This is a genomic window from Nonomuraea sp. B208 (assembly GCF_057536035.1).
This window is the reverse complement of record NZ_BAAJOU010000028.1, coordinates 112282-168397: the sequence shown is the minus strand read 5'-3', so window position 1 is coordinate 168397 and position 56116 is coordinate 112282. Positions and strand designations below refer to the sequence as shown.

At 71.8% G+C, this 56116-nt stretch carries 51 protein-coding genes and 1 other RNA gene (2 of these 52 running past the window's edge); 23 read left to right on the top strand and 29 right to left on the bottom strand.

All coding sequences use genetic code 11. The features are described 5' to 3' along the window. The 4 genes in view from AC27IY_RS37065 to AC27IY_RS37050 are tightly spaced (at most 39 nt apart) and all read right to left on the bottom strand, a layout consistent with a single transcriptional unit that may run on beyond the window. Window positions 1-95, bottom strand: the 5' portion of a protein-coding gene (locus AC27IY_RS37065; protein ID WP_344212375.1) for a DUF3710 domain-containing protein. It extends 547 nt beyond the left edge of the window; 95 of the gene's 642 nt are visible here — the first part of the coding sequence; it begins with the start codon at window positions 93-95; its stop codon lies off the left edge, out of view. Window positions 96-134: 39 nt separating this feature from the next. Then, entirely contained in the window at window positions 135-575 is a 441-nt protein-coding gene (dut, locus tag AC27IY_RS37060; RefSeq protein ID WP_344212377.1) for a dUTP diphosphatase, read from the bottom strand. Further along, window positions 572-1126 (bottom strand): PaaI family thioesterase, encoded by a 555-nt coding sequence (locus AC27IY_RS37055; protein WP_364444240.1) that lies wholly within the window; start codon window positions 1124-1126, stop codon window positions 572-574. The genes dut and AC27IY_RS37055 overlap by 4 nt, the downstream gene beginning before the upstream one ends. Window positions 1127-1137: 11 nt before the next feature. Beyond that, a complete protein-coding gene (locus tag AC27IY_RS37050; RefSeq protein WP_423450848.1) occupies window positions 1138-2301 on the bottom strand; it encodes an AI-2E family transporter in 1164 nt (387 codons plus the stop codon). A gap of 123 nt (window positions 2302-2424) precedes the next feature. On the opposite strand from AC27IY_RS37050, the gene AC27IY_RS37045 reads away from it, so the two are divergent. Then, window positions 2425-2553 carry a hypothetical protein gene (locus AC27IY_RS37045; RefSeq protein WP_487180888.1) on the top strand — a complete coding sequence of 43 codons (129 nt, stop codon included), beginning with the start codon at window positions 2425-2427 and terminating at the stop codon, window positions 2551-2553. A gap of 116 nt (window positions 2554-2669) precedes the next feature. Beyond that, a complete protein-coding gene (locus tag AC27IY_RS37040; protein ID WP_487180886.1) occupies window positions 2670-3983 on the top strand; it encodes an RNA-guided endonuclease InsQ/TnpB family protein in 1314 nt (437 codons plus the stop codon). A 227-nt stretch (window positions 3984-4210) separates the two neighbouring features. Here AC27IY_RS37040 and valS read toward each other — a convergent pair whose 3' ends face one another. Next, window positions 4211-6736, bottom strand: a complete 2526-nt coding sequence (gene valS / locus AC27IY_RS37035) for a valine--tRNA ligase (RefSeq protein WP_487180884.1) — start codon at window positions 6734-6736, stop codon at window positions 4211-4213. 78 nt (window positions 6737-6814) lie between these two features. Between valS and AC27IY_RS37030 the strand changes: the two genes are divergently transcribed. Next, on the top strand, window positions 6815-7099 hold the full coding sequence (locus AC27IY_RS37030; RefSeq protein WP_344212386.1) for a DUF4235 domain-containing protein: 285 nt from the start codon (window positions 6815-6817) through the stop codon (window positions 7097-7099). Here the strand turns inward: AC27IY_RS37030 and AC27IY_RS37025 are convergent. Genes AC27IY_RS37025 through paaN form a run of 3 tightly spaced genes read right to left on the bottom strand, consistent with a single transcriptional unit; the run spans window position 7032 to window position 11698 of the window. After that, window positions 7032-8465, bottom strand: a complete 1434-nt coding sequence (locus AC27IY_RS37025) for an alpha,alpha-trehalose-phosphate synthase (UDP-forming) (RefSeq protein WP_344212388.1) — start codon at window positions 8463-8465, stop codon at window positions 7032-7034. The two genes, AC27IY_RS37030 and AC27IY_RS37025, sit on opposite strands and share 68 nt — an antisense overlap. A 21-nt stretch (window positions 8466-8486) precedes the next feature. After that, window positions 8487-10025 carry an FAD-dependent monooxygenase gene (locus AC27IY_RS37020; RefSeq protein ID WP_487180883.1) on the bottom strand — a complete coding sequence of 513 codons (1539 nt, stop codon included), beginning with the start codon at window positions 10023-10025 and terminating at the stop codon, window positions 8487-8489. Between the two features lie 14 nt (window positions 10026-10039). Continuing rightward, complete coding sequence (gene paaN, locus AC27IY_RS37015; protein ID WP_487180881.1) at window positions 10040-11698, bottom strand: phenylacetic acid degradation protein PaaN; 1659 nt, start codon at window positions 11696-11698, stop codon at window positions 10040-10042. Window positions 11699-11782: 84 nt separating this feature from the next. Between paaN and AC27IY_RS37010 the strand changes: the two genes are divergently transcribed. After that, window positions 11783-12400 carry a TetR/AcrR family transcriptional regulator gene (locus AC27IY_RS37010; protein WP_487180880.1) on the top strand — a complete coding sequence of 206 codons (618 nt, stop codon included), beginning with the start codon at window positions 11783-11785 and terminating at the stop codon, window positions 12398-12400. An 18-nt stretch (window positions 12401-12418) separates the two neighbouring features. Here the strand turns inward: AC27IY_RS37010 and AC27IY_RS37005 are convergent, their stop codons facing one another. The 4 genes from AC27IY_RS37005 to AC27IY_RS36990 all read right to left on the bottom strand — a co-directional run bounded on the left by AC27IY_RS37005 (window position 12419) and on the right by AC27IY_RS36990 (window position 15850). Further along, window positions 12419-13216 carry a hypothetical protein gene (locus AC27IY_RS37005; RefSeq protein ID WP_364444214.1) on the bottom strand — a complete coding sequence of 266 codons (798 nt, stop codon included), beginning with the start codon at window positions 13214-13216 and terminating at the stop codon, window positions 12419-12421. A gap of 80 nt (window positions 13217-13296) precedes the next feature. Continuing rightward, window positions 13297-13596 (bottom strand): DUF4193 domain-containing protein, encoded by a 300-nt coding sequence (locus AC27IY_RS37000; RefSeq protein ID WP_020542847.1) that lies wholly within the window; start codon window positions 13594-13596, stop codon window positions 13297-13299. A gap of 308 nt (window positions 13597-13904) precedes the next feature. Then, entirely contained in the window at window positions 13905-15158 is a 1254-nt protein-coding gene (locus tag AC27IY_RS36995; protein WP_423451004.1) for a sensor histidine kinase, read from the bottom strand. 38 nt (window positions 15159-15196) lie between these two features. Beyond that, complete coding sequence (locus tag AC27IY_RS36990) at window positions 15197-15850, bottom strand: response regulator transcription factor (RefSeq protein ID WP_344212400.1); 654 nt, start codon at window positions 15848-15850, stop codon at window positions 15197-15199. A 232-nt stretch (window positions 15851-16082) separates the two neighbouring features. Here AC27IY_RS36990 and AC27IY_RS36985 point away from each other — a divergent pair, with 232 nt between their 5' ends. Beyond that, a complete protein-coding gene (locus AC27IY_RS36985; RefSeq protein WP_329573795.1) occupies window positions 16083-16247 on the top strand; it encodes a hypothetical protein in 165 nt (54 codons plus the stop codon). Window positions 16248-16312: 65 nt separating this feature from the next. Here the strand turns inward: AC27IY_RS36985 and AC27IY_RS36980 are convergent, their stop codons facing one another. Beyond that, the gene (locus AC27IY_RS36980; protein ID WP_344212402.1) at window positions 16313-17101 is read right to left on the bottom strand and encodes an inositol monophosphatase family protein; all 789 of its coding nucleotides are present in this window, start codon (window positions 17099-17101) and stop codon (window positions 16313-16315) included. After that, window positions 17101-19083 (bottom strand): S9 family peptidase, encoded by a 1983-nt coding sequence (locus AC27IY_RS36975; protein WP_487180878.1) that lies wholly within the window; start codon window positions 19081-19083, stop codon window positions 17101-17103. Before AC27IY_RS36975 ends, AC27IY_RS36980 begins: the two co-directional genes overlap by 1 nt. A 56-nt stretch (window positions 19084-19139) precedes the next feature. Here AC27IY_RS36975 and AC27IY_RS36970 point away from each other — a divergent pair, with 56 nt between their 5' ends. Further along, entirely contained in the window at window positions 19140-20087 is a 948-nt protein-coding gene (locus tag AC27IY_RS36970) for a ferrochelatase (protein ID WP_423476728.1), read from the top strand. On the opposite strand, the gene AC27IY_RS36965 is transcribed toward AC27IY_RS36970, so the two are convergent. Then, entirely contained in the window at window positions 20084-21286 is a 1203-nt protein-coding gene (locus AC27IY_RS36965) for a lytic transglycosylase domain-containing protein (protein ID WP_423476729.1), read from the bottom strand. The two genes, AC27IY_RS36970 and AC27IY_RS36965, sit on opposite strands and share 4 nt — an antisense overlap. Before the next feature lie 93 nt (window positions 21287-21379). Here AC27IY_RS36965 and AC27IY_RS36960 point away from each other — a divergent pair, with 93 nt between their 5' ends. The 3 genes from AC27IY_RS36960 (at window position 21380) to AC27IY_RS36950 (ending at window position 24710) form a co-directional block, all read left to right on the top strand. Next, on the top strand, window positions 21380-22582 hold the full coding sequence (locus AC27IY_RS36960) for an MFS transporter (protein WP_423476730.1): 1203 nt from the start codon (window positions 21380-21382) through the stop codon (window positions 22580-22582). Between the two features lie 55 nt (window positions 22583-22637). Next, window positions 22638-23369, top strand: a complete 732-nt coding sequence (locus AC27IY_RS36955; protein ID WP_423476731.1) for a polysaccharide deacetylase family protein — start codon at window positions 22638-22640, stop codon at window positions 23367-23369. A gap of 63 nt (window positions 23370-23432) precedes the next feature. Continuing rightward, a complete protein-coding gene (locus AC27IY_RS36950) occupies window positions 23433-24710 on the top strand; it encodes a D-arabinono-1,4-lactone oxidase (RefSeq protein ID WP_344212414.1) in 1278 nt (425 codons plus the stop codon). On the opposite strand, the gene AC27IY_RS36945 is transcribed toward AC27IY_RS36950, so the two are convergent. After that, a complete protein-coding gene (locus AC27IY_RS36945) occupies window positions 24686-25438 on the bottom strand; it encodes a hypothetical protein (protein ID WP_487180877.1) in 753 nt (250 codons plus the stop codon). The two genes, AC27IY_RS36950 and AC27IY_RS36945, sit on opposite strands and share 25 nt — an antisense overlap. A 113-nt stretch (window positions 25439-25551) precedes the next feature. Here AC27IY_RS36945 and AC27IY_RS36940 point away from each other — a divergent pair, with 113 nt between their 5' ends. Both AC27IY_RS36940 and sepH read left to right on the top strand, forming a co-directional pair. Next, window positions 25552-26499 carry a S8 family serine peptidase gene (locus AC27IY_RS36940; protein ID WP_364444190.1) on the top strand — a complete coding sequence of 316 codons (948 nt, stop codon included), beginning with the start codon at window positions 25552-25554 and terminating at the stop codon, window positions 26497-26499. Between the two features lie 160 nt (window positions 26500-26659). Next, the gene (gene sepH / locus AC27IY_RS36935; protein ID WP_487180876.1) at window positions 26660-29479 is read left to right on the top strand and encodes a septation protein SepH; all 2820 of its coding nucleotides are present in this window, start codon (window positions 26660-26662) and stop codon (window positions 29477-29479) included. Between the two features lie 76 nt (window positions 29480-29555). Here sepH and AC27IY_RS36930 read toward each other — a convergent pair whose 3' ends face one another. Together AC27IY_RS36930 and AC27IY_RS36925 are read right to left on the bottom strand one after the other, a co-directional pair. Then, window positions 29556-31046 (bottom strand): PH domain-containing protein, encoded by a 1491-nt coding sequence (locus tag AC27IY_RS36930; protein ID WP_487180875.1) that lies wholly within the window; start codon window positions 31044-31046, stop codon window positions 29556-29558. Between the two features lie 113 nt (window positions 31047-31159). Continuing rightward, window positions 31160-31675 (bottom strand): PH domain-containing protein, encoded by a 516-nt coding sequence (locus AC27IY_RS36925; RefSeq protein ID WP_329573770.1) that lies wholly within the window; start codon window positions 31673-31675, stop codon window positions 31160-31162. Between the two features lie 504 nt (window positions 31676-32179). Here AC27IY_RS36925 and AC27IY_RS36920 point away from each other — a divergent pair. The 5 genes from AC27IY_RS36920 (at window position 32180) to AC27IY_RS36900 (ending at window position 38779) form a co-directional block, all read left to right on the top strand. Next, window positions 32180-32701: a YbhB/YbcL family Raf kinase inhibitor-like protein gene (locus AC27IY_RS36920; RefSeq protein WP_344212425.1), complete on the top strand. Its 522-nt coding sequence runs from the start codon at window positions 32180-32182 to the stop codon at window positions 32699-32701. 198 nt (window positions 32702-32899) lie between these two features. Next, window positions 32900-34552, top strand: a complete 1653-nt coding sequence (locus AC27IY_RS36915; RefSeq protein WP_487180874.1) for a DNA polymerase III subunit gamma/tau domain-containing protein — start codon at window positions 32900-32902, stop codon at window positions 34550-34552. Between the two features lie 151 nt (window positions 34553-34703). Beyond that, entirely contained in the window at window positions 34704-36959 is a 2256-nt protein-coding gene (locus tag AC27IY_RS36910) for a SulP family inorganic anion transporter (RefSeq protein WP_423476738.1), read from the top strand. Further along, complete coding sequence (locus AC27IY_RS36905; RefSeq protein WP_344212431.1) at window positions 36956-37972, top strand: NAD-dependent epimerase/dehydratase family protein; 1017 nt, start codon at window positions 36956-36958, stop codon at window positions 37970-37972. Before AC27IY_RS36910 ends, AC27IY_RS36905 begins: the two co-directional genes overlap by 4 nt. A 201-nt stretch (window positions 37973-38173) precedes the next feature. Further along, window positions 38174-38779 (top strand): dihydrofolate reductase family protein, encoded by a 606-nt coding sequence (locus AC27IY_RS36900; protein WP_487180873.1) that lies wholly within the window; start codon window positions 38174-38176, stop codon window positions 38777-38779. 69 nt (window positions 38780-38848) lie between these two features. Here the strand turns inward: AC27IY_RS36900 and AC27IY_RS36895 are convergent, their stop codons facing one another. From AC27IY_RS36895 to AC27IY_RS36885, 3 genes are all read right to left on the bottom strand, one after another. Then, on the bottom strand, window positions 38849-39457 hold the full coding sequence (locus tag AC27IY_RS36895; protein WP_487180872.1) for an NUDIX domain-containing protein: 609 nt from the start codon (window positions 39455-39457) through the stop codon (window positions 38849-38851). Continuing rightward, window positions 39454-40041 carry an NUDIX domain-containing protein gene (locus tag AC27IY_RS36890; protein ID WP_487180871.1) on the bottom strand — a complete coding sequence of 196 codons (588 nt, stop codon included), beginning with the start codon at window positions 40039-40041 and terminating at the stop codon, window positions 39454-39456. The genes AC27IY_RS36895 and AC27IY_RS36890 overlap by 4 nt, the downstream gene beginning before the upstream one ends. A gap of 142 nt (window positions 40042-40183) precedes the next feature. Next, window positions 40184-40948 carry a dienelactone hydrolase family protein gene (locus AC27IY_RS36885; protein ID WP_487180870.1) on the bottom strand — a complete coding sequence of 255 codons (765 nt, stop codon included), beginning with the start codon at window positions 40946-40948 and terminating at the stop codon, window positions 40184-40186. A gap of 148 nt (window positions 40949-41096) precedes the next feature. On the opposite strand from AC27IY_RS36885, the gene AC27IY_RS36880 reads away from it, so the two are divergent. Both AC27IY_RS36880 and AC27IY_RS36875 read left to right on the top strand, forming a co-directional pair. Next, the gene (locus AC27IY_RS36880; RefSeq protein ID WP_487180868.1) at window positions 41097-42272 is read left to right on the top strand and encodes a helix-turn-helix domain-containing protein; all 1176 of its coding nucleotides are present in this window, start codon (window positions 41097-41099) and stop codon (window positions 42270-42272) included. Window positions 42273-42347: 75 nt separating this feature from the next. Next, on the top strand, window positions 42348-42764 hold the full coding sequence (locus AC27IY_RS36875; RefSeq protein ID WP_423476745.1) for a hypothetical protein: 417 nt from the start codon (window positions 42348-42350) through the stop codon (window positions 42762-42764). Between the two features lie 674 nt (window positions 42765-43438). Here AC27IY_RS36875 and AC27IY_RS36870 read toward each other — a convergent pair. The 6 genes from AC27IY_RS36870 to AC27IY_RS36845 all read right to left on the bottom strand — a co-directional run bounded on the left by AC27IY_RS36870 (window position 43439) and on the right by AC27IY_RS36845 (window position 48036). Next, a complete protein-coding gene (locus tag AC27IY_RS36870; protein ID WP_487181219.1) occupies window positions 43439-43936 on the bottom strand; it encodes a P-loop NTPase family protein in 498 nt (165 codons plus the stop codon). Window positions 43937-44017: 81 nt separating this feature from the next. After that, entirely contained in the window at window positions 44018-44590 is a 573-nt protein-coding gene (locus AC27IY_RS36865; protein WP_487180867.1) for a YwqG family protein, read from the bottom strand. Between the two features lie 62 nt (window positions 44591-44652). Beyond that, an RNA gene (rnpB, locus tag AC27IY_RS36860) (RNase P RNA component class A) lies at window positions 44653-45043 on the bottom strand. A 190-nt stretch (window positions 45044-45233) separates the two neighbouring features. Next, on the bottom strand, window positions 45234-46496 hold the full coding sequence (locus tag AC27IY_RS36855; protein WP_487180866.1) for a bifunctional RNase H/acid phosphatase: 1263 nt from the start codon (window positions 46494-46496) through the stop codon (window positions 45234-45236). Further along, on the bottom strand, window positions 46493-47233 hold the full coding sequence (locus tag AC27IY_RS36850) for a zinc ribbon domain-containing protein (protein WP_487180865.1): 741 nt from the start codon (window positions 47231-47233) through the stop codon (window positions 46493-46495). Before AC27IY_RS36850 ends, AC27IY_RS36855 begins: the two co-directional genes overlap by 4 nt. 2 nt (window positions 47234-47235) lie before the next feature. Beyond that, window positions 47236-48036 carry a Nif3-like dinuclear metal center hexameric protein gene (locus tag AC27IY_RS36845; RefSeq protein WP_364444143.1) on the bottom strand — a complete coding sequence of 267 codons (801 nt, stop codon included), beginning with the start codon at window positions 48034-48036 and terminating at the stop codon, window positions 47236-47238. A 94-nt stretch (window positions 48037-48130) separates the two neighbouring features. Between AC27IY_RS36845 and AC27IY_RS36840 the strand changes: the two genes are divergently transcribed. The 5 genes from AC27IY_RS36840 to AC27IY_RS36820 all read left to right on the top strand — a co-directional run bounded on the left by AC27IY_RS36840 (window position 48131) and on the right by AC27IY_RS36820 (window position 53955). Continuing rightward, the gene (locus tag AC27IY_RS36840) at window positions 48131-49585 is read left to right on the top strand and encodes a flavin-containing monooxygenase (protein WP_487180864.1); all 1455 of its coding nucleotides are present in this window, start codon (window positions 48131-48133) and stop codon (window positions 49583-49585) included. 9 nt (window positions 49586-49594) lie between these two features. Continuing rightward, complete coding sequence (locus tag AC27IY_RS36835) at window positions 49595-50626, top strand: dipeptidase (protein ID WP_487180863.1); 1032 nt, start codon at window positions 49595-49597, stop codon at window positions 50624-50626. Window positions 50627-50630: 4 nt separating this feature from the next. Then, entirely contained in the window at window positions 50631-51419 is a 789-nt protein-coding gene (locus tag AC27IY_RS36830; RefSeq protein ID WP_487180862.1) for a GNAT family N-acetyltransferase, read from the top strand. 66 nt (window positions 51420-51485) lie between these two features. Then, window positions 51486-52913, top strand: a complete 1428-nt coding sequence (locus AC27IY_RS36825) for an Nramp family divalent metal transporter (RefSeq protein ID WP_487180861.1) — start codon at window positions 51486-51488, stop codon at window positions 52911-52913. 43 nt (window positions 52914-52956) lie between these two features. Further along, on the top strand, window positions 52957-53955 hold the full coding sequence (locus AC27IY_RS36820) for a helix-turn-helix transcriptional regulator (RefSeq protein ID WP_487180860.1): 999 nt from the start codon (window positions 52957-52959) through the stop codon (window positions 53953-53955). Between the two features lie 3 nt (window positions 53956-53958). Here AC27IY_RS36820 and AC27IY_RS36815 read toward each other — a convergent pair whose 3' ends face one another. Together AC27IY_RS36815 and AC27IY_RS36810 are read right to left on the bottom strand one after the other, a co-directional pair. Continuing rightward, on the bottom strand, window positions 53959-55449 hold the full coding sequence (locus AC27IY_RS36815; protein ID WP_487180859.1) for an AMP-binding protein: 1491 nt from the start codon (window positions 55447-55449) through the stop codon (window positions 53959-53961). Next, window positions 55449-56116, bottom strand: partial view of an acyl-CoA dehydrogenase family protein gene (locus AC27IY_RS36810; protein WP_487180858.1) — the 3' portion only. The gene runs 367 nt beyond the window's last position; only the last 668 of its 1035 coding nucleotides appear in the window; its start codon lies beyond the right edge, outside the window — the gene reads right to left on this strand; it ends in the stop codon at window positions 55449-55451. The genes AC27IY_RS36815 and AC27IY_RS36810 overlap by 1 nt, the downstream gene beginning before the upstream one ends.

Sequence of the window (56116 nt, the reverse complement as noted above, 5' to 3'; positions counted from 1 at the left end):
TCGTCGGCGTCCCACGGACCGGACTCGCGCGTGGGGGCGGCCTGCTCCTGCTCGGCCACCGCATCCGGCTGCTCACGACGACGACGTCGGAACACGTTCCTCACTCTCCCTGATAGTGCTGCTGAAAGGGGCCGTCAGCGCCCCGTCGAACCGAATCCGTTGGCGCCGCGCACCGAGCCGGGCAACCGCTCGACCTCGTAGAAGGCGGCGCGCTCGACCCGCTGGATCACCAGCTGGGCCACCCGGTCGCCGCGCCGGAGCCGGAACGGCTCCTTGGCGTCGGTGTTGATCAGCGTGACCCTGATCTCGCCGCGGTAGCCGGCGTCGACCGTGCCGGGCGCGTTGACCAGGGTGACGCCGTGCCGGGCCGCGAGGCCGGAGCGCGGGTGCACGAAGGCCGCGTAGCCGTCGGGCAGGGCGATCGCCACCCCCGTGCCGACCACGGCCCGCTCGCCCGGCGCCAGCTCGACGTCCTCGGCCGCGTAGAGGTCGGCCCCCGCGTCGCCCGGATGGGCGTAGGAGGGCGGCGGCAGCTCGGCGTCGAGCCGCTGGATCAGAACCTCCACCTTGCTCACGGATTCACCTCGAAGTCCTGGTGTTCGGCGGCGATGGCGGCCAGATCGCCGTGCGCGGCGAAGTGCTCCATGCTCACCTCGATGAACAGCGCCGCCGCCCGGACGGCGACCGGCCCGTCTGGGGCGCCGATGCGCCCCTCAGCCTCAAGGTACGCCTTCCGCCCCGCGATGCCGTTGCACCAGGCACGCAGGTGGAGTGTCGTGCCCACGGGAACGGGCTGAAGGTAGTCGGTCTCCAGCCGTCCCGTGACATACGGCTTGTGGAACAGGTAGACCGACATTCCGATGACCTCGTCCATGGCGGCGGCCAGCACGCCGCCGTGCGCCAGCCCGGGCGCGCCCTGGTGCGCCTCGCCCACCGTGAACTCGGCCTCGACGGTGGCGCCGTCGGGGGTCCTGGCCTTGAGGTGCAGGCCGGTGGGGTGCTCGGTGCCGCAGCCGAAGCAGCGGCCGTAGTGGGAGCCGAGGGCGGCGCCGGGCCGCGGGGCTCCAGGCGGCGCCGCGGGCGCCACGGCGCCGGGCGGCGGGGTGGTCAGGGAGGAACGGGTCACGGGTGACGAGGTTACTCGGTGTCGGCGCTCCGCTCGTCCGCCTCGGGAGCGGCGGCCCGGCCGGGGTCCGACTTGCCGTCCGGTTCGCCCTGTTCGTGCGCTGATGGGGGTGGCGGCAGGGCCGGCTGCTGGTGCCGCAGCTCGGGCAGCGCCCGGTAGATGACGGCCGCGACCGGCACCGCCACCGCGGCCCCCGCGATGCCCGCCAGGATGCCGCCGATGGCCAGCACCAGGATGATCGCCAGCGGGTGGAAGTTGAGCGCCCGGCCGACGATCAGCGGCTGCAGGACGTGGTTCTCCAGTTGCTGCTCGACGATGAGGATGCCGAGGAAGACCAGCGCGAGCACGAGGCCCTTGGCGCCGAGCGTGACCAGCGTGGCCACGGTGCCGGCGAAGAAGATGCCGACGATCGGGATGAAGCTGGCGAAGAAGATCAGCACCGCGAGCGGCGCCCAGAGCGGCACGCCCATGCCGGCCAGCACGATGCCCATGATCACGCCGTGCACAGCGGCCACGGCGACCGTGCCCTGCACGTAGTGGGAGAGCGTGGTCCACGCGGCCCGCCCGGCCCGGTCGACCCGGGGCGCGACGCCGCCGAAGCCCTTGAGCACCCACGACCAGATGCGGTCGCCGTCCTTCAGCAGGAAGAACGTCACGAACAGCAGCAGCACGATGGACGCCAGCACCTCGAAGGCCACCGCCCCCGCGCTCAGGACGGTCGTCGTGATCGCCTGCCGCTGGGTGTTGACCATGGTGGCGACCTCGTCGACGTAGGCGGTGATCTGCGCCTGCTGCAGATGCAGCGGGCCGGTGATCAGCCACTCCTGGACGTCTCTCGCGGTCGCCTGGACCTGCTGGACCAGGTTGGGGAACTCCTCGCTGGCCCGCGCGCCGACCAGCCAGCCGGTGCCGGCCAGCACGGCCAGCGCGACCAGCATGGTGACCCACGTGGCGTAGATCGGCCGCATGCCGGCCTGGCGCAGGCTGTTGGTGAGCGGATAGAGCAGCGCGGTCAGCAGCAGCGCGACGGCCACCGGCAGGGCCACGAACGTGAGCCTGGCGATGATCAACGCGAAGAAGTAGACGACCACGCCGACGAGGATCAGGCACACGCACCAGGCGGCCATCTTGGCCAGCGTGGGCGGCACGAGCTTGGTGGGGCGGTCGGGAAGCACGTGTTCAAGACTGTCACGTCCGGGCGGCGAGTGCGCGCCCCCTTCGCCTCCGGATCGGCTTCAGGGATCGGTCGCGGAGATCGGGCCTGGGCAACCGCCGGGGCGCGTGTCACCGTCATGGGCATGAAGGCCGTGGCGTGCTTCGCGCCGGTCGTGACGGACCGGCTCTACCGCTCGACGGACGGCACGTACAAGCCGATGCCCGCGGAGCGACCTGCCGACCTGGCGACGACCACCCTGCTGGCGCGGTGAACACGTCCCGCCGGTATCTGGTCACGAACACTAGGTGGACACCGAGCTCGTGAACGCAGTGCCTTCCCTGCGTATATCAGGGGTTTGGCCACGACACAAACGTTACGATCGCCGGTGTGGAGGGGGAGAAGCGGGTTCGGGCGCATGTTGCGCGGCTGGACCTGGACCGGGCGCAGAGCGCCGCCCTGGACCGTCAGGCGCACTGCGCGCGTGCCCTGTGGAACCTGCTGCATGAGTACACGACGTTCCGGCAGGGCCGCCTGGCGTCGCTGAAGGACTGCGACGAGGCGATCCGTACGGCACGCCGGGAGATCGCCTGGCTGAACGACCTGCCCGCTCAGGCCGCGCAGGCGGTGCTGAAGACCTACCGGCGGGCGTGGGCGAACTTCTTCAACCCCGGGCATCCTGCCAGGCGGCCCACGTTCAAGGGCCGCGTGCGGTCGCGGATGGCCGTCGATGTCCCCCAGGCCCGCGACCTGCGCATCACCCGGATCAACCGCAGGCAGGGCGCGGTGAACCTGCCCAAGATCGGCCGGGTCCGGTTCCGGTGGACCAAAGACCTGCCCGGCGTCACCAAGGGCTCACCCGCAGGGCGGATCACCGGGGCGCGGCTGGTCAAGGACGCCCTCGGCTGGCACATCGTCTTCCGCACCGAACTGCATGTCCCGGTCCCGGCCCCGCACCCAGGACCGCAGGTGGGAATGGACCGGGGCATCGCCGTCCCCCTCGCCCTGTCCACGGGGGAGCACCTTACGCACGGGCCATGGCTCACCGACGCAGAGCAGGCCCGGCTGCTGCGTCTGGAACGCGCGAGCGCCCGCCGGCGCGCCCACCGTACGAAGGGCGCCCCGGCCTCGAACCGGGAGCAGCGCACCTACGACCAGATCGCCAAGCTCCGCGCGAAAGCCAAGCGCCGGGCCCTCGACTGGCAGCACAAGACCACCACGACGCTGGCCGAGCGGTTCAACGTGATCGTGGTGGAAGACCTCCGTATCGTGAACATGATGGCCTCGGCGGCGGGGACCGTGGAGGAACCCGGCCGGGGCGTCGCCCGCAAGCGGGGCCTGAACCGGGCCATCGCCGGGGAGGCGTGGGGCCGCACGGTGGATCTGCTGACCTACAAGACCGCCGATCGGGGCGGCCTGGTGGCCAAGGTCCCGCCGCACGGCACCAGCCGCCAGTGCCACCGCTGCCACACCACCGTGCCGGGCTCGCGCGAGAGCCAGGCCCGGTTCGTGTGCAAGAACCCGGCGTGCGGATGGATCGGCAACGCCGACACCAACGCCGCCGCAAACCAGCTCCACCGGTACACCACTGCCGCCGGACGGGCGGTCACAGGGCGTGGAGACTCCGAGGTGTCGGGGTCGGTGAAGCGCCAAGCATCCTGTCCCACAGTCTCGCCCGCTCCCGCGCCGCGAGCTGCTGCGTAAGCAGCACAGGAATCCTCCACACTCGTGTGGAGGAGCACGTCAAAAGTGCCGTCTGCAGCCGGTCGCCGGTCGGTCGCCGGTCGGCCGGGCGATCGCCCGCGGGGTGTACGGCTCGTGGCGGCCCACGCCGCAGGAGCGGGCGCGGCTGGAGCAGATCTTCCCCACGGGGGTGTGCGACTACTGACCGGTCGTGGCAGGAGGCGGAAGCCTCCTGCCACGAGCGAAAGTCAGCCCAGGTGGACCTCGACGGCGAGCTCCTCACCGGAGCCGAGCACGAACTCCTCGACGTTGCCTGCTGCGCACAGGTCGTCCTGCGCCTGCCGCACCAGCTCCGCCTCGGGCCCGGTCACGGTGAGCCGCGCCACCTCGGCCCGCATCGACAGCTTGGCCTCGGACTTGGCCTTGCGCACCCGCCCGAGCACCTCGGAGGCCACGGCCAGCACCGCCGGGTTGCCGTCGCCCGGCTCAGGGACGGGCCACGGCGCGCGGTGCACCGAGCCCTCCCGCCACCACGACCAGACCTCCTCGGTCACGAACGGCAGGAACGGCGCGAACAGCCGCAGCAGCACGTCGAGCGCCTGCCGCAGCGCCGCGTGCGCCGAGGCCGCGCCCGGCCCGCCCTCCTCGTACGCGCGGGCCTTGACCAGCTCCAGGTAGTCGTCGCAGAACGCCCAGAAGAAGCGCTCCACGGTTTCCAGCGCCCGGCTGTGCTCGTAGGCGTCGAACGCCTCGGTGGCCTCGCGCACCACGCCCGCCAGCGCCGCCAGCATGGACCGGTCGAGCGGCTCGCTCACCTCGCCGCCGCCGTCACCATCACCGTCGCCGGCCAGGCCGAGCACGAACCGGGAGGCGTTGAGGATCTTGATGGCGAGCCGCCGGCCGATCTTGAGCTGCCCCGGCTCGAAGGCGAAGTCGACGCCGTAGCGCCCGCCGGCCGCCCAGTAGCGCACCGCGTCGGAGCCGTGCTGCTCCAGCAGGTCGAGCGGGGTGACCACGTTGCCCTTGGACTTCGACATCTTCTTGCGGTCGGGGTCGAGGATCCACCCCGAGATCGCGACGTCGCTCCACGGCAGCCGGTCGGACTCCAGGTGGGAGCGGGCCACCGTCGAGAACAGCCAGGTGCGGATGATCTCGTGCGACTGGGGCCGCAGGTCGGCCGGGTAGACCCGCCGGAACAGGTCGTCGTCGCGCTCCCAGCGCCCGGCGATCTGCGGCGTCAGCGACGAGGTCGCCCAGGTGTCCATGACGTCGGGGTCGGCCATGAACCCGCCGGGCACGCCGCGCTGCTCCTCCGTGTAGCCGGGCGGCACGTCGCTGGACGGATCGACCGGCAGGGTGTCCTCGGCGGGCAGGATGGGCGCGTCGTGGACCGGCTGCCCGGCCTCGTCGAGTGCGTACCAGACCGGGAAGGGCACGCCGAAGAAGCGCTGGCGGGAGATCAGCCAGTCGCCGGTGAGCCCTTCGACCCAGTTGTCGTAGCGCACCTTCATGTGCGGCGGGTGCCAGCGCAGCTCGCCGCCGCGCCGCAGCAGCCGCTCGCGCAGCTCCTCGTCGCGGCCGCCGTTGCGGATGTACCACTGGCGGGTGGTGACGATCTCCAGCGGCTTGTCGCCGCGCTCGTAGAACTTCACCGTGCGGCTGACCGGCCGTGGCTCGCCGTCGAGGTCGCCGGAGGCGCGCAGCAGCTCCACGATGCGCTCGCGGGCGCTGTGCACGGTCTTGCCGGCCAGCTCTTTGTACGGCTCCGCGTCCACGCCCTCGGGCGGCTCGGGCAGCAGCCGCCCGTCCCAGCCGATGATCGGCCGGGTGGGCAGGCGCAGCTCCCGCCACCAGGTGACGTCGGTGATGTCGCCGAAGGTGCAGATCATCGCGATGCCCGAGCCCTTGTCCGGCTCGGCCAGGTGGTGCGCGAGCACCGGCACCTCGACCCCGAACAGCGGCGTCAGCACGGTGGTGCCGACCAGCGCGCGGTAACGCTCGTCGTCGGGGTGCGCGACCAGCGCCACGCACGCCGGGATCAGCTCCGGCCTGGTCGTCTCGATCCAGACCGGCCCCTGCTCGCCGTAGAAGGAGACGCGGTGGAACGCGCCGGGGTGCTCGCGGTCCTCCAGCTCGGCCTGGGCCACGGCGGTGCGGAAGGTGACGTCCCAGAGCGTCGGCGCCTCGGCGAGGTAGGCCTCACCGCGCCGCAGGTTGCGCAGGAACGCCCGCTGCGAGACCGCCCGCGCCTCGTCGCTGATCGTCGTGTAGAGCAGCGACCAGTCGACCGACAGGCCGACCCGCCGCCACACCTCCTCGAACGCCCGCTCGTCGACGGCGGTCAGCTCGTGGCACAGCTCCACGAAGTTGCGCCGGGAGATCGGGATCTCACGTTTGCCCGGCTTCTCCGGTGGAACGAACTCCGGGTCGTAGGGCAGCGAAGGGTCGCAGCGCACGCCGTAGACGTGCTGCACCCGCCGCTCCGTGGGCAGGCCGTTGTCGTCCCAGCCGATCGGGTAGAAGACCTCTTTGCCGGTCATCCGCTGGTAGCGGGCCATGATGTCGGTGTGGGTGAAGGAGAAGACGTGACCGACGTGCAGGGAGCCGGACACGGTCGGCGGCGGCGTGTCGATGGAGTAGACCTGCTCGCGCGGCTTGGACCGGTCGAAGCGGTAGGTGCCGTCGGCCTCCCAGCGGGCTACCCATACCTGCTCCAGGCCGTCGAGAGAGGGTTTCTCGGGCATGGAGGCATGGCGTAGCCGCTGTTCAGTCATGCCACCTTATGGTACGGCTTCGCGGCCACCGCGAGCGGTACAGACTAGTGTTCGTTACATATGGGGAAGGAGATCGGCATGGCGGATGACAAGCCGGATGTTGCCTGGCGGATCATCGGCGGCCTGGTGGGGCTCGCCACGGGTTGGGCGGCCCGCAAGCTGCTCACCTTCGTGTGGGTGAAGGCGACCGGCAAGGAGCCGCCCGTCGACACCGATGCGCCGGAGGTCACTTTGGCCGAGGCGATCGGCTACGCGGTCCTCATGGGCGTCGGCATGTCCGTGGCGCAGATCGTGGTCAACCGGACCGCCAGGAAGCGCTATGACGCGTGGCGGGCTCTGAGGCAGGTGACTCCAGGGCAGTGAGGAACTCACTCGCCCAGCGGTCCACGTCGTAGGTGGCGACCCGGCGGCGCATCGTACGCATCCGCCGGGCCAGCTCGTGCGGCGTGGCCCGCATCGCGGCCAGCATCTGACGCTTGACGTCCTCCACGTCGTACGGATTGACCAGATAGGCCTGGCGCAGCTCGTCGGCGGCCCCGGCGAACTCGCTCAGCACGAGCGCCCCGTTGAGGTCGTGGTGGCAGGAGATGTACTCCTTGGCCACCAGGTTCATGCCGTCGCGCAGCGGGGTGACCACCATGACGTCGGCGGCCAGGTAGAGCGCGGCGAGCTCCTCCTGGTTGTACGACTGGTGGAAATACCACACCGGCTGGTAGCCGAGCGTGGCGTGCTCGCCGTTGATCCGCCCGACCTGCAGCTCGATGTCGTCGCGCAGCCGGCGGTATTCGTCCACCCGTTCGCGGCTCGGGGTGGCGATCTGCACGAACACCGCCTCGCCGGTGCGCAGCCGCCCGTCCTTCAGCAGCTCGCCGAAGCCCTCCAGGCGCTGGCCGATGCCCTTGGTGTAGTCGAGCCGGTCCACGCCGAGCAGCACGTGCTCGGGCTCGCCCAGCTCGGACCTGATCTCCTTGGCCCGGGCCACGATGTGCGGCTCGCGCACCAGCGAGTCGAGCTGCCCGAAGTCCACCGAGATGGGGAACGCCTGGGTGCGCACGACGCGGTCGTCGAGGAAGATCTCGTTCCCCTTGTACGGCAGCCCGAGCAGCCTGCGGCACAACCGCCGGAAGTTGGAGGCCCCGCCGGGGAGCTGGAAGCCGACCAGGTCGGCGCCGAGCAGCCCCTCCACGAGGTCCTTGCGCCACGGCAGCCGCCAGAACAGCTCGACCGGCGGGAACGGGATGTGCAGGAAGAACCCGATCCGCAGGTCGGGCCGGAGCTTGCGCAGCATGGAGGGCACGAGCTGGAGCTGGTAGTCCTGCACCCAGACGACCGCTCCCTCCTCGGCGATCTCGGCGGCGGCGACCGCGAACCGCTCGTTGACCGCCCGGTAGGCGTCCCACATCGAGCGGTGGTACACCGGCGGCGCGACGGCGTCGTGGTAGAGCGGCCACAGGGTGGCGTTGGAGAAGCCCTCGTAGTAGAGCTCCACCTCCTCCGCCGACAGGGCCACGGGGATCAGGTTCATGCCGTCCTGCTCGAACGGCTCCAGTTTCTCGTCCGGTGCCCCGTGCCACCCGGCCCAGGCTCCGTGACGGCGCTGCATCACCGGCGCGATCGCGGTGACGAGCCCGCCGGGGCTCCTGCGCCACGAGGCCGTTCCGTCGGGATCGATCGTCCTGTCCACCGGCAACCGGTTGGCGACGATCAGAAACGAACTCCGGCCAGTCACGCAGTCCCTCCTCTTGTGGGGTCAAGTTTCGGTAGAACCGCCGAGAGCGCGGCTCACGGCGACCGCCACCGACTCCGGACCCGCATGGGGGATGATCGCGGCGATGTGCGCATCGGGCCTGATGAGCCATGCCTCGTCCGGCCCGGCGCCGAGCCTCTCAGCGAGCGAGCCGGTTCCGTCCATCTCCGCGAGCCCGCGTACGGCGAGCGGCGCCGTAGTGACCTTGCCCAAGACCTGCACAAACAAACTCGAATCACACATTTCACCCAGGAGTACGAGGAAACCATCCCGGCAGCTTTCACGCAATCGCCCGCCCGGCAGAACGGCGTCCGGCAGGATCACGCCCGGCGCGGGCGGGCACGCCGCACCCCTCGGCGGGCGGCCGGCGAACGCGCGGGACGGCTCCGGCGTGGTGAGGGGCGAGTCGACGTACCAGAAGGGCTCGGCGAAGCGGCCGGAGTCCACCTGGTCCACCGGCCCGCCCTCCAGCACCGCCCGCCTGCGCACCCGCTCCTCGACGCTCCTCGGCGCGAGGAAGCGCATGGTGGCGCCGGTCACCTCCAGGTTCTCGCGCGCCGCCGCGTGCCGCTCGGCGTGGTACGACTCCAGCAGCTCCGGCCCGGCCCACCCGTTGAGCGCGAACGCCAGCTTCCAGGCCGCGTTCTCGGCGTCCGGGACGCCGGAGTTGAGGCCGCGCGCCCCGAACGGGGCCAGCAGGTGCGCACAGTCGCCCGCCAGCAGCACCCGTCCGGCGCGCATGCGGTCGGCCAGCCGGTGGTGGAAGCGGTAGGTGCTGTGCCACAGCAGCTCGTACGGCCGCTCGCCGACGATCCACCGGATCTTCCGCGCGATGTCCTCCCGCGTCGGGACGTGGTCGGGCGCGATCTGCCAGTCGATCCTGAACGTCCCGCCGGGACACGGATGGATGAGCACCTGCCGGCCGGGGTTCCAGACGGGGTCGAAGTAGAAGCGCCGCTCGTCCTCCCAGCCCGGCAGGTCGGTCCTGACGTCGCAGATCAGGAACTGGTCGCCGAACGTCTCGCCGCCGAAGCGCACGCCGAGCGCCCGCCGCAGGAGTTCGGCCCGCGCCCCTGCGCACAGCAGCGCGTACGGCGCCCGCAGCCGCCGCTGCCCGCAGTGCACGGTGACGCCGCAGGAGTCCTGGGTGAGCCCGGTGACCTCGTGGTTCCAGCGCACCTCGACGAGCGGCTGCGCGGCGGCGGCCTCGTCCAGGATCTGCTCGGTGCGGGCCTGCGAGAGGTTCACGAACGGCGGCAGCGGCCCGTCCCGGTCGAACGAGCACGACAGCAGCTCGCGGTCGCGGTAGTAGGTGCGGGCCGTCGTCCAGGTCACGCCCTCCTCGGCGATCCGCCCCGCGCCGGCGGCGGCCCAGATGTCGAGCACGTCGCGCTGCTGGCAGATCGAGCGCGACCCGGCCGCCTCCCGCCCCGGCCGCCGGTCCAGCACCAGCGCGCTGATGCCCCACCGGGCCAGCAGCAGCGCCGCCGTCAGCCCCACGGGCCCGGCCCCGACCACGATGACCTGCGCGTCGTCGCTCATGACCGGAGCCCGTCTCAGACCTCGCGTACGGGGTGGCGGGACTGGACGACGTGGAAGCGGCCGGCGACGTAGCCGGGGTCGGTGAGCGAGGCGGTGGCGGCCGGGTTGGCGCCGGTGCCGTGGTAGTCGCTGAAGGCGGCCGACTGGTTGACGTACACGCCGTCCGTCAGGTTGCACGACAGGTTGACCCCCGCGTCCAGCGCGGCCCGCTCGGCGTCGTCGAGCACCCTCGGCGAGGTGGAGTAGACGGAGGCGGTGAGCGCGCCCCGGACCTTCACCGTGCGCCGCAGCAGGTCGAGGCTCTCCCCCGTGGAGCCGGTGGGGATGAGGAACGACACGGGCCCGAAGTGCTCGCGCCCGTAGGCGTCGTCGGCCGAGGCGTGCACCCGGACGATCGCGGGCGTGCGCACCACCGCGTCGGGGAACGACGGATGCCGGATCGCCCGCGACTCCAGCACCACCTCGCCCAGCTCCCCCGCCCCCTCGACGCGGGCGAGCACGTCGGGGTTGACGATCGCGCCGGTCAGCTCGACCGCCCGTGCGTCGTCGCCCAGCAGCCGGCCGACGGCGGCGGCCAGCCCTTCCGCGACCTCCTCGAAGCTCTTGTGCCCCTCGTCGGTCTCGACGCCGGCGGCCGGGACGAAGAGGTTCTGCGGCGCGGTGCACATCTGCCCGCTGTAGAGCGACAGCGAGAACGCGAGGTTGGCGAGCATCCCGCGCCACGAGTCGGTCGAGTCCACGACGACGGCGTTGACCCCGGCCTTCTCGGTGTGCACGAGCGCCTGGCGGGCGTTGCGCTCCAGCCAGTCGCCGAACTCGGTGGAGCCGGTGAAGTCCACGATCCGCACGCGGGGGTGGGTGGCGAGGGTGGTGGCCAGCCCCTGCCCCTCCTCGGCGGCCAGCGACACCAGCGCGGGGTCGAACCCGGCCTCGGCCAGCACCTCGCGCGCCACCAGCACGGTGATCGCGAGCGGCAGGATCGCCCGGGGATGCGGCTTGACGATCACCGGGTTGCCGGTGACGAGCGAGGCGAACAGCGCCGGGTAGGCGTTCCAGGTGGGGAAGGTGTTGCAGCCGATCACCACGGCCACGCCCCGGGGCACGACGGTGAAGCGCTTGGTCATGACCAGCGACTCTCCCTTGGCCGGCTTCTCCCAGCGGGCGCTCGCCGCCGAGGAGGTCATGGCCTCCAGCCCGTACGCGACCGCCTCCAGCGCGCGGTCCTGCGCGTGCGGCCCGCCGGCCTGGAACGCCATGACGAACGGCTGCCCGCTGGTGTGCTGCACCGCGTGCGCGATCTCGAAGCTGCGCCGGTGGAGCCGCTGGATGATCTCGGCGCAGACGAGGGCGCGGGCCTCCGGTCCGGCGTCGCGCCAGGCGGGCAGGGCGGCCGAGGCCGCCGCGATCAGCTCCTCGGCGATGGGCTCGGGGTAGGTGACCCCGAGGTCGATCCCGTACGGCGAGCGCTCCGCGCCGATCCACGACCCGGTGCCGCCCGCCTGCTCCAGCGGGAACGGCTTGCCCAGGTAGGACTCGAACGCCGCCCTGCCCCGCTCGGCCGCCCCCTCGCCGTGGACGCGGGGGCTCGGCGACTCGGGGTAGGCGCTCCAGTGGCCGCGCCCGGCGATGGCGGCCCGCGCCTGCTCCAGGGTGTCACGGTGCTGTTCGTACATGTTCACTCACCCTCTTGACAGAAATCCGCCGGACGGTGAAGTGTTTACCGAACATTCGGTCAGTTAAACAAGGAAGACCCCGCCGTGGCCTTAGACGTCTCCCCTTCATCAGACAGGTCCGCCCGGCCCCGCCGGCGCGGGCACGACCCCGAGTCCGTCCTGTCGGCCGCCGTGGCCGTCTTCAACGAGCGCGGCTACGACGGCACCAGCATGGAGGACCTCGCGCGGGCGCTCGGCGTCACCAAGTCGGCGATCTATCACCACGTCCCCGGCAAGGAGCAGCTCCTCGCGCGGGCGCTCGACCGGGCCCTCGACGGGCTGTCCGAGCTGGCCGCCGACGAGCGCGCGGCCCGCGGGCCTGCCATCGACCGGCTGGAATGGGTGGTCAGGCAGAGCGTGCGGGTGCTGACCGAGCGGCTGCCGTACGTGACGCTGCTGCTGCGGGCACGCGGCAACAGCGCCACCGAGCGGGCCGCGCTGGCGCGGCGCGCGGAGCTGGAGGCGTTCGCCGGCCGCCTGGTGGAGGAGGCGGCGGCGGAGGGCGCCATCCGCCCCGGCCTGGACCCTGCGCTGGTGACGCGGCTGCTGTTCGGGGCGGTGAGCTCGATCGCCGAGTGGCACCGCCCCGAGCGCGACGCGCCGGCCGCGGACGTGGCCGACGCGCTGGTGAGGATGACGTTCGAGGGCCTGAGGAGGGCCTGAAAGGGGGATGGAAGGGGGTCAGGTGGGCAGCTCGCCCCGGCTCGGGCCGCTCGGCAGCTTGCCGCGCAGGTCCTCGCGGATGGCCTCGCCCAGCTTCTTGGTCGCCATCCGGTTGAGCGCGCCGCCCGCGACGGCCCCGGTGAGGAACGGGCCGAACGTCGTGAGGTGCCGGCCCAGCGTCCGCATGAGGCGGTTGCGCAGGGCGGTCTTGGTGGCGGCGCCGAGGGCGAGCGACACGGACGCGGGGGCGAGGGGGTCGATCCCGCGTTGTTTGGCCCAGGCGGCCGTGAAGGCGATCGCGCGCTGGGCGCCGGTGCCGTGCACCCGCACGCCGTAGACCTCGTGCAGCTCGGCCAGCAGTTTGACCTCGATGGCGGCCACGACGATCGTCTCGGCGACGAGCTGCGCGGGCGCGGAGAGAAGGAGGGGCGGTGCGGCGAACTGGGCCGCGGCGAGCGCTCCGCCGATGGCGCCGACCGTCATCGTGGCCTTCTGGGCGGTGCGGATCAGGTCGTCGGCCAGTTGCTCGCCGGTCAGGCCGTGGTGGTGCTCGGAGAGGGTGTGCAGGTCGCGGATGGGGATGCGCGGCGCGACGTTGAGGAACACGTCGGCCAGCCAGCGCCCACGCCCCGCGCCGGACTCCTTGGCCTTCTTGGCGCCCGCGGACAACGCCTTGGCGAGTCGGCCGAGCAGCCTGCGCCGCTCGGCCGGCTCCAGCTCACCGGGCTCGGTGAGCTTGCCCACGAGCTCGCCGACCTCCTTTTCGGGGTCGGCGATCTCGTCTCCTGCTCGACGGTCTTTCTCTGGTACGGCCACGCGATGCCTCCGTCCTCATGGTCGTGACCTTCAGGGTTCGTCGGCTCGATGTCCCGCTCTCGTACCCTGAGGCACGGCGATCAGGCGGCGCACTCCCGGCAGACCTGCTGACCGTTCTTCTCCGAGGCCAGCTGGCTGCGGTGGTGCACCAGGAAGCACCGCGAGCAGGTGAACTCGTCGGCCTGGCGAGGGATGACCCGCAGGGAGAGTTCTTCGTTCGACAGGTCGGCGCCGGGCAGCTCCAGCGACTCGGCGAGGTCGGTCTCGTCGATGTCGATGCTGCCGGACGACTTGTCGGTGCGCCGCGCCTGGAGCTCTTGGAGGCTGTCCTCCCCCAGGTCGTCGTCTGTCTTGCGCGGGCTGTCGTAGTCGGTAGCCATTGTGCTTACTCCATCCCCCTCATCAATATGTCGGCGCGCTCGGTCGCGCGTCTTCTAACGTCCGGGAGGCCCGTCTTGTGCCCGTTCCGCCGGGGAGATTTCCCATCGGTACCCCGGGGGAACGGACCACGAACCTCCCGACACGCCAGGGCGTGCTGCCGACGGCAATGGTTAGCCAAATATGGCGAAACCCACAGCCTTGGCGTCATGCTCCACCGTGTTCGACGGCACATCCAACCACATGTGCGGCGCGAACGAGACGCCCCCCGTGCATCAACACGCGGACGAACGTCCCGGAGCATCACACGTCAGCCCTTCGGCAGTCGAATGGTCACCACGAGCCCTCCGCCGTCTCGCGGCACGGCGGCCACATTTCCGCCGTGAGCCTGCATCACCGCACGGACGATGGACAGCCCGAGACCCGCTCCCTTGGCCGAGTCCACGCGGTCGGCGTGGAGCCTCCTGAACGGCTCGAACAGGCTGTTCACCTCGTACGCCGGGACGTGTTGTCCCGTGTTGGCCACCTGAACAACGACGGCGTCGTCCACCATTCCCGCCCGGACCCATACTTTTCCGTTTTGGGGAATGTTGTACTTCACCGCGTTCTCCACCAGGTTGCTCACGCAACGCTCCAGGAGCACGGGATCGCCGACGGTAGGCGCGCTGACCAGTTCGGTGCTCACGGTTACGCCGTGTTCCTCGGCGAAGGGCGTGAGCTGTTCCACGGCGGTCTCGGCGATGTCCCGTACGTCGAGCGGTTTGCGCACCGCGAGTTCGCGTTCGCTGCGCGCCAGCAACAGCAGTCCCTCGATGAGCTTCTCGTTACGCGCGTTCACTTCCAGAAGCGTGCGCCCGAGCGCTTTGAGGTCTTCCGAAGCCTCGGGATCCGACAGGGCGATCTCCAGGACCGTCCGGTTGATGGTGAGAGGAGTGCGCAATTCGTGAGAGGCGTTCGCCACGAATCTGCGCTGGGTGTCGAAGGCCACATTGAGCCGGGCGAGCATGGCGTCGAAGGTGTCGGCCAGCTCCTTCAGCTCGTCGTTGGGGCCCTCCAGGGCGATGCGCTGGTGGGCCAGCGTGCTCTCGGAGAGCCGGCGGGCGGTGGCCGTCATCCTGGCCACCGGCCGCAGCGCCCGGTCGGCCACGAAGTAGCCGATGATGAGCGACAGGATGCCCACCCCGACCAGCGCCATCACGCTGCTGCGCAGCAGGGCGTCCTGCGCCGCCGCGACCGCGTCCTGCCTGGACTGGCGCCAGATCAGCTCGTCGCGGGCGTTCCACCAGCTCAGCGCGGGCCAGTTCGTGTCGATGGCCCGCGCCACGATCGAGTAGACCGAGAACAGCAGCACCGCCGAGGCCACGAAGACGAGCGCGCCGTAGGTGAGCGTCAGCCGCCAGCGGATGCTCACCTTGCTGGGGAGCGCCCGCATCCACTCCATCGTCGTGCGCTGGACGGGAGGGTAGTCAGGAGGAGGCGGGCCGTCCCAAGCCGGCGGGCCGCTCGGCGGCGGCGGGGCCTCCTGGACCCGCGTCGCCTTGTGTGCCGAGTGCGGGCTGATCATGGGATGCGTCGGCTCCGCCTGGTGCTTCGGCCCTTCAGTCACAGTTTGTACCCAACCCCGGGCACAGTCTCGATCACCTGAGGCTCGCCCAGCTTCTTCCGCAGCGTCATCATGGTCACCCGGACCACGTTGGTGAAGGGGTCGATGTTCTCGTCCCATGCCTTGTCCAGCAGGTCCTCCTGGCTGACGACGGCGCCCTCGGCGCGCATCAGCTCCTCAAGGACCGCGAACTCCTTCTTGGTGAGCACGACCTCCCTGCCCTCGCGCTCCACCAGGCGCTTGCCCGGGTCGAGCCGGATTCCGGACCGCTCCAGCACGGGCGGCAGGGCGGGCGCGGAGCGGCGGCCGAGCGCGCGCACCCGCGCGACCAGCTCGATGAAGACGAACGGCTTGGCGAGGTAGTCGTCGGCGCCGAGGCCGAGCCCCTCCACCTTGTCGTCGACGTCGCCCGAGGCGGTCAGCATGAGGATGCGCGAGGCGGAGCGCTGCTCCACGAGCCGGCGGCACACCTCGTCGCCGTGCACCACCGGGAGGTCCCGGTCCAGGACGATCACGTCGTAGTCGATGTAGGAGGTCCGTTCGAGGGCGCCGCCGCCGTCGTAGGCGACGTCGACGGCCATGGCCTCGCGGCGCAGGCCCGTCGCGATCGCGTCGGCGAGCACCCGCTCGTCCTCCACCACCAGCACTCGCACGCTGGAACACCTCTCTCCGTCTCCGGCCCCTCATTGTCCCCTCAGGGGCGATAAGCGCACGGTAAGGCATGTTCAGGCGTTGGCCACCCACAGGTGAGGCGGACCGCCGAGAAATTCATGTTTCGGAGGGGGACGCCGCGGGGTATGCCTGCGGGACACCCTTTGCCAGGACATCGACCTGCAATGGGCGTACATCGCCCTACGCGGCACGAACCCCTAGAGAGTAGGTGAGATGGGCGAGTTCACCACCACGATCGAACACCGCCTCGACCAGGCTTACAGGGGCCTCCGGGAGGCCCGCAGCGCCGGCGACGAGTACCTCGCCGACACGCTCACCGCCGAGATCGAGGACCTCCGCCGACTGGCGGACGACCACGGCATCGCCTTGCCCGGCTGACAGACCGTAGGCGGACGGCCGGAGCTTCGGCTCCGGCCGTCCGCGTGTTCAGCCGTTTCCGCAGGTCAGGCGCCGCGCTCGGGGTCCAGCGGCGCGAGCAGGTCGTGCAGCTCCTCGAACAGCCCGGGAGCCGCGCAGATCGCGAAGTCGGGGCTCACCGGCCGGCCGTTGAGCCCGGCGAGCCGCGCGCCCGACTCGGTCGCCACCAGACCGGCGGCGCCGTAGTCCCAGGGGTTGATGCCCCGCTCGTAGTAGGCGTCCACCCTTCCGGCGGCGAGCGAGCACAGGTCGATGGCGCACGAGCCGCCCCGCCTGATGTCACGCACCCGCGGCAGCACCTTCGCCACCACCTCGCCCTGCACGGCCCGGCCGGCCTGGGAGTAGCCGAACCCGGTCGCGACCAGCGCCTGCGGCAGCGGCACCCCGGTGTTGCAGCGCAGCCGCGCGCCGCCGAGCCAGGCGCCCTCGCCCAGCGCGGCCGTGAAGACCTCGCCGCGCGTCGGCACGTTGACCACGCCGGCCACCACCCGGCCGCCGACCTCGACGGCGATCGACACCGCCCAGTCGGGCAGGCCGTACAGGAAGTTGACGGTGCCGTCGATCGGGTCGACGATCCAGCGCACGTCCGACTCGCCCGGCGCCTCTCCGCCCTCCTCGCCGAGGATGCGGTCACCCGGGCGGGCGGCCTCGATGCGCTCGCGGATGAGCCGCTCCGACGCCTTGTCCAGGGCGGTGACCACGTCGGTGGGGCTGGACTTGGTCTCGATCTCCGCGGACATCGTGGGCCGTTTGGCCAGCAGCATGTCGCCGGCCTCGCGGGCGATGTCCTCGGCGAGCGTCAGGAAGTCGGTCATCAGGCCACCGACTCCGGGCGCTTCCACTCCTCGCCGAGCACGTGCTGGGCGAGGAAGGCGAGGACGGTCTCGTACCAGGCGACGGTGTTGCCCGGCTTGAGAATCCAGTGGTTCTCGTCGGGGAAGTACAGGAACTTGGCGTCGACCTCGCTGCGGCGCAGGTCCCACCACAGGCGCAGCCCCTCGCCGATCGGCACCCGGTAGTCCTTGTCGCCGTGGATGACGAGCATCGGGGTGGTGATCTTGTCGAGCGAGAGGTGCGGCGACAGCTGCTCGTAGCGCTCGGAGCCGGGCGCGCCGAACTCGCGCTGCCAGTAGTGGGCGGCGTCGGTGGTGCCGGCGAACTGGTCGAGGTTCCACAGCGAGGCGTGGGTGACGATGGCGCGGTAGCGGTCGGTGTGCCCGGCCAGCCAGTTGGCCATGTAGCCGCCGAACGAGCCGCCCATGGCGGCGATGCGCTCGCTGTCGATGTCGTCCCTGGCCAGGGCGACGTCCACGATCGCGTCGAGGTCGGCCTGGGTGCGCGGGCCCCAGTTGCCCCAGCCTCGATCGATCATGTGCTGACCGTAACCCGTGGACAGGCACGGGTCGGGGAGCAACACGGCGTAACCGTGCTCGGCCATGATCCAGGACTGCCAGCGCCACTGCCAGTCGTTCCAGGAGCCCAGCGGGCCGCCGTGGATCCACAGCAGGAACGGCGCGGGGTCGTCGGCGGAGGCGCCCTCGGGCAGCACGAGCCAGCCGCGGATGGTCTCGCCGTCGTCGGCGGTGGCGGTGATCTCGGTGAGCGTGCCGCGCACCTCGGGGCGGGGCGCGGGCGAGGGCAGGTCGGTGATCTCGCCGGTGGCGAGCTCGATCCTGGCCGGGCCGGGGGCCAGGTTGACGGCGCTGCGCAGGACGTACAGGAAGCGGCCGTCGGCGGTGACGTCCGGCTGCGCGTACGCGGCGTCGTCACCGGTGACCCTGCGGACCTCGCCGTCGAGCGGCACGTGGAAGACCGGGCGGCGGCCCTGGTGGTCGGCCACGACGTAGACGGAGGCGGAGTCGGGCGCCCAGGCGACGCCGGAGGGGAACAGGTCGGGCGCGTACGCCCGGCCCTCGCCGGTGGCGAGGTCGGCGATCCACAGCTCGCTCCTGGCCGAGACGTCCATGGAGGTGAACCGGCCGCGCGAACAGGCGATGCGGGCGCCGTCAGGGGAGATCGCGAGCGGGCCCTCGAAGTCCTGGCCCTCCTCAGTGAGCAGCGTGCGCCGCTCGCCGGTGGCCACGTCGATGACCACCAGGTCCGTACGGACCTCGCCGCGCGGCAGCTCCACCCGCCAGGTGGTGACCACGCGCGTGCCGTCGGGCGTCAGCTCGAAGGCGGCGTTGCGCAGCGCGTTCCCGACGTCGGGGGTGAGCTCGCGCACGTCCTCCAGCCGGTCGGCGCCGAGCCGGGCGGCGAACAGGCGGGGGCGGCCGGGGCCGAGGTCGTGGTCCCAGTAGCGGACCGCCGCGCTCTCGTGCAGGATCGCGCTGATCCCCGCGTCCTTGCGGGCCCTGCGCCGCTCCTCGTCGCCGGCCTCCTCGCCGTCGAGCACGTCGGAGACGAAGACGACCACGTCGCCGGCGGTGCGCACCCCGCCGATCCCGCCGGGCCTGGTGGCGACCTGGCGGGCCTCGCCGCCCGCGCGCGGCAGCAGCCACAGCGCCGGGACCTCCTCACCGGTGTCCTTCACGGTGGGGTCGGGGCGGGCGGAGGTGAACAGGACGTCGCCGGCGTCGGTGAACACGGCGGCCGACTCGCCCTTGGCCGAGCGGGTCAGGCGGAAGGGCTCGCCCCGGCCGTCGAGGGGGATCTCCCAGAGCGCGGTGCCGTACGACTTCCCGTCGGGGTTGAGTGACTGGACGGTGGAGACGAGCCGGGAGCCGTCGGGCGAGAGCTGGACCGAGAGAACCCGGGGGATGGCCACATAGTCGCGTATGTCAGTAAATGCGCTCACTCGACCGAACCTACCTCGCGAGAGGACCACCGGCGCTCGCGAATAGGCTGGTTCACGTGGCTGATTACGACGCTCTGCTGCTCCTGTCGTTCGGCGGCCCGGAGGGCCCCGACGACGTGATGCCGTTCCTGGAGAACGTGGTGCGAGGGCGCGGCGTGCCGCGCGAACGGCTGCTGGAGGTCGCCGAGCACTACCAGGGCTTCGGCGGGGTCAGCCCGATCAACCGGCAGAACCGCGAGCTCCTGGAGGCGCTGCGCCCGGTCCTCGACGTGCCCGTCTACTGGGGCAACCGCAACTGGCACCCGTTCGGCGAGGACACCGTCCGGCAGATGAAGGACGACGGGGTGCGCAAGGCGGCCGTCCTCGCCACCTCCGCCTTCGCCGGCTACTCCAGCTGCCGCCAGTACTACGAGGACATCAGCCGCATCTCGATCGAGGGCGGCCCCGAGCTGATCAAGATGCGGCACTTCGGCGACCACCCCGGCTTCGTGGCCGCCATGGCCGACCACACCCGCGAGGCGCTGGAGCGGCTCGGCCGCGACGACGCCCGCCTGGTGTTCACCGCCCACAGCATCCCGGTCTCCATGGCCGAGACCGCCGGTCCGAACGGCGGCCTGTACGAGGCCCAGATCCGCCGCAGCGCCGAGCTGGTCAACCAGGCGCTCGGCCGCGACCAGCCGTGGGACCTCGTGTGGCAGTCGCGCAGCGGCCCGCCGCAGGTGCCGTGGCTGGAGCCGGACGTCTGCGACTTCCTGCACAAGACGGACGCCCCGGCGGTCGTGCTGGTGCCGATCGGGTTCGTCTCCGACCACATGGAGGTCGTCTACGACCTCGACACCGAGGCCAGGGACGTCGCCGCCGAGCGCGGCCTGCCGCTGGAGCGGGCGGCCACCGTGGGCACGCACCCGCGCTTCGTGGGGATGGTGCGCGAGCTGATGGCCGAGCCCGAGCCGGTGCCCTGCCCGCTCACCTGCTGCCCGGCGCCCCGCCGGCACCGGTCCTAGGCGTAGGTTCTGGCGTACGCCTCGGCGATCCCCATGACCTTGTTCACGTAGTCCCACGAGTGGTTGTAGAACCAGATCGCCTTGCGCAGCTTCTCGCCGCCCTTGCCCGCGCCGTTGGCGCACAGGTAGCCGGCCGCGCTCGGCACGGCGTCGTACGGGCTCCAGATGTCGGCCTTGCCGTCGCCGTCGCCGTCCACGCCGTAGTGCTTCCACGTCGCGGGCATGAACTGCATCGGCCCGAGCGCGCCCGCGCTCGACGGGCCGTTGTTGCGGCCGTGCCCGCTCTCGACCTGCCCGATCGCGGCCAGTACCGTCCATGACAGGCCGGGGCAGCGGGCCGCGGCGAGCCGGTAGAGCTCCAGGTAGCTGCCGGGACGGCCGACGCTCACGCTCTGCGGGGTCTGCTGGGCGGCCGCCGTCGGCCGCTGTTTCTGCACGCGGGCGGCGGCGTCCAGCAGGGCGACCTGGACGCCCTTGCCGAGCAGCTTGCGCACTCCGGCCGCGCTGATCTTGCCGGGCTTGCCGTGCAGCAGCACCGCCACGCCCGGCGCGAAGCCCAGCGAGCGGCCGAGGTCCACGCCGACCAGGCCGTCCACGCCGCTGAGCCCGAGCGGCGCCGAGGCCGCGAGGCGCAGCTTGGGTCCGCCGTCCACCTGGTAGTACGCGCCGGGCACCATGCCGTACCTGCGGGCCGCGTCCGACTCCGCGACCAGCTCTCCCCTGGTCAGGGCGCTCCACACGGCGGGCTGGTCGGCGACGGCCTGCGGCGTCCAGGAGCGGAAGTGGGCCGGGTCCACGGCCAGCAGGTTGAGCGGGGTGCCGGTGAGCTTGACCCGGCCCGCGTCCACGACGACCACCTTCTCCACGTTCTTCAGCGCGCCGAGCCTGAGCCTGGTCTCCTTGGGCACCTCCGACCCGGCGATGGCGAGCACCCGCGGCGGGGTGACGGTCACACCGGGGCCGCCCTCGCCGAACTCCCGCCGCTCCCCCGCGGGCTCGGTGGTCGGCACGAGCTGGTCGAGGCGCGGCGCCGCCGTGGGCGAGCGGACGGGTTTGGGCTCGGGCTCGGCGGATTGCTTCCGCGTGCCGCTGACCAGGTCACCGTCCAGCAGGACGATGACGCCGCCGGTCGCCACGGTGGCCACGACCACCGCGATGACCATGAGCATGACCGCACGGAAGGAGGGAAGACCGGACACGCGGGACACGTTAGCCCAGCCGACGGGGAAATCATTTGCAATCCGGACATCGGGTGCGCAAAGGTTGGCGGGCGCAAGTAAGGGGGAAACGGGGTGGTCGGGCCTTACCGGGGGCTGTTCGACGGGCCTGGCATCAAGGCGTTCGTGCTGGCCGGGTTCGCCGGCCGGATGCCGATGTCCATGCTGGGGATCGGCGTCGTCTTACTCGTCTCCGGCGTCACCGGCTCGTACGCCACCGCGGGCGGCGTCGCCGCCGCCAGCAACCTCGCCTTCGCCATCGGCGCGCCCATGTCGGGACGGCTGATGGACCGGTTCGGCCAGAGCCGCGTCATCCCACCGTTCGCCGTGCTCAACGCGCTCGCGCTGACCACGCTCATGGTCTGCGCGTTCCTCGGGCTGCCCGAGTGGACCCTGTACCTGTCCGGTCTGGTCGTCGGCGGCACCTCGCTGTCGGTTGGCTCGCTCGTACGGGCCCGCTGGTCGGCCATCCACGGCGGCTCGCCGCGGCTGCACACGGCCTTCGCCTTCGAGTCCGTCGTGGACGAGGTGGTCTTCGTCACCGGGCCCGCGCTGGTCACGCTGCTGGCCACGCGGTTCAACCCGTACATGGGGCTGGTGGTCGCGCTGATCTTCATGCTGTCCGGCTGCCTGACGCTGGCGGCGCAGCGGCGCACCCAGCCTCCGGTGTCCGAGGTCCGCGCGGCAGGCGGCACGCCCATCCTGATCCCCGGCATCGCGCTGCTGTCGTGCGTCTACGTGGCGATGGGCGCGGTGTTCGGGTCCGTGGACCTGATCACGGTGGCCTTCGCCGAGGAGCAGGGGGTCAAGGGGGCCGCGGGGCTGCTGCTGGCCTCGTTCGCGGGCGGGTCGATGATCTCGGGGCTGTGGTTCGGGTCACGGCACTGGAAGATCTCGCTGCGGGGGCGGTTCGTGCGGGCGCTGATGGTGTTCGCGCTGGGGCTGCTGCCGATCTCGTTCATCGGGAACGCGTGGGTCATGGCCGCCGCGCTCTTCCTGGCCGGCTTCGCCATCTCGCCGACCCTCATCACCGGCTTCTCGCTGGTCGAACGGCTGGCGCCGCCGGCGCTGCTCACCGAGGGCATGGCGTGGATCTCCACGGCCCTCGGCATCGGCGTGGCGATCGGGGCCTGGGCGGGCGGGCACCTCACCGAGGCCGCCGGCGCGTCCGCCGCGTACGTCGTCGCGCCGGGCGCCGCCGTGCTCGCGCTCGTCGTCGGGATCGGAGGTTCGGGTTTGCTGAGACTTCCCGAGGCAGCTTCACCCGCCGAAGGCTGATCCGCTACCGTCGGGACATCCCTCGCAACATCCATCACAAATGGAAGCTTTTCTGATGTCCCGACAACTCACCTCACTTCTGACCATCGCGGCAGTCTGCGTCACCATGGCCTCTGCGCCCGCGCAGGCCGCCGCCAAACCGGCCGAGAAGTCCGCTCCGGTGGACTGCGCGAAGGTCAAGTGCATCGCGCTGACCTTCGACGACGGCCCTGGGAAGTACGCGGGCACGCTGCTGGACACGCTGAAGAAGTACGACGCCAAGGCGACGTTCTTCCTTGAGGGCCAGTACGCCAAGAGCCGCCCCCAGTACGTCAAGCGCATGGTCGCCGAGGGGCACGAGCTCGGCAACCACAGCTACAGCCACCCTGACTTCACCAAGCTCGAACCTGGGGCCATCAGGAACGAGATCCAGAAGACCCAGGACGCCGTCAAGAAGGCGGCGGGCGTGGAGCCGAAGCTGCTGCGGCCCCCGTACGGGCTGGCGGACCTGCAGGTCTCCGACATCGCGGACGAGTTCGGCATGCCGATCATCCTCTGGACCGCCGGTTCGGAGGACTGGGCGAGCAAGAACGTCGAGGCGATCAAGAAGAAGACCCTTGAGGTGGCCAAGCCCAACGGCATCATCCTCATGCACGACTGGGTGAAGCAGACGGTCGACGCCATGCCGTCCATCGTCAAGAGCCTGCAGGCCAAGGGCTACCACCTGGTGACGGTCTCCGACGTCGTCAAGGACGAGGGCCTGGAGGCGGGCGACGTCTTCCCGCTTCCCGCGGGCTGGGAGAACTGAGTATCGTTCACGTTTGACGTCGGAGGTGCCCGGGCTCCTGCCCGCTCGCGGAGGTGCTGCTCAATGGTCTTCACGAACTGGGCGGGGAACCAGACCGGCGAGCCCGCCGAGGTCCGGGCACCGGCCTCCGTCGCGGACGTCGTACGGGCCGTGCGCGACGCCGCCGCCTCCGGGCGGCGCGTCCGCATGGTCGGCACCGGGCACTCCTTCACCGGCGTGGCGCTCACCGACGGCGTCATGCTGCGGCCCCACGCCCTGACCGGCGTCGTCTCCTGGGACGAGGACCGCGTCACCGTCCTCGCCGGCACCCCGCTCCGGGAGCTCAACGAGCTGCTCCACCGGCGCGGCCTCGCCCTCGCCAACATGGGCGACATCACCGAGCAGACCGTCGCCGGCGCCATCCAGACCGGCACGCACGGGACCGGCCGCGACAGCGGCGGCCTCGCCGACCAGGTGACCGGGCTGGAGCTGGTGCTCGCCGACGGCACGGTGGCGAGCGCCGCCCCCGGGGACGAGCTGTTCGACGCGGCCAGGGTGGGGCTCGGCGCGCTCGGCGTGCTGACCTCGGTCACCCTCCGGGTGGAGCCCGCGTTCCTGCTGCACAACCGGCGGCGCAAAATGGCGCTCAGCGACATCCTCGCCTCGCTCGACGAGCTGACCGCCGGCAACGAGCACCTCGACTTCTTCTGGCTGCCGCACACCGACGCCTGCCTGGTCAAGACCAACAACCGGCATCCCGGACCGGCCCGTCCGCGCAGCGCCGCGCGGCACTGGATGGACGACGTCCTGCTGGAGAACACCGTGTTCGGGGCCGCCTGCGCGCTCGGCGCCCGCGTCCCCGGGCTGATCCCGCGCATCAACGCCGTCAGCGCGGCGGCGCTCGGGGACTCCGAGTCGGTGGACGCCTCGTACAGGGTCTTCACGGCCCGGCGCGACGTGCGCTTCCTGGAGATGGAGTACGCGGTGCCGCGCGAGCGGCTGGCGCAGGCGCTGCGCGAGACCCGCGACCTGGTCGAGCGCATGGACTGGAAGATCACGTTCCCGGTGGAGGTGCGGGTGACGCCGCCGAGCGACGCCTGGCTGTCCACGGCGTACGGGCGGGCGTCGGCGTACGTCGCCTGCCACATCTACCGGCCCACCCCGAACCCGGCGTACTTCGAGGGCGTCGAGGAGATCATGACGCGGCTGGACGGCCGGCCGCACTGGGGCAAGCTGCACACGCGGGACGCGGCCTACCTCGCCAAGGTCTATCCCCGTTTCGCCGACTTCACCGCGCTGCGCGACCGGCTCGACCCCGGCCGCCTGTTCGGCAACGCCTACCTGGACCAGGTGCTCGGCTGAGCCTCGGCCTCCGGGTGGTCAGGCTCGGGAGCCTCGTCGACCGCGGTGGGCTCCGGCTCGGGCGGAGCGGTGGCGCTCGGCTGCGGCTCGGCCGGCTCCTGGCCGGTGGTGGCGGTGGGAGCGGGCGGGGCCGTGGGCGTGGCGGTGACGGTGGTCGTCACGGTCGGCGTGGCGCTCGGCGTCGGGGCCGACGTGCGCGTGACGTCGGCCTCCGGCGTGGCGACGGGCACGGCGGGGACGCTCGCCCGCACGGCGGGCCCCGACGGCGTCCGGCGGTCGGGGGTCGCGGGCTTGTGCCGCGTCGTCCCGCCGGTGACCTGCTCGTGCACCGTCTGATGGGCGGCCGCCTGGTAGACGAGGATGCCGCCCATGCTGACCGCGAACACCAGCCCCGCGGCCAGCGCCACCCGTCCCCACGGCAGCCTCCTCGACGGCTCCCCGGCCTCGACGACGGGCATCACCAGCGTGTCCCCGCCCGCGCCGGATCCGGACGCCTCCTCCTCGTGGCCGGGAGAACCGGCGCGCAGCCGTACCCGCTCCCCTGTCCGCTTCAGGTAGTGCGTGTAGACGGCGGTGCCCACGGTGCTCCCGATGCTCATGACCGCCGCGCCGATCACCGTGCCGGCCACGCCCAGGAAGGAGGCGGCCACGGCGGCCGTCACCGCCGCCAGGGCGCTCCCCAGGATCTGCGGCACACTCAGCTCGAAGTTCCGCTGTCCGCCGCCCATCCCCCGGATCAGTCCTCTCTCATCATGCGCTCGGTAAAGACCTGTCCCGTGAATAGACGAGACGGCGTGTCCCGATGTTGCTGTGACATGGGTGACAGGCACCCTCGTGGCTCGTGCCCCGACGATACGGCCTGCCCTCCGTGTATCTGGCCGCGGCCGCGGCGACGGCCGCCGCGACCGCCGTACCCCTGGCCATGACGCCCGCCTCCGGCCTCACCGCGCGCCCCGCCGTCACCGAGCCCACCCGGCCCTACATCGTCGTCGCGCGCGGCCGGGCCGCCGCCCGCGACCTCGTGGGCGAGGTGCGCTGGCGGGTGCGGCGCTACTACACGGCGGCGCTGCCCGGCTTCGCCACGTATCTCACCGCCGCCGAGCTGGCGTCGCTGCGCTCCGACCCCCGAGTGCGCGCCGTCGAGCCCGACCGGCAGATCCACCCTATGCCCGTACGGCGTCCCGCCCACCCTCTCACCGGGCCCGCGACCGGGGCCGGAACCACGATCTACCTGGTGGACAGCGGTGTCGACACCGGACGCGCCGAGTTCGGCGACCGGGCGTGGCGGGCCTACGACGCCACCGGGGGCACCGGCCGCGACTGCACCGGCCACGGCACCCAGGTCGCCGGCCGGGCGCACGCCGCCGCGCCGGGGGCCGGCATCACCTCGATCAGGGCGCTCGGCTGCGGCGGGCCCGGCTCGCTGGCCGACGTGCTGGCGGGGCTGGAGTGGATCCGCAGACACGCCCGGGGACCGTCCGTCGCCGCGCTGCCCGTGGACGGCGCGGGCTCACCCGCTCTCGGCGAGGCCGTGCGCTCCCTGGTGGGCGCCGGCGTGTTCGTCGTGGGGGCCGCCGACGCCGACGGGTGCCGGATCGGGCCGGGCGGGGCCGCGTACACGGGGGCCGTGCCGCACCTCGCGGCGGCCGCCGCGCGGCTCCTGGAACGCACTCCCGACGCGAACCCGGCGATCCTCGCGTCTCTGCTCAACTGCGCCTTTGCCCGAGACGCGATTCGCCAGAACCCGTCGAGGGCCCTTAACCTCCTCATGCATAGCGGCAGGCTCTAGAGGGATGGATTCGACGAATGTGACCGGCGTCACATCGCCCCTTGGCTATCCCAGGAAGGCGATGTTCGGACATGCCGGGTACGGTGCTGGCAGGCAACCGGCACACGCGAGAGACTCAAGGGTCCGGGGGAAGAATGGCGACGCTGACGAAGGGACTCGCATGCAGGAGCTCCGACTCGTCGCGGTGAGTGAGGACGGCACCTATCTCGTACTGGCCACGGCCGGACGGGGAACCCGCTTCACTCTTCCCGTGGACGACCGGCTCCGTGCTGCCGTCCGCGGCAATTTCTCCCGTCTCGGCCAGTACGAGATCGAAGTGGAGAGTCCGTTGCGTCCCAAGGAGATCCAGGCTCGCATCCGCGCCGGGGAGACCGCCGAGGAGATCGCGGCGACCGCCGGGATCCCCGTCGAGCGGGTGCGCTGGTTCGAGGGGCCCGTCCTGCAGGAGCGGGAATACGTGGCCCAGCAGGCGCAGCGCGTCGCCGTACGCATGCCGGGCGAGTCCGCCCCGGGCCCCACGCTCGGCGACCTCGTCGCCGAGCGGCTGACCAGGCGCGGCGTCCCCACGGACGAGATCGACTGGGACTCCGCCAAGCGCGACGACGGCCTGTGGCGGGTCAAGCTCGGCTACGTCTGGAACGGTCACACGCGCCACGCCGAGTGGCTGTTCGACCCGCGCAAGCGCCACGTGACGCCGCACGACGACGAGGCCGTCCGGCTGTCGTCGGCCGACTTCGACCCGGAGCCGGCCGTCGTGGAGGACACCACGGTGACGCCGTTCGCGCCGCGCGTGGCCAAGCTGCAGCCGGTGCCGCCGCTCGCCTCCGACGCGCTGCCGTTCCCTTCGGTGGTGCGGCGAGAGCCGGAGGAGCCCGCCGTCGGCTACAACCCGCCCCCGCGCTCCACCAACCCCGGCCTCTCCCGCCCCGCCGACACCGGGACCTCCTCCCGCGAGTCGGCCTACCGTGCTGATCCGCCCTCCCGCGAGTCTGCTTACCGCGGTGACTCGTCTTCTCGCGAGTCGGCTTACCTCGCCGACCCGCCCTCCCGCGAGTCCGCCTATCCCGCTGACCCGCCCTCCCGCGAGTCCGCTTACCGCGGTGACTCGTCTTCTCGCGAGTCGGCCTACCTCGCAGACCCGCCCTCCCGCGAGTCCGCCTACCCCGCTGACCCGCCGTCCCGCGAGTCCGCTTACCGCGCTGACTCCCCTCCTCGCGAGTCCGCCTTCCGTCAGCCGACCGACGACGCCACCCGCGAGCAGTCCCCGGCCGCCCGCGACCCGCTGCGGCCCGACTCGCCGTCCCGCGAGCACGGCCACGCCCGCCCCGGCGACACCTCGTCCCGCCGTGGCGGGACTTCGCCGTGGCTGCCCGACTTCAGCTCGGGCCGCCCGGCCGACCGCGACAACGACACCATCTACGCCCCCTCCGCCCGCGCCTCCACGCCGGACGCCCCGGCCACCCACGAGCCTCCGGCCGCCGAGACCGGCACCACCCCGCAGCCGACGCCGCCCTTCGCCGAGAGCGCCACACCTGGTCAGGTGACCCCGTCGCCGGTCCAGGAGGCCGCACCCGCCGAGCCGACCTGGCAGGCGTCTCCGTCTGCCCCCGCGACTCCAGGCGCCGACCCGACTCCTTCCGCCACCACACAACTTTCCGCCGGCGAGGGACGGTCCACCACCGAGCAGCCGTCAGCCACCGAGCCGACGTCCGCCAGCGTGGCGACGCCCGGTGACGCGGCGTCGAGCGAGGCAGCCCAGCCGAGCGAGGAGTCCACGCCCACCGCAACGGCGGCATCCGCGCAGGTGACCCCTGCGGCTCAGGTGGCCCCGTCCGCCGAGCTCTCCACCACCACCGATGCCGCCGCCACTACGGAGGCGCCCGCCGCCGCGCAAGGGCCCGCCTCTGCGGATACGGCCGCCGAAGCGCAGCCGGCCACCGACGCGAGCGTCACAGCGGGCTCCTCCGCCGAGCCAGCGTCGGACGCCGCTGCCACCGTCGAGCCCACCGCTCCCGCAGTCGAGGCCCCCAGCGCGACGGCCACCGCCGACGCGGCGACGCCGGCCGCCGAAACCTCGCTCACCGACGCCGCCACCACGGCCGCGACGACCTCGCCTGCCGTCGAAGCGAGCGCCGGCGCCGCCGCTGCACCCGTTCAGCCGACGACCAGCGACGACAGCAAGCCTGAGGACGCGCCGAGCCAGGCCGCGCCCGCCGCGCCGGAAGCCCCGGCTGCGGAGACAGAGCCGAGCACGGAGAACGCGGAGCCCGACAAGCCCGCCACCGCCGAGCCGGCCGCCGCTGCCGAAACCGCCGTCGCCGAGACGCCCGCCGCCACGGAGCCCGCCGCCACGGAGCCCGCGGCCACCGATCCCGCCGCTGGTACGGCAGCCGCTACTGCCACCGCAGGACCCGCCCAGCAGTCCGACACCGCCGAGCCCGCAGCCGCAGGACCTGCCCCCGCAGAGCCCGCCGTGGCTGAGTCCGCCACTGCCGAGCCCGCTACTGCCGAGCCCGCCGTCGCTGAGTCCGCAGCCGCCGAGCCCGCCACCGCCGAGCCCGCCGTCGCTGAGTCCGCAGCCGCAGAGCAGCAGGCCACCACGCCGCCCGTTCCCAACGCCGAGGCTCCCGCTGTCGAGCAGCCGGTCGTCGAGGACGCGGCCCCCGCAGCCGAGCAGCCCAAGCGCGAGCAGCCGAAGGCGGACGAGCAGTCGAAGCCTCAGCAGCCCGAGGCCGAGCAGGAGGCGGTCAAGGAGGAGGCGAAGCCGCCGGCGCCCAAGCCGAAGCCCGCCCCCGGCGCCGAGCCCAAGGTCCCGGCCGCCCGGCCGGGGGGCAAGGACGCCAAGGAGGAGCCGCCGGTGCCGGTTCCGTCCCCGCCGCCCGCGCCCGCCGCCCGGCAGGCGCGCAAGGGCTCCCGGGGCCGCCGCGCCTCCGTCCCGACCTGGGACGAGATCATGTTCGGCGCCCGCCGCCAGGACTGACCGGCGAAGGAACACCAGGACAGCGCCCCAGCGCGGCGCTGGTCGACTCCCCGGCCCCTCCAGGCCGGGGAGCGCGTCAGGAGTCCTCAGCGCCGCCGAGGAACGGAGTGAGCCATTCCGGCGTCACCTCCGCCGGAAAAGCCACCCCCTGCCCCTCCGAGACGTCGATCGCCTCGTAGCCGCCCGTGCCGGCCCCCACCCCGGCGATCAGGGTGAGCACCCCTGCGCGCCGCTGGAACCAGGTCTGCCGCAGCCGCCACCCCACCACGGCCCGCCGTTCGATCACGGCCTGGGACCGGCGCAGCGACCCCGACCGTACGCTGAGCCGCGCCCCGTCGTAGCCGTGCCCCAGTGACGCGTACCGGTCGAGCCCCAAGGGGATGCCCGCGCCGGCGAGCAGCAGCGCGACCACGGCCACGATCCACCCCAGCGTGATCCCGGTGGCGACCGCCGCCATGGCGCTCAGCAGGGCCAGGACCGCCCAGGGGAAGATCGCGCGGAAGAGGCGGCGGTTGCGGGCCACGGGCGGGTGGGCGCGCAGGGCGGCGTCGTACGGCCCGACGGCCTCGCCGGTGACCGCGTACGCGACCGGCCGTGGCACGTCGGGGAGCAGCTGGCCGCGCGTCCGCGAGTCGCCGAGTCCGGTCACGATGGCCCAGGCGCGTACGACGCCCGCCCACCGCTCGGCCAGCCCGTCCACGATCTCGTAGCCGCGCACCCGTTCGGACTCCAGCGACACGCTCCGCCGGTTGACCAGCCCGCGCTCGGCCACCAGGTAGCCGTCGCGCCGCTTGAGCACGAAGTCCCAGTTGAAGACGGCGTACATGACCCCGCCGAGCACCGGCATCAGCAGGACGAGCAGCACCGCCACGGCCAGCAGCAGGTAGGGGCGCTCCCACAGCCACTCCCCCGCGTGCCAGGCCACGTCGCGGCCCACGCCCAGGTCGTCGCCCCACTGGAACGCCAGCCCGATCGCGCCGCCCGCGAACGCGAACGGCGTGAGCAGGTAGGCCCCGGACAGTGGACCGTACAGCAGCCACCGCTTCGGCACCCTGACGATCTCCCGCTCGGTCCGCCCGGCGACGGCGGGCGCGGGGACCACAGGGCCGGCAGGCGCGGGTTGTGCGGGCGCGGTGCGGCGCAGCAGGACGGTCTTGAGGCGTTCGGCCTCGGTGAGCGTCACCCCGTCGAGCCCGGCCTCCTCGTCCCCGCCGCTCGCCCCGGTGTCGATCTTGAGAACGGCCAGGCCCAGCAGCCGGTGCATGGGAGGCGTGGAGACGTCGACGCCGCGGATCCGCTCCAGCGGGATCGTACGGACCGACCGGCTGATGAGCGCGCGCTTGGTCTCCAGGCGGTCGCCCACGAGCTCGTACGTGAACGTCGCCCACCGGATGACCGCGAAGACCACCGTGCCGACGACGCCGAGGGCGGCCCAGATGTACGACCTGGGCGAGAACCCGCCCACGAACAGCACGCCCACCAGGGGGAGGAGAAGGGAGGGCAGCATCCGCACCGGGTCGATGAGCAGCACCTTCGGGCTCAACCGCAACGGCACGGAGACAGGCATCGGCGGCGGGTACGGCCCCTGAACCGGCGGCGCAACCGGATGACCACCGGGAGGCGGACCCGGCGGACCCTGCTCCCCCGGCCCGAACTCGCTCTGATGAGGACGGGGTTCGGTCATGTCGCGTCGTCCCTCAGCACCTCGGCCCGCCGCGCGAGCTGTTCCGCCAGCCCCGCCGCCACCCCGTACTCCAGCCCCTGGATCGTGGACGACCCGGCGTGCGACGCGGTGCGGATCTCCAGAGTGGCCAGCCCGAGCATCCGCTCGAACCAGCCCTGCCCCTTGTCGACGGTCTGGATGCGGCTCACGGGCACGAAGACCCACTCCCGGGTCAGGAACCCCGACCTGGCGTAGACGACGTCGCCTGAGAGCTCCCAGCGGTGCACGGCGTAGCGTACGAACGGCTCGGCCGCCAGGAACGGCAGCCCCAGCACCACGACCGCGACGGGCAGCAGCCAGGAGTGCTCGGAGAGCCAGTCGGGCAGCCACCCCCACCCGCCGACCAGCCGCGCCACCAGCAGCGAGCCTCCCAGCATGAGGACGAACGCCACCAGTGACTGGAGCAGCCACAGGCGTACGGCCTTGGGCGAGACGCGGTTGGCGGGGTCGCGTAGCGGGCCTTGAGAGGTCACAAGGCCAGCTTAGGACGGAAGGCGAGGCACGCCGCCGGGCCGGTAAAGATCGACGTTCCGCGCGGCGTGTCCGCCTGCCGGTCCGCGCCGCCGGTGCCATGCTCGATGGCGGCCCGGCCGCAGGCTGTCGTGCCTGGCCACGTCGGCGGCGCCACGTTCGTGCCAGCCAGGCCCAGGGCCAGCGCCAGGCCGCACCCGGAGCGCGATCGCCCCCACGCAACGTGGCAGCCGCCGTCCCCCGACCCTTCACCCGCCGTCCCCCTGCCCTTCACCCGCCGGCCGCCGGCCGCTCGCGGCCATGTCGCGATACCGGCAGGGGGTTGCGACCAGTGGGGCGGGTGTGGCGAACTTCACTACGCGGATCCCGCGATTCCGGCTGGTTTCGGTTCCTTTACCGGGCGCGGACCATCGAGAAACGGTCTGCGCATCGCCGAGAGCCGCGTAGCATCGTCCGGCATGGGGCTGTGTAACACGGCAACGCGTCTGCGACGCATCACCGTCACTGTGACGGCTGTGGCCGCCGCGTTCGCGCTGACGGGTTGCGGCAGTCTCATCGGCAGATCACAGGCCAAGGACATCGCGGAGATCAACGTCTCTAGCCCGGAGCTGCGCGACGGCAAACCGCTGCCGCGCGAATACTCCTGCCAGGGCGGTCAGGGCAGCCCCCCGCTGCGCTGGTCGAGTCAGCCGCTGTCGGAGGCCAAGTCGATCGCGATCGTGGTCGACTCGCACACCTCCTCGGACGCGGCCGTGCACTGGGTGCTCTACAACATCCCGGCGACCACGACCGAGCTGGGCCCCAACGCCGCCGAGGACCCGCCGGAGGGCAGCGGTCAGGCGAAGGTGACCAGCGGGAAAACGGGTTACGACCCCCCATGCAGGACCCCGGGGAGCTACCGCTTCACGGTCTACACGCTGAACGGCAAGGTCGATCCGGCAGCGGGGAGCACCCTCCCCGAGATTCTCAAGAGCATTGCGGACCAGACCATCGCCCGCGGCAGGCTGACGGCGGTCGACATCGAGTGATAGGGCGAACACCCCTGGTAATAGGGTGTACCAATTCTTCACGTAGGGTGTGACAACGCTCATAGTGGTCCGACACAATCAGATCCAATCGTTAGGCATTGGTGATCAAAGGGGGCAGATCGCGTCGATGGCCGCGCGATCTCACCGATGCCAGAGGGAGGCCATGGCTTTGAGGGTGGTGCAATGACAGCGGTCGTCGTGAGCTTGGTCGCTATCGTGCTCCTCGTGCTCGTCGTCGTGGCACTGGGCATGCGTTCGATGAGTCGGCGAGAGAGCTCGTTGCCTCCTGAACGGCTGAAGGAGATGGCCGAGAAGGAGGAGAAGACCCATGCGCGCTCCACGGACGAGTTCGCGTCCCACGAGCCGCGGATGGCGAACTTCAGCCCCGACTTCAGCCCCATAGACGCGCCCAAGCAGCCCAAGCCGGTCCGTACGGGCCAGCGGGGCAAACGCGGCGTGGACGAGTGGGGCAACCCCGTCAACGACGAGGACGACGAGGAGTTCTGGGCCAACATCCGCAGCGACGCCGAGCAGGGCGGCTTCGGCGCGGGCGGCACCGTGGCGGCCAGGAAGGCCGCCAGCCGCCCCGGCGAGCCCGCCTCCGAGCGTCCCGCCGAACGCCCCGGTGAGCGTCCCGCCGAGCGGCAGCCGCAGCGCGCCGCCGAGCGCCCCGCCCGCCAGGACCGCTCCACGGAACGTCCCAGCGAGCGGCGCGCCGAGCGCAAGGCCAAGCCGCGCCCCGTGGCCGCGAGCGTCGACCCCGACGCGACCACCATCCAGGCCCCTCTGCCGCAGCGCCCGGCCCCGGCCGCCGCTGCCGCCAACCTCGCCGACCTCGTCGAGCCCGGCCGGCGCACTCCCTCCCAGGCCGAGCTCGCCGAGCAGCGCACCGTGACCTTCGCCGCCCCGACGCCCGACGTGATGAGCATCCTCGGCGCGGGCGCGCAGCCGGTGCCCGCCGCCCGGCCCGAGCCGTCCCCGGCGCCCCGCTCCTCGCGCTCCTCCCGCTCCCGCTCCCGCGCCGCGGCGAGCCCCGCCGCCGCGAGCCCCGCCGCCGCGGCCCCTGCCGCGACCCCGGCCACCGCCGGTCCCGCCGCCACGAGCAGCGGCTCCTACCCGGCCATCTCCTCCAACAGCGCCACCTCCAGCGGCTCGTTCCCCGCCGCCACGCCCACCTCCAGCGGCTCGTTCCCGGCCGCCTCGCCCACCTCCAGCGGCTCGTTCCCGATCGCGCACCCGGCGCCCATCCACGGCGCGCCGACGAGCGACCCGTTCCCCGCCGCCTACACCGGCGCCCCGGCCGACGCCCTCGACACCACGTGGACGACGCCCGCGCCGACCTCGTCCGGCTCCTGGCCCGCGGGGCCGGTGGCCGACATCCTCGACGACGCGGCTCCGGCCGCCGCCTCCTACCCCGGCCCGGCGAGCTCCTGGCCGGCGTTCGAGCAGCCCGCGTCCCGCTCGTCCTACCCCGCCTCCTACGAGGTGCGTCCCGGCTGGGCGGTGGCCGACGACTCCGACCCGGTGACCGGGCCGACCCCCGCCGCGGGCACCCCGACGGTGCCGAACCGCGCGGTCTCGGCGTCCGGCTCCTACCCGGACGTGCTGTCGACCCCGACGCCGGCCTCGCCGCCGTCCGCGTACCCCGCGTACGAGACCGGCGACATCACCAGCCTGCCCGCCAGCGCCTGGCCCGAGCCGCCCGCCGCGGGCGGCGCACAGGTCCCGTGGCCCGGCTACGGCGCCCAGCCGCAGCCGGCCGCCCCTCAGGCGGCCCCCAACGCCGCCGACGCCACCCCCGGCGGACGCAGGCGCCGCGAGCAGGACTACCCGCACGACTACTACCGCTGAGACACCGGCCGGCATCCCGCTGAAGGACACACCTGTTGAGCGCCGCCCTCGCGCGGCGCATCTCACCGGGCCGCCGGCCGTCCTCATTACTCGGTAAAACCCACGCGAAGCGCAGCCAAAGCGCGGAAGCCCGCGGACTAGGGTTTGCTGCATGTTCCGCGACACGCAGGGTCGCCTGCTGAACACCCTCCGTCATGACGCGCCTGCCTCGCTGGTGGTCTTCCTCGTGGCGGTGCCCCTCTCCCTCGGCATCGCGCTGGCCTCGGGGGCCCCGCTCGCGTCCGGACTGATCGCCGCCGTGGTGGGCGGCGTGGTCGCGGGCGCGCTGGGCGGCTCGTCGGTGCAGGTGAGCGGGCCGGCGGCGGGACTGTCGCTGGTGGTCGTGGACCTGGTGCAGACGTACGGCTGGCGCGCCACCTGCATGATCACGCTGCTGGCCGGCGCGGTGCAGCTCGTGCTGGGCATGCTCAAGGCGGCCAGGGCGGCGCTCGCGGTCTCGCCGGCCGTCATCCACGGCATGCTGGCGGCGGTGGGCGTGATCATCGCCCTGTCCCAGCTCCACGTGGTGCTGGGCGGCTCGCCGCAGCAGTCGGCGGTGGCGAACCTGATCCAGCTTCCCGGCCAGCTCGCCGACGTGCACGGCCACAAGGTCATGGTGGGCCTGGTGACGATCGGGGTGCTCGCGCTGTGGACGCGGCTGCCCAGGCGGGTCAGGGCCGTCCCCGCGCCGCTGGCCGCGCTGCTCGCCGCGGCGGCGACGGCGTGGATGTTCGACTGGAACGTCACCCGCGTCGACCTGTCCGGCAGCGGCGTCGAGTGGGCGTTCCCCGTGCTGCCGCAGGGCGACTGGCACCTGGTGGTGGCCGCGGTGCTGCTGGTGGCGCTGCTGGCCGGCTGCGAGTCGCTGCTGTGCTGCGTGGCCGTGGACGGCCGGCACGGCGGCCGGCGCGCCGACCTCGACCAGGAGCTGACCGGGCAGGGCGTCGCCAACATGGTGTCGGGCGCGCTCGGCGGCCTGCCGGTGGCCGGGGTGATCGTGCGCAGCACCGCGAACGTGGTGGCGGGGGCGCGTACCCGCTGCTCGACCATCCTGCACGGGGTCTGGGTGCTGGTGTTCGCGCTCGGGTTCGGCTGGTCGATCGCGCTGATCCCGATGGAGGCGCTGGCGGCGCTGCTGGTGTTCATCGGCGTGCAGATGGTGAACCTCGGCCACATCAGGAAGGTGCACGGTCACGGCGAGGTCCCCGTGTACGTCGTGACCATGGTCACCGTGATCCTGCTGGGCCTGGCCGAGGGCGTACTGGCCGGGCTCGGGCTGGCCGCGCTGCTCGCGCTGCGCCGGCTGACCTGGGTGACGGTGCTCAAGCGCGACGGCAGGGACGGCCGGCTGCACGTGACGGTGTCGGGGTCGCTGACGTTCCTCGGGGTGCCGCGGCTGACCCGCGAGCTGCGGACGATCGCCTCGGGCACGCCGGTCGACCTCGACCTCAACATCGACTTCATGGACAACGCCGCGTTCGACGCGTTGCACTCCTGGCGGCTGGACCACGAGCGGACTGGCGGCACGGTCGACATCGACGAGCTGCACGACGAGTGGTACGCGCTGACGGCGAGCGGCGCACGGAGCCGCCCGACGAAGAAGTCGCTGCCGGTGGAGCCGGACCGCTGGTGGCTCCCGTGGGACCAGCGGCGCCGCGGCCCCGGCCGGCGCACCGTGGTCTCGAACGGCGGGTCCGTTCAGGTGGACTGCCAGCTCACGGCGGGGGCGCACGAGTACCACCGGCGCACGGCCCCGCTGGTGCGCCCGCTCTTCACCGAGCTGGCCCGCAGGCAGCAGCCGTCGCACCTGTTCATCACGTGCGCAGACTCCCGGATCGTGCCCAGCCTGATCACCGCGAGCGGCCCCGGCGACCTGTTCACCGTACGCAACATCGGCAACCTGGTGCCGCGCCGCGGCGCCGAGCCGCCCGACGACTCGGTGGTGGCCGCCATCGAGTACGCGACCCAGGTGCTGGGCGTGCACACGATCACCGTGTGCGGCCACTCGGGGTGCGGCGCGATGGCCGGGGTGCTGAGCGCGGGCGTACGGGCGGGCAGCCTGCCGGGGCTGCGGCGCTGGCTGCGGCACGGCCATCACAGCCTGGCCAGGTTCATCGAGACGGAGGGCGACCGGCTGCACGCCGGGGCGCTGGACGTGCTGTGCCGGGTCAACGTGCAGCAGCAGCTGGAGAACCTGCGGACGTACCGGAAGGTCGACGAGCAGGTCAGGGCCGGGAAGCTGGAGCTGGTGGGGTTGTTCTTCGACATCGCGACGGCCCGGGTGCACCTGGTGCCGCCGCTGCGGGCTACGCCCTCGGTGAAGATGTCCGATGGCGGGGTGCTCGCGGGCGAAGAATGGGGCGCATGAAGGTTCTTGTCATTGGTGGTTCGGGGTTCCTGGGGCGTGCCGTCGTGGAGGAGGCGCTGGCCCGGGGCCATGAGGTCACGACGTTCAACAGGGGGCGCAGCGGCGCCGACGTGCCCGGGGTGGAGGCCGTGCGCGGCGACCGCGAGTCGCCGGCCGACCTGGAGCGGCTGGCCGAGGGCCGCAAGTGGGACTACGTGGTCGACACCTCCGGCTATGTCCCCCGCGTGGTGGGCGCGTCGGCGCGGGCGCTGACCGGGCACGCGGGCACCTACGCGTTCATCTCGACGATCTCGGCGCTCGCCGGGTTCCCCGCCGAGCCCGCCGGCGACGACGCCGAGCTCTGGCCGTGCGCGCCCGACGCCGGCCCCGAGGACGGCAACTACGGCGTGCTGAAGGCGGGCTGCGAGCGGGCGGTCGAGCAGGGCTTCGACGGCGACGTGCTGATCGTGCAGCCGGGCATCATCCTGGGGCCGTACGAAGACGTCGCCCGGCTGCCGTGGTGGCTCACCAGGATCGCGCGCGGCGGCAAGGTGCTCGCGCCGGGCGAGCCGGACGAGCCGCTGCAGTTCGTGGACGCCCGCGACCTGGCGATCTTCACGCTCGACCAGGCCGAGCGCGGCGGCAACGGCCGGTTCGTGGTGACCGGGCCGGTGGGCCAGACCACCTACGGGGAGTGGCTGCAGGCGTGCAAGGACGCCACCGGGTCCGACGCCGAGTTCGTGTGGGTGGACAGCGAGTTCCTGATCGAGCAGGGCGCCGGGGCGTTCGTGGAGCTGCCGCTCTGGCCCGGCCCGCCGTCGCCCGAGAACACGCATTTCTGGACCGTCCCGACCGATCGGGCTCAGGCCGCGGGGCTGCGGATCCGCCCGGTGGCCGAGACCGTACGCGACACGTGGGCGTGGCTGCGGGAGATCCCGGAGCAGGAGCGCAACTTCGGCAAGAGGAGCACGCACGGCATCGCGCCGGAGAAGGAGGAGGCGATCCTCGCCGCCTGGGCGGCCCGTTCTGCGTAATCCTCCACAGACCGGGCGCGTCCGGCGGGCTAGTGTCCCGCTCGTGGAGCCGGTCCTCACTCCCAGGGGCCGGAGGGGCGGAGACCTGCGGCGTCTCCGCCCCTCGCACGCCTGGAATTTTTCCTCGGCCGGCATGTAGAGAACCCGCCCCCTGCTCCGACTCCTTCGTGAGAACCACCCCACCACGAAGGAGAATGCGAGATGAGCAAGGTCACCTGCGACATGGCGATGTCACTGGACGGCTTCACGGCCGGCCCGAACCAGAGCCTGCGCAACCCGTTCGGCGAGGGCGAGGACGGGCGGCTGACCCGCTGGATGGTCGACGAGCCGGAGGCGCACGCCGAGGTCATGGCGAGCATCACGGACGCGGGGGCGTTCATCATGGGCCGCAACATGTTCAGCCCCGGGCGTGGGGCATGGGACCTCGGCTGGACCGGCTGGTGGGGCGAGGAGCCTCCGTACCACGCGCCGGTCTTCGTCCTCACCCACCACCCGCGCGAGCCGCTGACGATGAAGGGCGGGACGACGTTCTTCTTCGTCACCGACGGCATCGAGGCGGCTCTGGAGCGGGCGAGGGAGGCGACGGGCGAGCGCTCGGTCGCCATCGCGGGCGGGGCGCACACGGTCAACCAGTATCTGGCGGCGGGGCTGATCGACGAGCTGCGCCTGCACATCGCGCCCGTCTTCCTGGGGCGGGGCGAACGGCTGCTCGCCGGGATGGAGAACCTCGACCTCGAACCCGTCGGCGAGCCGTGGGGCACCGCCCTCGTCACGCACCTGACGTACCGGCTGCCCCGCCGTGCCTGAACCCCCTGCCGGCTGCTCGACTCAGGGCCGCGGGCGCTCGGCGCCCTCTCGGTTGAAGGCGGCGCCCTCTCAGCTGCTGGTGGCGGCACCCTCCCCGCTGCTGGTGGCGGCACCCGCCCCGCTGCTGGTGGCGGCGCCCGCCCCGCGGCTGGAGGCGGCGCCCTCGCCGCTGCTGCTGGAGGCGGTGCCTCCTCCGCTGAAGTACGCCGCTACCACCCGCGTGTGCAGCGAGAACGCCAGCTCCCGCGGCCCGTCGATCAGCAGCCACTCCGACGTCTCCGCGGTCGCCACCACAGGCGGGAGCGCGTCGGCGGCCACCTGCGGCCCGACCCCGAACACCAGCAGCGTCCCGTCGGGCGCGCTGATCACGTCGAACAGCCGCACCTCCCCCGCGTCCACGACCATCCCGGTCTCCTCGCGCAGCTCCCGCACGGCCGCCTCCTGCCATGACTCCCCCAGGTCGATGAAGCCGCCCGGCAGCGCCAGCTCCCCGCGCCGCGGCTCGACGGCCCGCCGCACCACCAGCACCCGTCCGCCCTCCACCGGCAGCACCAGCACGGCGACGGGCAGCGGATTGAGATAACTGGTGTTCCCGCACGCGGCACAGGTGCGCGGCCACGGCTGCCCGCCCGCGAAAGCCGCGCCGCAGAAGGAGCAATGAGAGTTCCTGGTCGTCATCGGCCCAGCCGTTCCATGAGTTTCCCGGCGAACCGGTGCATGTGGGGATCAAGGTGCTCGCCGGGCTCGTCGAGCAGCCGCCGCGGCGCCACCCACCTGATCGCGGAGAACTCCCGCCGGTCGTAGGTGGTGACGGTGTCGACGTCGAGGACGTACCAGAGCGAGACGTCAGTGTGCGCCCCCTCGCCCCGTGTCCGCGCCGAGGTGGCGAAGAACGGCCGATCACCACTGACAGCACTCGGAACCGCCGCCGTGTGCAACTCCTCCTGGCACTCCCGGACGACGGTGTCCCAGGGATCCTCCTCCGGCTCCACATGCCCGCCGCTGGGCAACCACAGCCCGGCCTTCCGGTGCGCCACCAGCAGCAACTCCTCGTTCGGGTTGAGCGCCACGAAGTAGCTCACCAGGTGCGGATCGGGAACGTCGGGCTTCCTGGTCCGATACAGCGGCGCCCCGCCGGCGATCCAGGCCAGCGCGCCGGCCGCCTGCTCCTCCTCCGTCCGATCCCAGGGCGTGATCGCCTGGATCCGCTCCATGAGCCGGACCCGCGCGGACGCGGCACTCGAAGATCCCTCGGCGACCATGCAGAGCAATCTAGTGCTGTGACCGGAACTCGATCATCGGATTGGCGTGAATCGGGTCCGCCGTAGGCGTGACCGCGGCTGGCGGCGGAGGTGCACATGGCACTGTCAACGGACCACAAGCCGGCTTGGCGCCTCGATGCTGTCAGGAGCTGCTCGCGGTGCCAGGGATACCCAGGTGCCGGGCGAAAAATCGGATCGAGCTGTCGATTTCGAAGGACGGGACTCGAAAGTGGCTGCCGGGGTTGGCGTGCAGGGTCTTCTCGGCGGAGCCGAGTGCGTCGAACAGCTTCATGACCGAGTCCCGCGGATTGCCTTCGTCGTCCCACTGCAGCACGAACTCGACCGGGATCGTGATCCGCGCTGCGGTGTCGATGAGCCATTCGCTTCCGATGAGGCCGAGGACGGCAGCGGTGATCCGAGGTTCGGCCGCGACCAGGCGAATGCCCATCTCACCGGCCTGGGACAGGCCGTAGTACCCGACGGGCTGCTTGTCGCCGACGGAGTCCAGTTTCTGGAGCGCGTCCAGGGTGGCCTGCCAGTCGGGGATGAGCTGCGCCGCCACGGCTTCGTTGAGGGCGGGCCACTCCGGGCCGGACCAGAAGGGCTCGCCCGCGGCCTCTTGTTCCTGTATGAGCGCGACGAGCCGCCGGATCTGCGGGTGCTCCGGCCTGTCGCCGGTGCCGGGAGCGTCGATCGCGGCGACCGCGAAGCCACAGGAGGTGACGTAGGGGAAGGCCCGGGAAACGACCTCCCATCCCTTCTTGTGCTGGCCGCCGCCGTGCCCGATCAAGACCAGCGGACGGGGACCGGAGCCCTCGGCGGGCGTCCAAAGCACCCCAGGGATGTCTCCGACAGTGAAGAGTTGTTCGCGGATGCCGTCAGCGACGGTTTCTGAGGCGATGCGCATGACAGGATTACAGCGGCATTCCCGCTGACGCGGCGAGTCAATTTATCCGGACGGCAGGCCGGAGACCGTGGTGCCCGCCGGGTTGTTCACGTTCAACCGTACGGCCGTACCTACGGCAGGGGCAGCGGTTTGGCCTCAAGATGGAAACATGCTCGGAGAGCGCTTGCAGTCCTACCGGAAGCTGCGCGGCCTCAGCCAGCGCGAGCTGGCCGCACGGTCCGGCGTCGCCCTGTCCCTGATCCGGAAGGTAGAGCAAGGCGAACGCAAGAGCGTACGCATCGAGACCATTCGGGCCTGGGCCACAGCGCTGGACGTCACCACTACTGCGCTACTCGGCCCCGTGCCGGAGACCGAACAGCAGAGCGGGGACGGGGACCGCCTCGCGCCGCTACGGCAAGCGCTACAGGGCGCGGCCCCGGCCGACGTGGAAGACGTGCCGACCCCAGACGGCTTGCGGTCCGCCATCGCAAGCGCGGTACGGCTGTACCACGACGACGCATACGCCGAGCTGACCACGATCCTGCCCGTCCTGGTGAAGGAAGCACAAACCCTTGTAGAGCACGGCGGACCGGAAGCCCTGGCCATCCGCGCCAGGGTCCTGCAACTGGCCGGCTCCCTGGCTACCCAGACCCGAGTGTTCGACGTGGCCGAGTTCGCCCTGGAAGGCGCCGTAGCGGACGCGATCGAGACTGGCGACCGCATGGAGGCCGCGTCCGCCGTCATCACCTTGTGCTGGCTCCTCCTGCGCCAGCGCCGCCTTGATGAAGCACGTTCGCGCGCCGTCGACTGGGCGGACGAGATCGAGCCGCGCATGTCACGAGCGACCAGCACGGAACTCTCCGCCTGGGGATGGCTGCTGCTGCGCGGCAGTGCGGCAGCCATTCGAGACAACCGGCCGGACGAGGCGGACGACATGATGCGGCTGGCCCTGTCGGGCGCGGTTCGCATGGGACGGGAACACGGCTCGTACCACGAATACTTCACGACGTTCGGACCTGCCACGGTTCAGATGAAGCGGGTGGAGAACGCCATCATCGAGCATCAGCCAGAGCGGGCCCTACGGCTCGCACGCGAGGTACCTCCAGGGTTGAGACCCACCAGCGATAACCGAAACCGGCATTTTCTGGACGTGGCCAACGCTCATGTCATGCTACGCGAATATGACAAAGCCCTAGATATCCTGTCGCAGCTTGCACGCGAGGCGCCCACATGGCTGCCGAATCAGCGTTATGCCCAGGACACGCTCCGGACGATCGTCGGCCGCCGTCGCACGCTGACACCGGAAATGCGGAAATTGGCGGACGCGGTGGGTGTAGAGCCGTAGGCGTGTGGCACTTCACGGCGCGGCCCGCCGAAAGTGCCACAGACAGCTTGGCCTCGGTCTTTCTACCTTGTGGACATGCGCTCTCGAAACCCATCCGCACAGCTCGAAGGACTAGAACTAGGCGAGCCCGTCACAGAGGCGGAAGCCGACCGGCAGCGTGCCGCACTGGACGGCGTTTTGAAGCACCTGGCGAAAACAGTCGGCGTGCATGCTGAGCTGATTACCCGGATTGCTATCGACTGCGAAAGGCAACCTGAACCGAGCGCCGAGAAACGCCGCTATCCGCCAGCGCTGCTCGTCTACGCGGACGCCGGGCGGAGAGTCGCCACGGTAACCATCGGGGAGCGCTCCGGTAATTACCTGGTCGAGCTGGCGCGCATGGCGGCGCCGGTCGCAGACATACCCCGTGACTGGATCGCGGTCGTCCCCGCACACCTCCCCGATCAGGCAGCACTAGTGATCGCGCAGCACGCGGGGTGCACCGGTGAATGATGGCACAACCCGCACCCACGGGACCATCGAAGATCTGCAGGCCAAGCGCGGCGATCACTGGGAAATAGCGTCGCATTCTGCTGTCGGTGCAGCCAAATCGCAGAACAAGAGGTCCAGCATGCGCGTGGTCGTTCCCGCGATAGTCTGGTGTCCGGGCAACGCCATTGGACTCGAATACGGGATGATGGGAAGCGTTAAGGCCTTCTCGATCCACTACTACCTCAACCGATACACTCCCTCCCCTCGCCTCCATAAGGCGGCAGGTGTGCCGTACCCGGTTGAGGAATTTCGCTCGCCCGAGCAAGCTCGGCGGCGCGCGGAGGAGATCCGCGAAGATTGGCGTCAAGCTCTCGCCAGGCCGTACGACGGCCTGCGGAGACGGGCGCCATAGACACCTTGATAGAGATGCGAAGCTGCCGGCCCCTCTATCGGGACGTTAGGGCAGCCTCCGGTTGGAGAGGAAATGGTCCTTCCTGCACGTAGAAGCCGCCTGTCTTCTCGCGCCTTTCCGGTTGCCTCGCAATTACACGAAAAAGCTCCGAGACATGACTGAGTAGATGAGGGATTTCCAGCATCCCCGACCTACGTGCCCGAACCGGCCCACCCGGCACGGTAGAACCGACCGCCAGCACCCTGGGAAGGCTGCTCGCTCGCCTTGGACGGCGACGCCCTCACTACCCCACCTGCTCCAGCCAGCGGCGCGTCTCGGCGCGGCTGGTCAGGAACACCACCGGCTTGCCCGCGGCGAGTTCGCGGATCTTCGCCAGCACCTTGGGGCGCATGCGCCGACGGTAGGTGGCCACGTAGGTGATCACGCCCCAGTGGATACGGTTGTAGACGCCGGAGGTGTGCTGGCCGGCGCCGTGCCGGAGCTGGCGGGAGAGAATCCCCCACAGGGCGACCCGGGTAGGCACGTCCATCATCACCACGGTGTCGCACGCTTCCAGCCGGACGTGCAGCGAGGAGTCGTAGTTGCCGTCGATCACCCAGCGCGGTGCTGCGACCAGCTCCCGCTGGGCCGCCTCGAACTTCTCCGGCGGCAGCGGGTTCCACTCGTCGTCGTAAAAGACCGCGTCAAGGTGCGTGACCGGCGCATCGAGCAAACGGCCGAGTTCGCGAGCGACATAGGATTTGCCGCTTCCGCCGGACCCGACGACGGCGACCCGGTTCATCTCCACGGCGTTCCACCGTAGTAGAGAACGGGCCTGGTCGAAGCAGTGATAGTGAGATGCCAGGCCAGGTCCGGCTGAGCGCTAGCAGCACTGCCATAAAAAGCGGCCTTCCTCCTCGTCCGGGCTGAGGAAGCCGTAGCCGACCCCTGCATCGCCGAAGTTGACGTCGTTGCCCAGGGGCCCGACCGAGTCGATTTGGAACAGGAAGTCCCACGCGCCGCGGGGGTGTTCCTCGCCCTGCAGCCACGTCGGGAGTCCGCCGATGCGGCTGTGGTAGACGTCGTCGAGCTCGCCGGCGTTGGCGACATCGAGTTCGGCAGCGTATTCGCAGATGGCCGGACCGTGGACATCAGCACGCACCTCGACGAACGGCGGCACCCGGCCGGGCTGGACGATCAGCGCGTTCTCCCCCGCCTCGCTCTCGTAGGTGCAGTCGATGTCGTCGTAGGTCATGAACAGGTATGCCATCCGCGGCTCCGGGCCCGGGAGCCGGAACTGGCCGATGAACATCATCGGCCGCTCCAGGCGCCGCGAAAGCGGCCACTGGGGCTCGTTCACCCACACCGGCGCACCACCGAACTTGGTCACGTGCTCGCGGATCGGCTTCTCAGCGGGGGTGAGGAGAAGCCGGTACGGCGGGTTCTCGGTCGTCATGCCGGGCACCCTAACCATCGCGACCGACATCGTCCGGGCGTCACGGCCGCGGAGGGGTGGGAGTGACGAGTCGGCCTGTAGGCCGGGTTCTGTCCTTCGTGTGAAGGGGCGACCATCCATCTAGGGCCGTCGTTGCCGGCGGCCTCGAGCGGTCTACCCGCGCGGCTCGGGCGGGCAGCCCTCGAACGTCGCGCGCGGAACGCTTCGAGAAGCGTTCCTTCTTGACCTTGCTCCGGGTGGGGTTTACCTAGCCGCCCACGTCGCCGTGGGCGCTGGTGGTCTCTTACACCACCCTTTCACCCTTACCTCCCGGCGTGCGGGAGGCGGTTTGCTTTCTGTGGCACTGTCCCGCGGGTCACCCCGGGTCGGTGTTACCGACCACCCTGCCCTGTGGAGCCCGGACCTTCCTCGGCGGGCCCGCTGGGAGCCCGACGCGGTCGCCCGGCCGACTCGTCTGGTAAAGGCTATCAGTTTCAAGCCGTTCTCAACTCAGCCGCAAGATCGCTCCGATGGAATGGGCAGGTCATCGCCTGAGGGGGGCGATGCGCAGGCGGCCGTGCCGGGGCCTTGGCGGACCCCGGCACGGCCACAGCTCCACCGCAGCTCCGCCACAGCTCCGACGCAGCTCCGCGTGAGCGTGAGGTCAGCGCAGGTGGGCGGTGTCGTTGAAGGACTTCACGACGGCGGGGCCGTCGGCGTAGTACTCGATCAGGCTCAGGCAGGCCAGGTCGAGGTGCATGCGGTAGAGAGACTCCAGCGGGGCCATGAGTGCCAGGCGCAGGAGCATCTTGATGGGGGTGACGTGGGAGACGGCGAGGACGGTCTTGCCCTCGTACCGCTCCACCAGGCGTTCCCCCGCCGCCTGCACGCGGCGCGCGGCCACGGCGAAGCTTTCGCCGCCGGGCGGGGCGGCCTCCGGGTCGGCGAGCCAGGCGGTCAGCTCGGCGGGCCAGCGGCGCTGGACCTCCGTGAAGGTGTGTCCCTCCCACTCGCCGAAGTCGGCCTCCCTCAGCTCGTCGTCCACCTCGACGTCGAGGCCGGTGCGGGCGGCGACGGCGGCGGCGGTCTGGCGGGCGCGCTTCAGCGGGGAGGAGACGATCACGTCGGGCCGGTACGGCTCCCGCGACAGGCGTACGGCGGCGGCCTCCGCCTGGGACAGGCCGTTGGGCGTGAGCTCGGGGTCGCCGAGGCCGGAGAAGCGGCGTTCGAGGGAGAGCTCGGTCTCGCCGTGGCGGAGGAGGAGCAGGGATGTGGCGACGCGGGTGGGGGGACGCCACCCAGTGCCCGTCTCCACCTTCTTCCCGGCGGCCCGGGTGCGCTGCTGGGCGGCGGCCACGGAGGCGGTAGGCGCGGAGAGGTCCGACGAGCCTCGGGCTGGGGCGGAGATGCTGCTGACGTCCAAAAGATCGGTTTGCTCAGGCGAAGGCGAAGGCGAAGGGGGCAATCCCGGTTCGTCGCTGTCGCTTGTGCCGCCGGCCTTCCAGCGCAGCCCCTGGGCGGCGGCGTCCATGGCCTCGTTGGCCAGGCGGTCGGCGTGCTTGTTGCGTTCGCGCGGGATCCAGGTCCACTCCGTGACCCGCAGCCGCCGCACCAGCGCCCCCGCCTCGGAGGCGAGCGGCCGCAGCCCTTCGTTCTTGATCTTCCAGCGGCCGGCCATCTGCTCGACGACCAGCTTGGAGTCCATCCTGACGGCGACGGCCGCGCCCTCGCCGCCCACCCGCAGCACGGCCTGGAGCCCGGCGATGAGCCCGCGGTATTCGGCCACGTTGTTGGTGGTGACGCCGATCGCCTCGGCGGCCTCGGCGAGCACCTGGCCGCTCGCCGCGTCCTTGACGACCGCGCCGTAGCCGGCCGGGCCGGGGTTGCCGCGCGAGCCGCCGTCGGCCTCGATGACGTAGTGACTCACAGGCCGGACTCTGGGGTGCGGACGAGGATCCGCCGGCACTCCTCGCACCGGAGCACCTCGTCGTGGGGTGCGGCCTTGATGCGGTTCATCTCGGCGATGGACAGGGCGACCTTGCAGCCCTGGCAGCGCCCGTGGCGGAGCATGGCCGCGCCGACGCCGTACTGCTCCCTGAGCTTCTCGTAGAGCTTGAGCAGGTCGGCGGGGATCTCGGCGGCGACGCCGGTGCGGCGGCCCTGGACGTCGGCCGCCTCCTTGTCGATCTCCTTCAGCGCGGCGTCGCGGCGGTCCTCGGCGGCCGACCGCGCGGCGGCGGTCTCGTCGCGCTTGGCCACCAGGTCGCGCACCTTGCTGTCGGCGGCCTCGCGCCGCTCCATGATCTCCAGCACGACCTCCTCCAGGTCGCCCTGGCGCCTGTGCAGCGAGGCGATCTCGGACTGCAGGCTCGCCAGGTCGCGCGGGGAGGTCACGGCGCCGGAGTCGAGGCGCTTCTGGTCGCGGTCGGCGCGGGTGCGTACGGCGTCGACGTCGCTCTCGGCCTTGGCCTGCTCGCGGGCGAGGTCGCCGGCCTCGGTCTCGGCCTCGATGACCTGGGTGGCGAGCCTGGCGTACTGCTTGGAGCTCTCGTCGATCTCGGCCAGCTCGGGCAGGGTGCGGCGGCGATGGGCCAGCCGGTCCGCCACGGAGTCGAGCTCTGCCAGGTCGAGCAATCTCTTCTGGGCGTCAGGCGCAGCTTTCATGATCAATATCCTCTTGTCCAAGCATCGGTGACCGTGGCGGAGACACGCGTCTCAACGGTAACGCCACTGGCGTGCAGGATGGACGCCGCGCTCTCCAGCCACGGCCACTCGGTCGCCCAGTGCGCGGCGTCGATGAGCGCGGGCCCGCCCGACTCGACGAACTCGCTGGCCGGATGGTGGCGCAGGTCGGCGGTCAGGAACACGTCGACGCCGGCCTCGGCGGCGGTGCCGAGCAGGGAGTCGCCCGCTCCCCCGCTGACCGCGACCCGGCGCACCGGCCGGGAGAGCTCGCCCGCCACCCTGATGCCCCACGCCGTACGGGGCAGCCCCTCGGCCGCCCGCGCCGCGAACTCGCCCAGCGTCGTCGGCTCGGACAGCTCGCCGATGCGGCCGAGGCCGCGCCACGGGTCGTCGGGGAAGGGCCGCAGCGGCACCAGGTCGCCGGTCAGCCCGACGGCGCGGGCCAGCGCGTCGGAGACGCCGGGGTTGGCGACGTCGGCGTTGGTGTGGGCGGTGTAGAGGGCGACGCCGCGCCTGATCAGGGTGTGGATCAGCCGGCCCTTGGGCGTGGTGGCGGCCACGCTCGTGGTGCCGCGCAGGTAGAGGGGGTGGTGGACGACGATGAGGTCGGCGCCCCACTCCAGGGCCTCCTCGGCCACGGCCGCGACGGGGTCGACGGCGAGCAGCACCCGCCGCACCTCCTGATCGGGATCGCCGCACACCAGCCCCACGGCGTCCCACGACTCGGCCCGGGCGGGCGGGTAGGCCGCCTCGAGCACTCCGATCACGTCCGTCAACGTCACAGCAGCCACCTGCGAAGACTATCGGCCTCCGGGAGGGTCGCGGCGAAACGACGTTCGGCGTAATGTAAGTGGACACTGACAGGCGGAGGGTGGCATGGCACCAAGCGTCGCGATCATCGGAGCCGGCTTCGGCGGACTGTGCATGGCGATCCGGCTGGAAAGGGCCGGCATCCGCGCGTACACGATCTTCGAGAAGGCGGACGACCTCGGCGGGACCTGGCGCGACAACAGTTATCCGGGGGCGGGCTGCGACATCCCGTCCCACCTGTATTCCTACTCCTTCGAGAAGTACGCGAGCTGGACCCGTCGCTACCCGGACCAGCCGGAAATCCTCGGCTATCTGCAGCACTGCGCCGACAAATACGACGTACGGCGAAAAATCAGGTTCCGCAACGAGGTCAGGAGCGCGGCGTTCGACGGCCGTCAGTGGCAGATCACCGCCGCCGGACCGGACGGGGACGAACACACGGAGGCGTTCGACGTCATGGTGGTGAGCGTCGGCCAGCTCAACCGCCCCCACCTCCCCGACATCCCCGGAATGTCGGACTTCGCGGGCATCTCCTTCCACTCCGCCCGCTGGAACCACGACCACGACCTCACCGGCAGGCAGGTCGCGGTGATCGGCACCGGCTCGTCCGCGGCCCAGCTCATCCCGCCCGTCGCCGAGCGGGCCGCGCGGCTGCACGTCTTCCAGCGCACCCCCAACTGGGTGATCCCGAAGCCGGACGCCACGTTCGGCCCGCTGACCAAGCTCGCTCTCCACTACGTCCCCGGCCTGCAGCGGGCCTACCGCGAGTGGATCTACCGGTACGCCGAGGCCACCCTCTACCCCGCGCTGGCCCAGGGCTGGAGCACCGGCCTGCTGCGGAAGCGGGCGCTCGGCCACCTGTACGAGCAGGTGCCGGAGCCGGAGCTGCGCGCCAAGCTCATCCCCGACTACCCGCCCGGCTGCAAGCGCGTGGTCATCGACAGCCGCTTCTACCCCGCCCTCACCAGGGACAACGTGGACGTGATCACCGACAAGATCGTCCGCATCGGCCCGCGCGGCGTCGAGACCACCGAGGGGCTGCGCGAGGTCGACACGATCGTCTACGCGACCGGGTTCAGGAGCACGGAGTTCCTGACCCCGATGGAGATCACCGGCCGCTCCGGCCGCTCACTGAGCGAGCGGTGGGCGAACGGCGCGGAGGCCTATCTCGGCATCTCGGTGCCGGAGTTCCCCAACATGTTCCTGCTGTACGGCCCCAACACCAACCTCGGCCACAACTCGATCATCTTCATGCTCGAATGCCAGGTCGCCCACATCATGGCCTGCCTGCCCCGGCTGGCCGAGCAGGGCCCGATCGAGGTGCGCCCCGAGGTGATGGCGGCCTGGACCCGGCAGCTCGACGCCGCCATGGACCGCATGGTGTGGGGCGGCGGCTGCCAGAGCTGGTACAAAACGGCCCAAGGCCGCGTCACCAACAACTGGCCGGGCTCGACGCCGCTCTACCGCCGGCTCACCGGCAAGGCGCCGGGCGGCGCCTACCGGCCGGTCCCGGCACGGTAACGTCCGAGCATGACGCTTCACCCCTTGCACCAGCGCGCCGTCGTCGCCGACACGCACAACGACCTGCTGATGGCCGTCTCCGCCCGCCCGCCGCACGTGTGGTCGTCGTTCTTCCGCGAGCGCTGGCTGCCGCAGCTCGCGGCGGGCGGCGTCGACCTGCAGGTCCTGCCGGTCTTCATCGACGACCAGTACCGCCCCGAGGGCGCCTTGCGGCAGACCCTGCGGATGATCGAGTGCGCCCACGTGATCGCCGAGGGCAACGCCGACCGGGTCGCGCTCTGCCGCGACGCCCGCGAGATCGACGCGGCGCTGGAGTCGGGCAGGATCGCGCTGGTGCTGGCGCTGGAGAGCATGCCGGGCCTGGACGCCAGCGTCGAGCTGATCCCGACGATGCACCGGCTGGGCGTACGGGTGGCGTCCATCGCGCACTTCGGCCGCACTCCGCTGGCCGACGGCAGCGCCGAGGACGCCACCGGCAGCGGCCTGACCTCGCACGGCGTCGCCGTCCTCGCGGAGATGGAGCGGCTCGGCATCATCTTCGACGTCTCCCACCTCGGCGCCTCGGGCGTCGCGCACGTCCTGGAGCTGGCCACCAGGCCGGTCATGGCCACCCACTCCGCGGCCCGCGCGCTGCGCGACCACCACCGCAACCTCACCGACGAGCAGCTGCGCGGGGTGGCCGCGACCGGGGGCGTGATCTGCGTCAACTTCTTCGCCCCCTTCCTGGCCGAGGAGCCGGCCGGCTACACGCTCGACCGCCTGCTCGACCACATCGAGCACATCGCCGGGGTGGCCGGCGTCGACCACGTCGGCCTCGGCCCCGACTTCGTCAAGGAGGTCTACGACGACCTGCTGCCGCCGTTCTGCGAGGGCGAGAACGACCGCGGCGTGGACCCGAAGGCGACGGTCCCCGGGCTGGCAGGGCCGGAGGGCCTGCCGCTGGTCACCGAGGGGCTGCTCGCCCGCGGCCTGCCGGAGAAGGACGTCGAGAAGATCATCGGCGGCAACGTGCACCGGCTCTTCGGCGAACTGCTGAGCTGAGAACATGACACCCGCGAGCGAGCAGGCGGCGGCCAGGGCCGGCGTCGTGATCAGGGAGCTGTCGGAGATCGACGAGTTCCAGCAGGTCAACCGGCTGTTCGACGACATCTGGCATCCGGAACCGCGCAACGTGCCCGTCCCGCTGGAGCTGATGATCGGCTTCGCGCACGGCGGCGGCTACGTGGCGGGGGCCTATGACGGCGGCACGCTGGTCGGCGCGTCCGTCGGGTTCCTGGCGGCGGACCGTACGCTGCACTCGCACGTCACGGGCGCGGCGGCGGGCCGCGGCGTCGGCTACGCGCTGAAGCTCCACCAGCGCGACTGGTGCAGGAAGCGCGGGCTGCGGCGGATCACCTGGACCTTCGACCCGCTGGTCCGCCGCAACGCCCGCTTCAACCTGGTCAAGCTGGGCGCCCGCCCGGAGGAGTACCTGGAGGACTTCTACGGGACGATGGCGGACGCGATCAACGAGGGCGACGCCTCCGACCGGCTGCTCGCGGTGTGGCCGGTGGACCAGGACCGCCGGGCGGCGGCGGCGGACGGACCCGCCGTGGACGAGCCGCCGCGCGCGCTCCTGGCCTGCGAGGACGGCCGTCCGGTCTTCCACCTCGCGGGCGGCGAGGTCGTGCTGGTCGGCACCCCGCCCGACGTCGAGGAGCTGCGCCGCACCGACCCCGGCACGGCCGCGGAGTGGCGCGCGGCGGTGCGCACGGCGCTCGGCGGGCTCATGGGCGCGGGCGGCGAGGTCATCGGGTTCACCGATCGGGGCGAGTACGAAGTGTGGGTTCACTGACCACTTCACCCCCGTTGGCGGTCTTTGTAAGGTGATCGGTGAGGCACGCCGAGCAAGGAGATCCGCATGGCGGAGTTCACCCCCACCGTTCCTGCGCGAGTCCTACCCCCCGTCACCGTCCGCGACCTGCCCGAACCACCCCGATCCACCTGGCGCGTCATCGGCCCCGGCCTGGTGGGCGCGGGCGTCGGCCTGGCGTCGGGCGAGTTCATCCTCTGGCCGTACATCGCCTCCCAAGTCGGATTGATCTTCGTCTGGGGCGCGGCGATCGGCATCATCACGCAGTGGTTCCTCAACATGGAGATCGAGCGCTACACGCTGGCCACCGGCGAGACCGCGCTCACCGGCTTCAGCCGCATGTGGCGGCACTGGGGCCTGGTCTTCGTCCTCATGACGCTCTGCTCCAACCTGTGGCCGGGCTGGGTGACCAGCTCGGCGACCATGGTCACGTACCTCACCGGGACGGGCGCGGGCAGCGTCCGGTGGATCGCGATCGGCATGCTGCTGGTGATCGCGCTCGGCCTGACCCTGGCACCGGTGATCTACACGCTGCTCGAACGGGTGATCTTCCTCAAGATCGCCCTGGTCGTGACGCTGATCGTGGTCGCGGTGCTGTTCGCCATCACCGCCGAGAGCTGGGTCGAGCTGGGCAAGGGCATGACCGTGAACGCCGGGTTCCCGGTGCCCGAGCTGGAGTTCGCGGTGCTCATGGGCGCCATCGCGTACGCGGGCGCCGGCGGCGGCCAGAACCTGTGCCAGAGCAACTGGATCCGCGACAAGGGCTTCGGCATGGGCCTGTACGTCCCCCGCCTGGTCAGCCCGGTCACCGGCCAGGAGGAGGCGGCGCCCACGACGGGCTACCAGTTCGCCCCGACCGAGGGCAACCTGGCCCGCTGGCGGCGGTGGTGGCGCTTCGCCAACGTCGAGCAGGCGTGGACGTTCGCCCTGGTGTCGTTCGTGACGATCGCCCTGATGTCGATGCTGGCGTACTCGACCGTCTTCGGCCGGGAGGGGCTGCAGAACAGCATCGGCTTCCTGGAGGTGGAGGGCCGGGCGCTGCAGGAGGCCGTCGGCGCGTGGTTCGGCGTGCTGTTCTGGGTGATCGGCGCGCTGGCGCTGTTCGCCTCGGCGATGGGCATCGTCGACTACACCTCGCGGCTCGCCTCCGACACGATCAAGACCGTCTACCTGCGTGACCGGCCGGTGTCGGTCAACCGGGTCTACTTCCTGACCGTGTGGGCGCTGGTGCTGGTCGGCGTCGCGATCCTGCTGCTGGGCTTCGACCAGCCGCTGATCCTGCTGGTGTTCTCGGCGAGCTTCGCGGCCGTGATGATGTTCGTGTACTCGATCCTGCTGATCGTGCTCAACCGGCGGGCCCTGCCCAGGGAGATCAGGGTGCGGTCGTACCGGCTGGGGGCGCTGGTCTGGTCGGTCGCGTTCTTCGGCACGCTGACCGTGCTGACCGTCGTGCAGCAGGCGCAGAAGCTGTTCTGAACAAGGAACGGTTCCTTCCGCGAGAGCGGGCAGACTGGGCGTCATGCTGGAAACCTCCGCCCGCCTGCTCAAGCTGCTCTCGCTCCTCCAGGCGCACCGCGAGTGGTCCGGCCCCGAGCTGGCCTCCCGGCTCGGGGTCTCGACCCGGACCATCCGCAACGACGTGGAGCGGCTGCGCGCGCTCGGCTACCCGGTGCACGCCACGCCGGGCGTCGCGGGCGGCTACCGGCTCGGCGCGGGCGCCGCGCTGCCGCCGCTGCTGCTCGACGACGAGGAGGCCGTGGCGGTGGCCGTCGGGCTCGGCCGGGCGGCGGGCGGCGGCGTGGAGGGCATCGAGGAGACGTCGGTGCGCGCGCTGGCCAAGCTGGAGCAGGTGCTGCCGGCGCGGCTGCGCCGCCGGGTGCAGGCGCTCAACTCCTACACCGTGCAGGCCGCGTACCGGATTCCCGGCGCGCCCGCCGTGCCGCCCGAGCTGCTGACCACGATCGCGAACGCGGCCCGCGACCACGAGCGCCTGCGTTTCGACTACACCGGTCACGACGGCGACGACACCGTGCGTGACGTCGAGCCGCACCGGCTGGTGCACCGGCGGGGCCGCTGGTACCTGGTGGCGTACGACGTCGAGCGGCGCGACTGGCGTACGTTCCGGGTGGACCGGATCCGGCCGCGCACCCCGGGCGGCCCCCGGTTCGTCCCGCGCGAGCTGCCGGCGGACGGCGACGTGGCGGCCTACGTGGAGCGCGGCATCAGCACGGCGATGGTGCGCCACCGGGCGACGCTGCTCGTGCACGCCCCGGCCGGGCGGCTCGGCTACCTCGCCAGGCTGGGCATGGAGGCGCGGCCGCGCGACGAGGCGAGCTGCCTGGTGGAGGTAGGCGGCGACGACCTCGAAGGGCTGGCGGTCTGGGTCGGGTTCATCCGCGAGGACTTCGAGGTGCTCGACCCGCCGGAGCTGGCCGAGGCCGTGGGGCGGCTGGCGGAGCGCTACCGCCGCGCGGCCGGCGGCCGGTCCGGGCCCGGCGAGCGGCCGGGCCCGGAGTAGTGCCTATGCCGTTCCGTCCAGGTACTCGGCACGCACCTTCGAGCGCGACAGCTTGCCCGTGGGCGTGCGCGGCAGCAGCTCGCGGTACTCGACGACCTTCGGGTGCTTGAACCTGGCGATGCGCGGCCCGCAGTGCTCCAGCAGCTCGGCGGTCAGCTCAGGACCCGCCTCGACGCCCTCGGCCGGCTGGACGAGCGCGACCACGTTGTGACCCCACTCATCGTCGGGCACGCCGATGACGGCCACGTCGGCCACGGCCGGGTGCTCCAGGAGCGCCGCCTCGATCTCGGCCGGGTAGATGTTCACCCCGCCGGAGACGATGAGGTCGGTGCGCCGGTCGCACAGGAACAGGAAGCCGTCCTCGTCGAGATAGCCGATGTCGCCCGGTGTGTACCACTCGCCGCGCATGCTGGCGGCGGTCTTCGCCGGGTCCTTGCGGTACTCGAAGCGGCCCATCGTGGACTTGACGTAGATCATGCCGGGCTCGCCGGGCGGCAGCTCCTCGCCGTCCTCGTCGAGGATCTTCGCCTCGAACGTGGGCGCGGGCCGGCCGACCGTGCCGGGCCGCGCCAGCCAGTCGTGCGGCTTGACGGCGAAGGCGATCGTGGACTCGGTGGAGCCGTAGTACTCGTAGAGCACCGGCCCCCACCAGTCCATGATCTGCTGCTTGACCGCGACCGGGCAGGCCGCCGCGGTGTGGATGACCTGGCGCAGGCTGGAGACGTCGTACTTGGCGCGTACGTCCTCCGGAAGCTGGAGCATCCGGTGGAACATCGTCGGCACCATCATCGCGTTGGTCACCCGGTATCGCTGGACCAGCTCCAGGATGTTCTCCGGGTCGAACCGCGGGGTGATCACCACGGTGTGCCCGAAGTGCAGCGCGAACTGGGTGTGCGCGCACGGCGCGGAGTGGTACATCGGCGAGGTCACGAGGTGGGTCTCGTCGCCCGGTTTGAGGTCCACGACCTCGCCGAAGAACCACGCGTACAGCGGCACGATCGCCTCCGGCTCGGCGCCCGGCAGCGACCGCTGGACGCCCTTCGGGAAGCCGGTGGTGCCGGAGGTGTACCACATGACCGCGCCGCTGGTCCGGTCGGCGGGCGCGTCGCCCGGCTGCCCCTCGGCGAGCCCGGCCGTGCCGACCTCGGCGCCGGGCACCTGGTGGTCGGGGCCGGTGACGACGACCTTGGCGTCGCAGTCGCGCAGGATGTACGCCACCTCGGCCTCGGTCAGGTGCCAGTTGATCGGCACGTAGTAGAGGCCGAGCTGGCCGGTGGCCATGAGCATGACGACCGCGTCGATGCCGTTGGGCAGCACGCCCGCCACCACGTCGCCGACGCCGAGCCCGCGGGCGCGCAGGCCGTGCGAGACCTGGTTGACGCGGGTGAGCAGCTCGCCGTAGGTGGTGCGGGTGCCGTCGGTGTCGATGACGGCCAGGCGGTCGGGGTGTGCGGCGGCGATGGCGTAGAAACCGGGAGTCTTGTCGAAGTCCATCACAGCTCCAGGAGCTCCGCGAGTCGGGCACGGTGGATCCGGGGCGGGCCGAGCAGAACCTCGTCGGTCTTGGCCCGCTTGTAGAACAGGTGAGCGTCGTGCTCCCAGGTGTATCCGATCCCGCCGTGCAGCAACAGGTGGTCGCGGGCGACCTCGAAGCAGGCGCGGCCGATGTACGCCTGGGCGAGCGCGGCAGCCTCCGGCAGCTCGTCGGGGGCCTCGTCGGCGGCCCAGGCGGCGTACCTGACGATGGACTCGGCCTGTTCGAGCTTGTTGTGCATGTCGGCGAGCTTGTGCTTGACCCCCTGGTAGGAGCCGATGTAACGGCCGAAGGCGACGCGGATCTTGGCGTAGGCGACGATGGCGTCGAGCGCGGCCCGCATGACGCCGAGCTGCTCGGCGGCGAGCGCGACGCACACCCGGTCCATGACGCCGTCGTCCCCGCGGGGGCCGAGCACCCGGCAGGGCGCGCCGTCGAGGACGATCTCGGCCTGGCCGCGCGTGAGGTCGAGGGCGTCGAGGGCGGTCCTGGTGACGCCGGGGGCGGTCAGCTCGACGGCGACCATGACCGCGCCGCCGTCGGCCGCGGTCGCGGGCGTGACCAGCACGTCCGCCTCCATGCCGCTCAGCACCTGCGCGAGCCGCCCGCTGACGGACGTGCCGTCGC

Excerpts from the sequence above, each read along its gene's own strand:
- AC27IY_RS37045 (WP_487180888.1), top strand. The coding sequence starts at position 2,425 with ATGAAGGCCGTGGCGTGCTTCGCGCCGGTCGTGACGGACCGGCTCTAC.
- valS (WP_487180884.1), bottom strand. The coding sequence starts at position 6,736 with ATGACTGAACAGCGGCTACGCCATGCCTCCATGCCCGAGAAACCCTCT.
- AC27IY_RS37030 (WP_344212386.1), top strand. The coding sequence starts at position 6,815 with ATGGCGGATGACAAGCCGGATGTTGCCTGGCGGATCATCGGCGGCCTG.
- AC27IY_RS37020 (WP_487180883.1), bottom strand. The coding sequence starts at position 10,025 with ATGAGCGACGACGCGCAGGTCATCGTGGTCGGGGCCGGGCCCGTGGGG.
- paaN (WP_487180881.1), bottom strand. The coding sequence starts at position 11,698 with ATGTACGAACAGCACCGTGACACCCTGGAGCAGGCGCGGGCCGCCATC.
- AC27IY_RS37000 (WP_020542847.1), bottom strand. The coding sequence starts at position 13,596 with ATGGCTACCGACTACGACAGCCCGCGCAAGACAGACGACGACCTGGGG.
- AC27IY_RS36995 (WP_423451004.1), bottom strand. The coding sequence starts at position 15,158 with ATGATCAGCCCGCACTCGGCACACAAGGCGACGCGGGTCCAGGAGGCC.
- AC27IY_RS36985 (WP_329573795.1), top strand. The coding sequence starts at position 16,083 with ATGGGCGAGTTCACCACCACGATCGAACACCGCCTCGACCAGGCTTAC.
- AC27IY_RS36980 (WP_344212402.1), bottom strand. The coding sequence starts at position 17,101 with ATGACCGACTTCCTGACGCTCGCCGAGGACATCGCCCGCGAGGCCGGC.
- AC27IY_RS36955 (WP_423476731.1), top strand. The coding sequence starts at position 22,638 with ATGTCCCGACAACTCACCTCACTTCTGACCATCGCGGCAGTCTGCGTC.
- AC27IY_RS36950 (WP_344212414.1), top strand. The coding sequence starts at position 23,433 with ATGGTCTTCACGAACTGGGCGGGGAACCAGACCGGCGAGCCCGCCGAG.
- AC27IY_RS36945 (WP_487180877.1), bottom strand. The coding sequence starts at position 25,438 with ATGGGCGGCGGACAGCGGAACTTCGAGCTGAGTGTGCCGCAGATCCTG.
- sepH (WP_487180876.1), top strand. The coding sequence starts at position 26,660 with ATGCAGGAGCTCCGACTCGTCGCGGTGAGTGAGGACGGCACCTATCTC.
- AC27IY_RS36930 (WP_487180875.1), bottom strand. The coding sequence starts at position 31,046 with ATGCCTGTCTCCGTGCCGTTGCGGTTGAGCCCGAAGGTGCTGCTCATC.
- AC27IY_RS36910 (WP_423476738.1), top strand. The coding sequence starts at position 34,704 with ATGTTCCGCGACACGCAGGGTCGCCTGCTGAACACCCTCCGTCATGAC.
- AC27IY_RS36905 (WP_344212431.1), top strand. The coding sequence starts at position 36,956 with ATGAAGGTTCTTGTCATTGGTGGTTCGGGGTTCCTGGGGCGTGCCGTC.
- AC27IY_RS36900 (WP_487180873.1), top strand. The coding sequence starts at position 38,174 with ATGAGCAAGGTCACCTGCGACATGGCGATGTCACTGGACGGCTTCACG.
- AC27IY_RS36895 (WP_487180872.1), bottom strand. The coding sequence starts at position 39,457 with ATGACGACCAGGAACTCTCATTGCTCCTTCTGCGGCGCGGCTTTCGCG.
- AC27IY_RS36890 (WP_487180871.1), bottom strand. The coding sequence starts at position 40,041 with ATGGTCGCCGAGGGATCTTCGAGTGCCGCGTCCGCGCGGGTCCGGCTC.
- AC27IY_RS36885 (WP_487180870.1), bottom strand. The coding sequence starts at position 40,948 with ATGCGCATCGCCTCAGAAACCGTCGCTGACGGCATCCGCGAACAACTC.
- AC27IY_RS36880 (WP_487180868.1), top strand. The coding sequence starts at position 41,097 with ATGCTCGGAGAGCGCTTGCAGTCCTACCGGAAGCTGCGCGGCCTCAGC.
- AC27IY_RS36875 (WP_423476745.1), top strand. The coding sequence starts at position 42,348 with ATGCGCTCTCGAAACCCATCCGCACAGCTCGAAGGACTAGAACTAGGC.
- AC27IY_RS36870 (WP_487181219.1), bottom strand. The coding sequence starts at position 43,936 with ATGAACCGGGTCGCCGTCGTCGGGTCCGGCGGAAGCGGCAAATCCTAT.
- AC27IY_RS36865 (WP_487180867.1), bottom strand. The coding sequence starts at position 44,590 with ATGACGACCGAGAACCCGCCGTACCGGCTTCTCCTCACCCCCGCTGAG.
- AC27IY_RS36850 (WP_487180865.1), bottom strand. The coding sequence starts at position 47,233 with ATGAAAGCTGCGCCTGACGCCCAGAAGAGATTGCTCGACCTGGCAGAG.
- AC27IY_RS36840 (WP_487180864.1), top strand. The coding sequence starts at position 48,131 with ATGGCACCAAGCGTCGCGATCATCGGAGCCGGCTTCGGCGGACTGTGC.
- AC27IY_RS36835 (WP_487180863.1), top strand. The coding sequence starts at position 49,595 with ATGACGCTTCACCCCTTGCACCAGCGCGCCGTCGTCGCCGACACGCAC.
- AC27IY_RS36830 (WP_487180862.1), top strand. The coding sequence starts at position 50,631 with ATGACACCCGCGAGCGAGCAGGCGGCGGCCAGGGCCGGCGTCGTGATC.
- AC27IY_RS36825 (WP_487180861.1), top strand. The coding sequence starts at position 51,486 with ATGGCGGAGTTCACCCCCACCGTTCCTGCGCGAGTCCTACCCCCCGTC.
- AC27IY_RS36820 (WP_487180860.1), top strand. The coding sequence starts at position 52,957 with ATGCTGGAAACCTCCGCCCGCCTGCTCAAGCTGCTCTCGCTCCTCCAG.
- AC27IY_RS36815 (WP_487180859.1), bottom strand. The coding sequence starts at position 55,449 with ATGGACTTCGACAAGACTCCCGGTTTCTACGCCATCGCCGCCGCACAC.